Below are 57,671 nucleotides of genomic sequence, written 5' to 3' on the forward strand. Positions count from 1 at the left end.
CGTCCCGTGCGGCCGCTCCGCCGTCCCCTCCGACCGCGGGAAGAACTCGTACCACGACCCGTACAACGCCCGCTCCCGCTCCACCAGCAGCGGCAGGGGCTCCGACGCGGTGACCAGCTCCCGCAGGGGGTGGCGGGCCAGGACGGCGTCCACCTCCGGGGCAAGGGCCCCCGCGAGCCGGGAGGCGGCCGGGCGGTCCTCGTCGCGCAGGGCCTCGACCGCGGCGAGCAGGACGTCCCGCTCGCCCTCCGGCGCCTGCGCGGCGGCCCGCTCGTAGAGGCGGACGCCTTCCTCCAGGACGAGATCGGTGTCGATGCCCGCCGGGATCTTGATCTCCGCGTGGTGCCGCCAGGTGGCGACCGGATCGCTCCACCCCTCCACCGTGTACGTCCAGCGGCCGGGTGCGTCCGGGGTGACGTCGGCGCCCCAGCGGTCCGTGCCGGGGGCCAGCTCGCGCATCGGCGTCCAGGGGCCGGGACGGCCGTCGGGGTCGCGCAGGACCACGTTCGCGGCGACCGCGTCATGGCCCTCGCGGAACACGGTGGCCGAGACCTGGAACGTCTCCCCGGCGACCGCCTTGGCGGGCCGGCGCCCGTGCAGGACCATCGGGCGGACGTCGAGGACGGGGATGCGCCCCACGGCGGTCGCGGCGGGTGCGGCGGGCCGCTCAGGGGCGGGTGGCCCGGCGTCGGCGGGGCGCGCACCGGGAGCCGGTCCGGGATCCTTCGCGGAGCCCCTGGCGCGTGGGGGTGTCGGGGGTGCTGACGAATGGTGCCTGGCGGGCATGACCGCTCCTGTCCGCATCAACGAGGGGTGGGCGGATGGCTGTGGGGAGGTGGGTCCTGCTGTGGGGGTGCCGAAGATGTACTGGTACCCGGAATCGGCCCGGTCGTACAACTGACCGGATGTCCCGGGGTTCCGTTCGGGTCGTGCTCGGTCTCGTACCGGAGGAGCCTTCCCACCCTGTTCGGGTGAACAATCCGGCACTTTGTTAACTACTCGCGCGTATGTCCACACGTAAGTCCGGCCGTGTTTCCCCTTTCGAACCGGCATACGACAACCGTGCCGTGTGCGCCACTGGGCAGCCTCTCGTGCCCGGTGGAGGGCGACAAGGTGGCCCACGGGGGTGAAACCGGCCAGAACGGGCCGTTTCCCGGTCCCGGCGGAGGAGAGCGCGTCGTACCGCCCGCAGGCCCCCGGCCCCGGCTCGGCCTGCCCTCAGCGGCGGCGACACCCGCACCGGTAACGTTTCAAGAAGACGTGGACGCACACTGCCGTGCGCCTCCTTCAACCGCACGCCGAGGTGGAATGTGAAGGCGATCCGTCGATTCACCGTCCGACCCCTTCTGCCCGAACCCCTCCGGCCCCTGAGCGACCTGGCCCGCAATCTTCGCTGGTCATGGCACGCGGAAACCCGTGACCTGTTCCAGTCCGTCGACCCCGAGCGCTGGGCGACCTGCGGCGGCGACCCGGTACGGCTGCTGGGCGGCCTGCGCCCCGCACGCCTCGCCGAGCTGGCCGACGACCGCCGCTTCCTGCGCCGGCTGACCGCCGCCGCCGACGACCTCCACGACTACGTGACCGGCGACCGCTGGTACCAGACCCAGCCCTCGGGGCTCCCCGCAGCCATCGCCTACTTCTCACCCGAGTTCGGGATCACCGCCGCCCTGCCCCAGTACTCCGGCGGCCTCGGCATCCTCGCAGGCGACCACCTCAAGGCGGCCAGCGACCTGGGCGTACCCCTGATCGGCGTCGGGCTGCTGTACCGCCACGGCTACTTCCGCCAGACCCTGTCCCGGGACGGCTGGCAGCAGGAGCACTATCCCGTCCTCGACCCCAACGAACTGCCGGTGACCCTTCTCAGGGAGGCCGACGGCACACCCGCGCACGTGGCCCTCGCCCTGCCCGGCGGCCGGCAGCTGCGCGCGCGGATCTGGCTGGCCCAGGTCGGCCGCGTCCCGCTGCTGATGCTCGACTCCGACGTCGAGGAGAACGACCTCGGCGAACGAGGGGTGACCGATCGGCTCTACGGCGGCGGCAGCGAGCACCGGCTGCTCCAGGAGATGCTGCTCGGCATAGGAGGTGTCCGGGCGGTGCGCACGTACTGCCGGCTCACCGGCCACGCCGAACCCGAGGTCTTCCACACCAACGAGGGGCACGCCGGCTTCCTCGGCCTGGAGCGGATCGCCGAGCTGTGCGCCGAGGGGCTCGACTTCGACTCCGGCCTGGAGGCGGTCCGCGCCGGTACCGTCTTCACCACCCACACGCCCGTCCCCGCCGGCATCGACCGCTTCGACCGGGATCTCGTCGCCCGGCACTTCGGCCCGCACGCGGAACTCCCCGGCCTGGACGTCGGCCGCGTCCTGAGCCTGGGCAGTGAGACCTACCCCGGCGGCGAGGCCAACCTGTTCAACATGGCCGTGATGGGCCTGCGCCTGGCCCAGCGCGCCAACGGCGTCTCGCTGCTGCACGGCCAGGTCAGCCGGGAGATGTTCGCCGGCCTGTGGCCCGGGTTCGACGCCGACGAGGTGCCGATCACCTCCGTCACCAACGGCGTGCACGCCCCGACCTGGGTGGCCCCGGAGGTGCTGCGGCTCGGCGCCCGGCAGATCGGCGTGCACCGCACCGAGGACGCGCTCAGCGTCGGCGGCTCCGACCGGTGGGACTCCGTCGCCGACATCCCCGACCAGGACGTCTGGGACCTCCGGCGCGACCTGCGCGAACAGCTCGTCCAGGAGGTACGGGCGCGGCTGCGGGCCTCCTGGCGGCAGCGGGGCGCGGGGACGGCGGAGCTGGGCTGGATCGACGGCGTGCTCGACCCGGACGTCCTCACCATCGGGTTCGCGCGCCGCGTCCCGTCGTACAAGCGGCTGACGCTGATGCTGCGTGACCGCGACCGGCTGCGGAACCTGCTGCTGCACCCGGAGCGCCCGGTGCAGATCGTGGTCGCCGGCAAGGCGCACCCCGCCGACGACGGCGGGAAACGGCTCGTCCAGGAACTCGTCCGGTTCGCCGACGACCCCCGGGTCCGCCACCGCATCGTCTTCCTCCCCGACTACGGCATGGCGATGGCGCAGAAGCTGTACCCCGGCTGCGACATCTGGCTGAACAACCCGCTGCGCCCGCTGGAGGCCTGCGGCACGTCCGGGATGAAGGCCGCGCTGAACGGCTGTCTGAACCTGTCCGTCCTGGACGGCTGGTGGGACGAGTGGTTCCAGCCCGACTTCGGCTGGGCGATCCCCACCGCGGACGGCGCCGGCGCCGACCCCGACCACCGTGACGACGTGGAGGCGGCGGCCCTCTACGACCTGCTGGAGCAGCGGGTGACGCCCCGCTTCTACGAGCGCGGACAGCAGGGGCTGCCCGACCGCTGGATCGAGATGGTCCGCCGGACCCTCACCCTGCTCGGCCCGAAGGTGCTGGCCGGCCGGATGGTCCGCGAGTACGTCGAACGCCTCTACGCGCCGGCCGCCCGGGCCCACCGCGCCCTCACCCCGGACACGGCCCGCGAGCTGGCCGCCTGGAAGGCGCGGGTGCGCGCCGCCTGGCAGGGCGTGACCGTCGACCACGTCGAGACCTCCGCGGCCACCCCCACGGCGGAACTGGGCACCACCCTCGCCCTCCGCGTCCGTCTGAGCCTCGGCGACCTCACCCCCGACGACGTCGAGGTGCAGGCGGTCTCGGGGCGCGTCGACGAGGAGGACCGCATCACGGACGCGACGACGGTTCCCCTGAAACCGGCCGGAGCTCCCGACTCCGACAACCGCTGGACCTACGAGGGCCCGCTCTCCCTCGACCGCACCGGCCCCTACGGCTACACGGTCCGCGTCCTCCCCACCCATCCCCTCCTGGCGACCAACGCCGAACTGGGCCTGATGGCAACGCCGTTGGACGACGCGGGGGAGGGAGCGGGCGTTCTGATGCGCTGACGGTGCGCCTCTGCTCGACGCGGCCGTGCCGGATACCCGCCCGGCACGGCCCGCCCGCCGTGAATCCGGCGCGATCCGCGCCAACCGCCCGGTAATCTCGCCTGGTTGAGGAACAGCCGTTCGGGCATGGGGAAGGTGTGCGTCGGAGTGGTGGGTAGATCTCCGGACGATGAATCCGGAAGCGGTTCGTCCATATCCGATGAGGAACTGCGGGCCTTTCTCGAGGAGAGCGAGCGGGGTACGGGCGCCTCCGTCCGCAAGGAGCCGTCGGCGCGGGCCCGCATGGTCACGGAGCGTCTGCGGCAGCAGGACGCGCGAGGCGAAGTCCCCGCGGGCTGGCGCACCGGACCGGCCCTGAGGGGGACGGAAGCGCGGGCGGACCGCAGGCGCAGGACGTGGGCGTTCGTCGGTGTGCCCGTGGCGATCGCGCTGGCCGTCGTCGCGATGCGGCCCTCGCTGCTCCCCGGGGACCCCTTCGGCGGCGAGCCGGAGGCCGTCTCCGCGTCGCCCCTGCCGGCGGAGACCGCGGCCCCGACCGGAGCGCCCGGTGAGGCCGGCCCCGGCCGGCCCACGGTGGACCGGCCGTTCGCGGGATCCCCCGCGCTGCGCTGGGCCGACGGAGAGGCGGGCATCGTCCTGCCCGAGGCGACAGCGGTCGGCACGTGGTCCAAGGCGCAGGTGGAGCAGGCGCTGCGGCAGACCAAGAAGCTCCTGGTCGACGCGAACCTCGACCCGGTCACCCTGCGGGGCGGACGCCCCGAGACCGCCCTCGACGTGATCGATCCGCAGCAGAAGGACCTGCACACCCGGCTGAACACCGCGCTGAGCAGGCCGGACGAGGAACACGACCCGCTGTTGATGTTCAGCCGCTTCGACCCCCGCGAACTGCGCCTCGCCGGCGACGTGGTCAAGACCCGGGGACGGATGACGTTCGCAGCGGGCAAGGACGCCTCCGTCGCCGTGCACGCCGACTACACCTTCGTCTATCCCCTGACCCGGGCCGGGAAGGGGGCCACCGAGGTGTCCCGCGTCATCGTCCGTCGCGTGCTGGACGTCCAGCTGTCCGATCCCGCGAAGTACCTCGTCACGCCGGGGAAGATCTCCGTCCGGAGCTACCACCAGGACATCGGCAACTCCGCCTGCGACGTCCACGACGGCTACATGCACCCCTACTTCGCGACGGGCGGGCCCACGGGAGCGGCCCCGAGCGGACCGACGGTGGACCCCTACGACCGCAGCAGGGACATCACCACCGGCCGCGGGGATGAATGCGGAGTGGTTTCCCGCACCTGACGCAAGGTCATTTTGCTTGCCTGGAAGCCTGTTTACTCCTTGTCCGGACCCGCCGCCAGTTCCCGGAGCACCGCCCCGCACCGCCGGGCGTACGCCTGCTGCAGGCCGCGGGTCGCCGGGCCGCCCGCCCGGGAGTACCACTTCGCCGGGCGGCTGAACGCCGAGACGGTGAGCCACACGGTGCCGTCGCCGGTGCGGTCCACGACGAAGGACTCCTCGCCGCACTCGGGGTGGCCGGGGAGGGTGCCGTAGGCCCAGCCGGCCCGGCGGCGTTCCTCCAGCGTCCACACGACGCGGCAGGGCGCCTTGATCATGCCGGCCAGGGTGACGGTGACGTCCACGTCGGGGGCGGCGCGGTCGGCGGTGGTCGTGACGCCGACGCCCAGCGCGCGGTGCATCTCCCAGCTGAGGACCGCCTCGGCGGCGCGGCGGAAGACGGCCTCGCCCTCGCCGAGGCGGGTGCGCACGTGCAGGGCGTGGAACCCCGGCGGGCAGTGCCCCGGACGCTCGCGCGTCGCGCCGACGTCGTCGTACGTGAAGTCCCCAACAGACATGGGACCCAAGAGTAAGGGCGACACCCGGTGCGTCCAGCTTCCGGGTGCCGCCCTCAGTCGGCTTGCGGTGTCTCAGCCGACGTTGACCGCCGACCAGGCCGCCGCCACCGTCTTGTACTCGGTGCTGGTGGAGCCGTACAGCGCCGAGGCCGCGCTGAGCGTCGCGGTGCGGGCGCCCGCGTAGTTGGTGGTCGAGGTCATGTACGAGGTCAGGGCCTTGTACCAGATCTGGACCGCCTTGGCGCGACCGATGCCGGTGATCGTCGAGCCGTTGGAGGTCGGCGAGTTGTAGGACACGCCGTTGATCGTCTTCGCGCCGCTGCCCTCGGACAGCAGGTAGAAGAAGTGGTTCGCCGGGCCGGACGAGTAGTGCACGTCCAGGTTCTTCAGCGACGACGACCAGTAGTCGGCCGACGCGCCGTCCTTGCTCGGCTGGTCCATGTAGCGCAGCGGGGTGCCGTCGCCGTTGATGTTGATCTTCTCGCCGATGAGATAGTCGCCGACGTCCTTGGTGTTCGCGGCGTAGAACTCCACCGCCGTGCCGAAGATGTCGGAGGTGGCCTCGTTGAGGCCGCCGGACTCACCGGAGTAGTTCAGACCCGCCGTGTTCGAGGTGACGCCGTGGGTCATCTCGTGGCCGGCCACGTCCAGCGAGGTGAGCGGCTTGGTGTTGCCCGAGCCGTCGCCGTAGGTCATGCAGAAGCAGCTGTCGTCCCAGAAGGCGTTGACGTAGGCGTTGCCGTAGTGGACGCGGGAGTAGGCGGCGACACCGTTGTTCTTGATGCCGTTGCGGCCGAAGGTGTTCTTGTAGAAGTCCCAGGTGGTCTGGGCGCCGTAGGCCGCGTCCACCGCCGCCGTCTGGTCCGTGGAGGAGCTGGAGGCAGCGCCGGTGCCCCAGGTGTCGTCCGCGTCCGTGAACAGCGTGCCCGCCGAACTGCTGGTGCTGCGGGCCTTGTTGTACGTCTTGTGGCCGCCGCGACCGGTGTCGTTCAGTTGGTACGTCGAACCCGACAGGGAGGTGCCGAGGGTGACCGTGCCGGAGTAGAGGCTCTTGCCCGTGCCGGTCTCGATGCCCTGGTACTCGTAGAGCTTCGCGCCGGTGGCCGCGTCGGTGATGACGTGCAGCTCGTTCGGGGTGCCGTCGTCCTGGAGGCCGCCGACGACCGTCTCGTAGGCGAGGGTCGGCTTGCTGCCGTTGCCCGCCCAGACGACCTTGCGCGGGGCGCGGGAGGCGTCGGTGTCCTGAGAGCCCGCGGCCTTGGCCAGGGACAGCGCCTGCGACTCGGCCTTCGCCGCGGGCAGCGCCGCGCTGGTCGAGGCGACCTTGACGGCGGCGTTCGTCGCCTTGCTGATGCCCTGCTCGACGCCGGCGGCCGACTCGTGGACGACCAGGTCGCCGCCGAGGACCGGCAGGCCCGCGTAGGTGCGCTCGTAGCGGGTGTGGACGGTGCCGTCGGCGTCTCTGACGACGTCACGGACGACCAGCTTCTCCTGCGCGCCCAGGCCGATCTCCTGTGCGGTCGCGGGGGCCTCGGCCTGCTTGTCCTGGATGAGCGCGGTGCGCGCGGCGGGGGCCAGCGCGGTGGGCACGGCGAGCGGCTTGGCGCTCGTGGATTCCGCCGGCGACTGCGCGGCGGCGGTGCCGGCGGTCAGGCCGGTGGTGACGAGGGCTCCGGCTGCGACGGCGGTGGCGATGGCCAGAGAGGTGCGCTTGTGACGCGCGTAGAGGGAGGTCACACAAGCTCCTTGGATGTGGGGGCTGCCCGGTCGGCGTGGGGAGGCCGGCCGGTGCTGCTGTGAAGTTGTGCGGCAGGTGGAAGGAAGATTGGCATCAAGTCGCGTACATGTCATGAGGGTGTGGTGATGTTGGCCGGAAAATGATCAACCGGCGAATGTTGCCGCCGCGTCAAGCGGCTCGACGCTGGTAAAGGGGCAACAGGACGTAGGCGATCGGCGGGCAAAAAAGGGCACCGCCCCGGGGAGTCGAACCTCCGGGACGGTGCCCTGTATGTGGGGGGTGGGCCTCAATTGACGCGGTGGAGAGGCCTCCTGGCAGCGGCCTACGGGAAGGTCAGCTTCCAGCTGTTGATGTAGCCGGTGTCCCGCGCGGCGTTGTCCTGGACCCTCAGTTTCCAGACGCCGTTGGCGACCTCGGAGGACGCGTTCACGGTGTACGTGGTGTTGATGTTGTCCGTGCTGCCGCCGGTGCCGTACGCCTTCAGCGTGTACGCCGTGCCGTCCGGGGCGATCAGCTGCACCTGGAGGTCGCCGATGTAGGTGTGGACGATGTCCACGGCCACCGCTAGGTCGGACGGGGCGTTGCCCGTGCGGCCCGAGACGGTGACCGGCGACTCGACGGCCGCGCCGTTGTCCGGGATCGACACGTCGGCCGTGTTCTCGAACGAGGTGCCGCCGCCGCCACCGCCGCCGGGACGCGAGCCGACCGCGATGGCCGCCCAGGCGTTCGCCACCGCGGTGTACTCGGCGGATGTGGTGCCGTACAGCTCACCGGCCGCCGCGAGGGTGCCGGTGCGGGCGCCCGCGTAGTTGGTGTTGGAGACGAACTTGGTCGTCAGCGCGCGGAACCAGATCTTCTCCGCCTTGTCGCGGCCGATGCCGGTGACCGGGAGTCCGTCCGACGTGGGCGAGTTGTAGGACACGCCGTTGATCGTCTTCGCGCCGCTGCCCTCGGACAGCAGGTAGAAGAAGTGGTTCGCCGGACCGGACGAGTAGTGCACGTCGATCCCGCCGAGACCGGAGTACCAACTGTCCTTGGACGAGCCGTCCTTGCTCGGCTTGTCCATGTAACGCAGCGGCGTGCCGTCGCCGTTGATGTTGATCTCCTCGCCGATGAGGTAGTCACCGACGTCGGAGGAGTTGTTGGCGTAGAACTCGACGGTCGTGCCGAAGATGTCGGACGTCGCCTCGTTCAGACCGCCGGACTCGCCGCTGTAGTTGAGGCCGGCCGTGTTGGACGTGAGCCCGTGCGTCATCTCGTGGGCGGCCACGTCGATCGCCGTCAGCGGGTTGGCGTTGCCGGAGCCGTCGCCGTACGTCATGCAGAAGCAGCTGTCCGACCAGAACGCGTTGACGTAGTTGTTGCCGTAGTGGACGCGGGAGTACGCGCCGACGCCGTCGCCGCGGATGCCCGAACGGCCGTGCACGTTCTTGTAGTAGTCCCACGTCAGCTGAGCGCCGTAGTGGGCGTCCGCGCCGGCCGACTCCAGGTTCGAGGCGCTGCCGTTGCCCCACACGTCGTCGGGGCCCGAGAACAGCGTGCCGGTCCCGGAGGTGCCGCGGTTGAGGTTGTAGGTCTTGTGGCCGCCGCGCGCGCCGTCGGTCAGGTTGTACGTCGACCCGGACTGCGTGGTGGTGAGCGTGACCTGACCGCTGTACACCGTGTTGCCGACGCCGGTCTCGATGGCCTCCCACTCGTACAGCTTCGCGCCCGTGGTGGCGTCCGTGACGACGTGCAGTTCCTGCGGGGTGCCGTCGTGCTGGAACCCGCCGACGACCGTCTCGTAGGCCACCGTCGGCTTGCCGTTCGCCGCCCAGATCACCTTGCGGGGCTCACGGTTGACGCCGGGGTTCTTCGCGGATTCGGCCTTGGCGGCCGCCAGGGCCTGCGCCTCGGCCTTGGCGGCGGGCAGCTTGGCCGTGGTGGTCGCCGGCGCGATGGCCGCGCGCGTGGCCTTGACGACGCTCTCGGTGGCGCCGGCCGGGGTGCTCTCGACGACCAGGTCGCCGCCGAGGACGGGCAGGCCCGCGTAGGTGCGCTCGTAACGGGTGTGGACCGTGCCGTTCCCGTCCTTGACGACGTCACGGACGACCAGCGCCTCCTGGGAGCCCAGGCCCAGCTCCTTGGCGGTCTGCGCCTTGTCGGCGTTCGCGTCGCGTATCAGCGCGGCGCGCTGGGCGGGGGAGAGCCGGACCGACTCCGAGCCCGGGGCCGCCTGGCCGGCCGCCTTCGGGGCCTCGGCGGGTGAGGCGGTCGCCGCGCCGGACTGCACGGCGGTGGCGAGGAGCGCCGCCACGCCGACGAGCGCGGCGGCCGTGGCTCTGCGGTAAGGGGTGTGGGGGGTGCGTCTGCGAGAACTGCTGCTCACACTGACTCCTTCTGCGCGGCCGCGGATCACGCGGCCAGGGGAGACCGGACGACGGATCGGCCGTCCGGGCACGACGTAGACGTCTTGACGTCTTGGGGCGGTACGCAGAACGGGGTGATGCTGTGGGGTTGCTGTGCAGTAGCAGGGGGAAGAGTGGCAGGTGGCAGCGCTGTCTGTCAGGAGCGCGTCAAAAGATTGGCCGGAAACGGTTCGTTGACCGGGAGTTCATGTTCGATATACGGATGAGCCACCCGGATCCGGCCTTGAACTCCCTTCTCCGGGCTGTCAGTTCCTCGGCTCCCCGTGCCACGTCCCCCACAGCGCCGCGTACGGGCCCCCGGCCGCCACCAGCTCCTCGTGCGTGCCGAGTTCGGCGAGCCGCCCGTCCTCCATCACGGCCACCCGGTCCGCGTCGTGCGCGGTGTGCAGCCGGTGGGCGATCGCGATGACCGTCCGGCCGCGCAGGACCGCGGCCAGGGCGCGCTCGGTGTGCCGGGCGGTCGTCGGGTCCAGCAGCGCCGTCGCCTCGTCCAGGATCAGCGTGTGCGGGTCCGCCAACACCACCCGTGCCAGCGCGAGTTGCTGCGCCCGGGAGCCGTCCGTACGGCCCCGGTCCGCGCCCAGCTCCGAGTCGAGGCCGCCGGGCAGCTCCCGCACCCAGCCCTCGGCGCCGACGGCCGTCAGCGCGGCCCACAACTGCTCGTCGCTCGCCCCCGGTTCGGCGATCAGCAGATTGTCGCGAACCGTGCCGATGAACACGTGGTGCTCCTGGGTGACCAGCACGACCTGTCGGCGCAGCACCTCCGGCGCCAGCTCCGCCACCGGCACCCCGCCGACCGTCACCGAGCCCGCCGTGGGCGCGTCCACGCCCGCGATCAGCCGGCTCAGCGTGGACTTCCCCGCGCCGGACGGGCCGACGACCGCGAGCCGCTCACCCGGCCGCACGGTCAGGTCGACCCCGCGCAGCACCTCGCCGCCCCGCTCGTAGGCGAACCGCACGTCCGTCATCTCGATCAGGTCGTCCGCCGGGACACGAGCCGGGGCGCAGTCCGGCGCGCCGCCGGCCGCCCCCGCCGGCCGGGACGCCTCGCCCAGCCCCTCCACACGGGCGAACGAGGCCCCGCTGCTCTGGAGTTGGTCCACCCGCATCAGAATCTCGTCCAGCGGCCCGGTGAACTGGCGCAGATACAGCGCCGCCGCGACCACCGCCCCCAGACTCACCGCGCCCCGCGCGTGCAGCGCCCCGCCCAGCAGCAGGACGCCCGCCACCGGCAGCGAGTACGACACCTCGATCACCGGGAAGAACACCGACCGCAGGTACAGGGTGTGGAAGCGGGCCCGCCGCGAGGTCTCCAGCGCCTCCCGGCTGGCCGCGACCCGCCGCTCCCTCAGCCGGAACGCCTCGACCGTACGGGCCCCCGTCGCCGTCGCGGCGAGGATCTCGGCGACCTCGGAGGTGGCCGCGCCCTCGGCCAGATAGCCGGCCCGCGCCCGCCGCAGGTACCAGCGCAGCACGACCAGGATCGGCGTGAGCCCGAGCACCCCGACCGCGCCGAGCAGCGGGTCGACCAGGAACACCGCGCCGATCAGGAACAGCGCCTGCACCGAGGACACCAGCAGCTCGGGACCGGCGTCGCGCAGGGTGGCGCCCACGGCGGCCACGTCGGCGGTGCCGCGCATGGTCAGATCACCGGCTCCGGCCCGCTCCACGACCGACGCCGGCAACGACAGCGCGCGGTCGACGAACTGCTCCCGCACCCGGGCGAGCGTGCGCTCCCCGAAGCGGTGCCCCGCGTACCGGGCCCAGCGCGCCAGCAGCAGCTGGGCCAGCGCGCACACCAGGATGGCCGCCGCCAGCCGGTCCACCTCGCCGACCCCGCCGCCCTCCCGCACCGCGTCGACGATCCGGCCCAGCAACCAGGGGCCGGCCAGACCGGCCGCGGCGGCCAGCGAGTTCAGCGCGAGGACGACGGCGAAGGCCCGTCCGTCCGCCCGCACCAGCCGCCCCACGGCCCGCCGCACCTCGCCCGGCCCGGCGACGGGAAGCCGCCCCGCGCCCCGCCCGTCGTCCACCGCCACGCCCCCGCCGCCCGCCGTCACCGCAGAACCTCCTCGACACCTTCGGTACCCTCGGCGCCCGGCGCGGCCTGCCCGCCCCGCGCCCTCACCTCGCCTGCGGCGCCCCGGTCGTCCGCGTCGTCGTCCGGGTCTCGCGCCACCAGCGCCCGGTAGCCCGGCTCCGTCGCCAGGAGCTTCCGGTGCGGGCCGCTCGCCGCCACCTTGCCGTCCACCAGGTAGTGGACGGTGTCGGCGTGGTCCAGCAGCAGCGGGGAGGTGCTGGTGACGACGGTCGTGCGGCCGGCCCGCGCCGCGCGCAGACGTCCGGCGATCGCGGCCTCCGTGTGCGCGTCCAGCGCCGACGTCGGCTCGACGGCGAGCAGCACCTCCGGGTCGGCGAGCAGCGCCCGCACCAGCCGGACACGCTGCCGCTGACCGCCGGAGAGACTGCGGCCCTGCGCCGCCACGGGCGAGTCGAGCCCCTCGGGCAGCCCCTGCACGACATCCTCGGCGGCCGCCGCCCGCAGCGCCCGCCGCTCCTCCTCCGGTGAGCGTTCCCGCCGGCCGCCCACCACCTCGCGCAGGCTCCCCGCGAACAGGTCGGCCTCGTTGTCGGCGACCAGGATCCGCGCCCTGACCTGCTCCAGGGCGACCGCGTCGAGCCGCACGCCGCCCCAGGTGACGTCCGACGGCGTGTACCGGCCCAGCCGGTCGACGACCTCGGCCGCGTCGGCGGGCCGGGCGTCCGCCAGCGCGGTCAGCCGGCCCGGCGCGACCCGCACACCCGACGCGGGGTCCTCCAGCGCCGACGGCTCGGCGGGCGCTTCGGCGGTCCCGGTGTCCGGCTCGGGCTCCAGCCGCAGCAGCCGTACGACCCGGCGGGCGGCCACCACACCCCGGCTGAGCTCGTACCCCATCTCCACGAGGAACGCCACCGGGCCGACCAGCACGGCGACATAGCCGTACACCGAGACCAACTCGCCCACCGTCAGCTCCCCTTGGGCGGCGAGCCGGGCCGCCAGCCAGGTCACCACCGCGAGGAACACCGTCGGCAGCCCCACGCCCAACGCCTGCATCCAGCTGGTCACCGAGCCGACCCGGTACCCCTGGGCGCGCAGCCGCTGCGAGTCACGGGCGAAAGCGTCCGCGAACAACCGCTTGCCGCCGAGCCCGTTGAGCACGCGCAGCCCGCCCGCCAGGTCGCCGATGCGGGCGGTGAGCACGCCCTGCCGCTCCCGGTACTCGCTCTCCGCGCCCTGCAACCGTGCCATCAGCGGCCCGACCAGCACCGCCACCACCGGCATTCCCAGCAGCACCACCCCCGCGAGCAGCGGCGAGACGGACAGCAGCAGCCCGGCGACGACGATGTACACCACGAATGAGCCGACGCCCGGTCCGATCACCGTCAGCGACGAAGCGACGGTGCCCACGTCGCCCACCCCGACCGTGACGACCTCACCGGCCCCGACCCGGCGCGGCAGCGCGGCGCCCAGCCGCACCGCCTGCCCCACGACCACCTTCACCGTGCGGAAGTTGGCGTCCATGCGCACCCGCGTCATCGTGCGGTGCCGCATGATGCTCACCCAGGCGTTGCCCGCGCCGACCACGAACAGGGCGGTCGTCCAGCCGGCCAGCGCGGCCGTGTCGCCGGGCTCCAGCCCTTCGTCGACGGCCTTCGACAGCAGGTACGGCGCCGACGCCATCAGCACCAGCCAGACGCTGCCCAGCACCGCGCCGGCCACCGACCGCCCCGGCTGGCGGCACACCAGCCACCACAGGTACCGGGCGCCCCCACGGCGGTCGGGCGTCCCCGGGTCCTCGTACGCGTCGATCAACTGTCCCCCCTGCCGGTCCTCACGTCCGCCTCGGCGCGCGTCACGCCAGACTGTCCCGCCACGTCCGGTGCAGATCCGCGAACCGGCCCGTGCCCGCGACGAGTTCGGCCGGACTGCCGTCCTCGACGATCCGGCCGTGCTCCATGACGAGCACCCGGTCGGCGATCTCCACGGTGGACAGCCGGTGCGCGATCACCACCGCCGTACGGCCCTTGAGCACCGTCGCCATCGCCGCCTGCACGGCCCGCTCGCCCGGCACGTCGAGCGAGCTGGTCGCCTCGTCGAGGATCAGCACCGCCGGATCGGCGAGCAACGCCCTCGCGAAGGCCACCAGTTGGCGCTGGCCGGCGGAGATGCGACCGCCCCGCTTGCGTACGTCCGTGTCGTAGCCGTCGGGCAGCGCGCTGATGAACTCGTGCGCGCCGATGGCCTTCGCCGCCCGCTCGATGTCCTCCCGGCTCGCCTCCGGCCGGCCGATCGCGATGTTCTCGGCGACCGTGCCGGAGAACAGAAACGCCTCCTGCGTCACCATCACCACGCCGCGCCGCAGCTCGGGCACCGCGAGATCGCGCAGGTCGACGCCGTCGAGGAGGATCCGGCCGGCGCTGGGATCGTAGAAGCGGGCGAGGAGCTTGGCCAGCGTGGACTTGCCGGCGCCGGTGGAGCCGACCACCGCGACCGTCTGCCCGGCCGGCAGGGTCAGGTCGAAGCGGGGCAGCACCTCGCCGCCGGTGCGGTAGCCGAAGCCCACCGCCTCGAACACGACCTCCCGGCCGGGGCGTCCGCTCTGCCGGGCGGGCAGCTCCCGGGGCGCGGACGGCTCGGGCACGGACGGCGTCTGGGCGAGCAGCCCCGCGATCTTCTCCAGGGAGGCCGCCGCCGACTGGTAGGAGTTGAGGAACATGGCGAGCCGGTCGATCGGGTCGTACAGCCGCCGCAGGTACAGCACCGCCGCCGCCAGCACGCCCAGCGCCAGGGTGCCGTCCGCGACCCGGTAGGCCCCCCACAGCACGATCAGCGCGACGGAGGTGTTGGCGACCAGCCGGGAGCCGACGACGTACCGGGCCATCTCCAGCAGCGCGTCGCCGTTGGTCCGCTCGTGCCGCTGGTTCAGCGTGCGGAACTCGGCGTCGTTGACGTCCTCTCGGCGGAACGCGCGCACCGGGCGGATGCCGTTCATCGTCTCCACGAACTTCACGATCACCGCCGCTGTCGCGGTGGATCGAGCCCGGTACACCGCCTTCGCGCGTCGCTGGTAGATCCGCACCAGGAAGTGCAGCGGCACGAAGGACGCCACGGCCACGGCCCCCAGCCCCAGGTCCAGCCAGAGCAGCATGGCCGAGATGAAGACGAAGGACAGGACGACCGTGATCAGTTCCTGGAGCCCCTCGTTGAGCAGTTCGCGCAGGGACTCCACGTCCGTGGTGGAACGGGAGATCAGCCGGCCCGAGGTGTAGCGCTCGTGGAAGTCGACGCTCAGCGCCTGAGCGTGTCGGAAGATGCGTCCGCGCAGGTCCAGCAGCACGTCCTGGTTGACACGGGCCGAGACGATCAGGAACGCGTACTGCAGCCCGCCGGAGGCCAGCGCGCACAGCAGGTATCCGGCGGCAACGGCGACGAGCGGGCCGTGGTCGTCGTCGCGGAACGCCGGCACGGCGCGGTCGATGGCGTACGCCACCAGCAGCGGGCCCGCCTGCACGGCCGCCTGCTGGAGCAGCAGCAGGAGCGTGGTGAGGGCGACGCGCGCCTTCATCGGCGCGAGCAGTGAGCGCAGCAGGGCCGCCGTGGCGCCCGGCGGGGTGGGCAGGACGTCCCGGTCGAAGGGGTCGCCGTCGCCCCGCGCGGGCGGCTGCTCGTCCTCGCGCCCGGTGTCCTCGACGGTGGGGGAGGGGGTGGGGGTCGTGGGGGCGGTCATCGGCGGTCGTCCTCCTGGTCCCGGGACGGGGCGCCGGCCGTCGCGCCCGACGTCACGTCGCTCGTCTCGCCGGACATCAGGTGCGCGTACTCGGCGTTGGTGCGCAGCAGTTCGTGGTGGGTGCCCACGGCGGTGATCCGGCCGCCCGACAGCAGGGCGACCCGGTCGGCGAGCAGCACGGTCGACGGGCGGTGGGCCACGATCAGCGCGGTGGTGTCGGCGAGGACCTGGCGCAGCGCGGCCTCCACGGCGGTCTCCGTGTGAACGTCCAGCGCGGACAGCGGGTCGTCGAGGACGAGGAACCGGGGCCGCCCCACGACCGCCCGCGCGAGCGCGAGCCGCTGCCGCTGCCCGCCGGACAGGCTCAGCCCCTGCTCGCCGACCTGGGTCAGCCTCCCCTGGGGCAGCGCGTGCACGAAGTCGGCCTGCGCCACGGCGAGCGCCCGCTCCAGCTCCTGGGCGCCCGCGTCGGCGTCCGCCCCCATCAGCACGTTCTCCCCGACGCTCGCGGAGAACAGCGTCGGCTCCTCGAAGGCCACGGCGACCTTCGCCCGCAGCTCCTCCCGGGACATCGCGGTGATGTCCTCGCCGTCGAGCAGGATCCGTCCGGACGTCACCTCGTGCAGCCGCGGCACGAGCGCGGTGAGGGTCGTCTTCCCGCTCCCGGTGGCGCCCACGAGCGCCATGGACTCCCCGGCCCGCACATGCAGATCGACCCGCACGAGGGTGGGAGCGGCGTCCGGTTCGGCGTCGGGGTACCGGAAGACGACCCCGTCGAACAGCAAGCCGTCCTCGGCACGAGTGGGCGCAGCCGCCTCCCGCGCCGCCGGACCGCGCTCCTCCGGCTCCGCGTCCATCACCTCGAAGTACCGCTCGGTGGCCGTCGCCGCCTCCTGGCTCATGGCCAGCAGGAACCCGATGGAGTCCACCGGCCACCGCAGGGCCAGCGCCGTGGACAGGAAGGCGACCAGCGTCCCCGCCGACAGGTCCCCGTCCGCCACCTGCACCGCCCCGAGCACCAGCGCCGCCCCGATGGCCACCTCGGGGAGCGTCACGATGACCGCCCAGATCGTCGCCAGCAGCCGCGCCTTGCGCAGTTCCGTCCCGCGCAGCGTCCGCGACAGGTCCCGGAACGCGCGCGCCTGACTGCGGTGCCGGCCGAACCCCTTGATGATGCGGATCCCGAGGACGCTCTCCTCGACGACCGTCGTCAGATCACCCACCTGGTCCTGCGCCTGCCGCGCCACGATCGCGTACCGGCGTTCGAAGAGCACGCACATCACCATCACGGGGATCGCGGGCCCGAGGATCACCAGCCCCAGCGACCAGTCCTGCATCAGCATGATGATCACGCCGACGATGATCGTCACCCCGTTGACCAGCAGGAACGTCAGCGGAAAGGCGAGGAACATCCGCAGCAGCATGAGATCCGTGGTGGCCCGGGACAGCAGCTGCCCGGAGGGCCAGCGGTCGTGGAAGGCCACCGGCAGCCGCTGGAGGTGCCGGTAGAGGCCCGAGCGCATCTCAGCCTCGACATGGGCCAGCGGCCGGGCCACCAGCCACCGCCGCAGTCCGAACAGCACCGACTCCCCGATGCCGAGCAGCAGCAGGTACAGCGCGCCCAGCCAGACCCCGGCCGGGTCCCGGTCGGCGACCGGGCCGTCCACCATCCACTTCAGCACGAGGGGGATCACCAGTCCCATGCACGAGGCCACCACGGCGACGAACGCGGCGGTGAACAACCGCACCCGCACCGGGCGCACATAGGGCCACAGGCGGAGCAACGTCCGTACGGAGGAACGATCCTTGGTGCTTGCACGTGTCGTCGGCATCACCGGCGAGCCTACGGACCGCCACTGACGTCGCCCAGCGAGTTTTGGCCGGAACGTGATCGTGCGATGGTCCTACGACCTGCGTGTTCGGCCGTGCGAACGGCCTGGCGGTGGCCCCTGGGTCAGTGGTCCGCGACCCGCATCTCGAACCACGTCGTCTTGCCCCGGGGCAGCAGATCGACCCCCCAGCGGTCGGCCAGCTTGTCGACGAGGAACAGGCCCCGGCCGCTGACGTCCAGCTCCTGCACCGGCATCAGACAGGGCAGCCCGCGCGAGGGGTCGCGGACCTCGACGCGGATCCGCCCCCGAGGGCGGCGCATCCGGAGGCCGAAGACCCGCGCGCCGGTGTGCCGGACGGCGTTGCCGACGAGTTCCGAGGCGAGCAGTACGGCGTCCTCGGTCATCCTCGGGCTGAGCTGCCAGCGGCGCAGGACGATGACCTGGACGAGTCGGCGGGCGGCGGCGGCGGACTCGGGACGGGACGGCAGCTGGACCTCAGCTTCGGTCGGGTCGCCGAACAACTCCACCGCGTTGAACGCCCGTTCGTCCACGACCGCGGGCGACCAGCGTGCCGCGGTCACGCGACCGTCCCCCCGCGGCTGATCGATACCCTCCAGCCCCGCCATGCCCCCCATCATGGCCGTCCGGCGCGGGCGCCGAGGTGGTTCCCAAGGAATACACCCCCTGGAGGGCACTGTTCCGAAGGGTGCCCCCGGCATGTGCGGCAGGTGGACGGGGTCGGCGGAAACCCGCGTCCACCTGCCGCGACGACCGACCGGGAAGCGGGCCCCCGGCTCTCCGGACAAGACAGGCTTAAGGCTGCCTTAAAGTTCCCGTAATCCGGTGGACCGCGCGTTCACGCGGCTCGCCTCACAGGAACTTCGCCTTGCCCGGCCCCTCCTCGACGAAGCTCCGCATGCCGATCTCGCGGTCCGCCGTGGCGAACAGGCCCGCGAACCAGTTTCGTTCGACGGCGAGACCCGTCTCGATGTCCGTCTCCAGACCGGTGTCGATCGCCTCCTTCGCCGCACGCAGTGCGATCGCCGGACCCTGCGCCAGCTTCGCCGCCCACGCGTGCGCCTGCGCGTACACCTCGTCGGCCGGGACGACCCGGTCCACCAGGCCCAGGCTCAGCGCCTCGTCCGCCTTCACCATCCGGCCGGTGAAGATCAGGTCCTTCGCCCTGGACGGGCCGACCAGCCGGGCGAGCCGCTGGGTGCCGCCCGCGCCGGGGATCAGACCGAGCAGGATCTCCGGCTGGCCCAGCTTCGCGTTGTCGCCGGCGATCCGGAAGTCCGCGCACAGCGCCAGCTCGCAGCCGCCGCCCAGCGCGTAGCCCGTCACGGCCGCCACCACCGGCTTGGGGATCCGGGCCACCGCCGTGAAGGCGTCCTGCAGCGCGCGGGCGCGCAGGATCATCGCCGTGTGGTCCATCTCCTGCATCTCTTTGATGTCCGCGCCCGCCGCGAACACCTTCTCGCCGCCGTAGAGGACGACGGCCCGCACGTCGTCACGACGGGTCGCCTCCTCGGCCAGCTCCCTGAGCCGGTCCTGGGTGGCGACGTCCAGCGCGTTCATGGGCGGGCGGTCGAGGCGGATCGTGCCGACGCCCTCGGCGACTTCGAGATTCACGGTCATGCGAGCAGGTTAACGGTGACTAACGGGTGCTGGGGGCGGCGGGTCACATGGGCGGCCGGGGGGCCGGGGGTCGCCCCCCGGGTGGCGCGCCACGGTGACTGACGGTGGTTGGGGGAGGGAGGGGGGAGGGCTTACTTCTTCCACTCCGCCCACGACATGTTCCAGCCGTTGTAGCCGTTGTCCGGGGACACGACCTCGTCGTTGGAGTTCTTCACGACGACCACGTCGCCGATCATCGAGTTCTTGAAGAACCACGCGGCCGGCACCCCGCCGTCGTAGCCGCCGCGCACGTCGCGCAGACCGATGCAGCCGTGGCTGGCGTTGCGGTTGCCGAACGCGTCACCGCCCCAGTAGTTGCCGTGGATGAAGGTCCCGGAGGTGGTCAGCCGCATGGCGTGCGGGACGTCCTTGATGTCGTACTCACCGCCGTAGCCGACCGTCTCGCCGTTCATCCGGGTCACCGTCAGCTTCTCGCTGATGACCATCTGGCCGTTCCAGGTCTCCATGCCGGGCTGGCCCGTGGTGACCGGGATGGTCTTGACGGTCTTGCCCTCGCGGGTGACCTGCATGGTCAGCTTGTCGACGTCCACCACGGAGACCTGGTTGCGGCCGATGGTGAAGGAGACGGTCTTGGTCTGCTTGCCGTAGACGCCCTCACGGCCCTCGACGCCGTCGAGGTTCATCTTCACCGTGACCTTGGTGCCGGCCTTCCAGTACTTCTCCGGACGGAAGTCCAGCCGGTCGTTGCCGAACCAGTGGCCCTGCACGTCCACAGGCGGCTCGGTCTTGACGGTGATGGCCTTCTCGACGTCCGCGGGCTTGGTGATGCCCCGCGTGAAGTTGACCGAGAACGGCATCCCGACGCCGACCGTGGAACCGTCCTCCGGCGTGAAGGCGCCGACGAAGGTGTTCTGAGGGGTCAGCGTGGTGAAGCTCGCGTCCTCGGCGGCCGTACGGCCCTGGGCGTCCTTCGCCACGGCGTGCACCTGGTACTTGGTGGCGGCGGCCAGATGCGTGCTCGGCGTCCAGCCGGCCCCGTCCGCGGAGATCGCGCCCGGTATCGCCGTGCCCTTGGCGTCCTTGACGACGACCTCGGTCAGCTTGCCCCTGGCGGCGGTGACCTTCAGCGCGCCGTTGGTGTCGACGTCCTTCGCGCCGTCCTTCGGGGCGATGCTCACGACCGCCTCCGACTGCGCGCCCTGCGCGGTGGCCGAGCCGGAGCCCCCGTCGGCCTTCGGCTTCTCCGATCCGGAGTTCCCGCCCCCGCCGCAGGCCGTGACGGCCAGCATCAGCCCCCCGACGATCAGCGCCAGCCGCTTGTCGCGGCCGCCTGAGCGCCTGCCAACCGATGCCCCCGATATCGGTCGCATGTTCACTTTTCTCTTCCCCTCCCCCGGGCCGGTCAGGCCCGCGCACCGGCGCGTCCCCCGCGCTGGCCGCATATTAACCACAAGGTCAACGGCCCTGACGGCCCCCGTCTGTCACCGTTCCGTCCCAACTTCGACCTTGGGAGGAAAGGTTCCCGAAACGGGGGCGGGGAACGCGCGACGCGTCAGGGAGGGGGAGATCACGTCGCCGGGATCACCGGGATCACCGGGATCACCGGGATCACCGGGATCACCGGGGTCACCGGTTTCGCCGGGATCGCCGGGATCGCCGGGATCGCCGAGTCGGGGGCCCGTCACTCCACCGCGCTGCCCTCCGTCCACTCCTCCCAGTCCATGTTCCAGCCGCCGAGCCCGTTGTCCGCCGCGACCGTCTTGTCCTTGCTGTTGACGACCTCGACGACGTCGCCGACGAGGCTGCGGTCGAAGAACCAGCCCGCCGGGGTGTCGGAACCGCCGCCCTTGACATCCCGAAGGCCTACGCAGCCATGGCTGAGGTTCACCGTGCCGAACGCGTCCGCCGGCGCCCAGTAGTTGCCGTGCAGGAAGGTCCCGGAGCTGGTCAGCCGCATGGCGTGCGGCACGTCCGGGATGTCGTACTCGCTCTTGCCGTCCTTCTTCTTGAAGCCGACCGTGGCACCGTTCATCCGCGTCAGCTCCAGCATCTCGGTCACCACCATCTTGCCGTTGTACGTCGTCGTCTTCGGCGCCCCGGCCGTGACGGGGACGGTGGCGATCAGCTCGTCCTCGCGCCGCACCTCCATGGTGTGCGCGGCGGCGTCGACGCGGGAGACCTGGTGCCGGCCGACGGTGAAGGAGAACGTCCTGTCCTGGAGCCCGTAGACCCCCGGCGCGGCCTCCACGTCACGGAAGCGCAGCGCGACCCTCACCCGGGTGCCGGGCCGCCAGTACGTCTCGGGGCGGAAGTCCAGCCGGCTGTCGCCGAACCAGTGCGGCCGGACGTCGACGTCCGGCTCGGCGGTGACCCGCACCGCGCGCTCGACGGCGGCCCGGTCGGCGATCTCCCGGTTGAACTCCAGGGAGACGATCATCCCGGTGCCGACGGTGGAGCGGTTCTCCGGTGTGACGTAGCCGATGAAGCGCTCCTCGGGGACGAAGGTGGTGAAGGCGGTGTGCCGGGCCGAGCGGCGGCCCTTGCCGTCGACGGCCACCGCGTCGACCGTGTACCGGGCGGCGAGCCCGAGCCGCGCCTCGCGGGGGCTCCAGGTGCGGCCGTCGGCGGAGAGCCCGCCCGGCACCGGCGTCTCCCGCGCGTCCTGCCACTTGACGACCTTCACCGACTCCAGCCGCCCCTCCGTCACCCGCACCCGCAGCTCCTTGCCGGGGCGCACCGCCCGTGCCCCGTCCTGCGGGGTGACGCGGATGACGTCCCTCGCCGGCGGCGCCTTGCCCTGTGTCAGATCAAGGCCGCCGCGGCCGCCCTCCCCGGTGCAGCCGGCCGCGCCGGCCAGCAGTCCTGCCCATGTCAGTACGGCGGCCAGCGCGGCCCCCGCGCGCCGCGCGCGCCGTTGTACGTGCCTCACGCGATACCCAACGACGGGGCACGCTCCGGGGAAACGTGAGTGCGAGGCACGGTCTGGGCAGAACAGGGGGGAGGACGACGCTACGGGGAGCCGCGGCCGGGACGCCGTACGCCCCGGGGCCACCGTCGTTCCACGAGCCGCGGGAGGCGCAACGGTGTCCAGCGCAGCCGAGCAGGAGGCGGTGGCTGAGAGGCGCACCGCCGCGTCCGCCGTCGTGAACGGGGCACGGCGGGGGACGCCGGGCGTGCCGGTGTGGCCGGGCGCGTCCACACCGCTGGGCGCCCGCTTCCGGGTCGGCCCGGACGGCGTCGCCGGCACCAACTTCGCGCTGTGGGCGGCCGGCGCGGAGGCGGTCGAGCTGTGCCTCTTCGACGAGCAGGGCCGGGAGACCAGGGCCCGCCTCACCGAGCTGACCCACGAGATCTGGCACGGCTTCGTCCCCGGCGTGATGCCCGGCCAGCGCTACGGCTACCGGGTGCACGGCCGCTGGGACCCGTGGACCGGCGGACGCTGGAACCCGGCGAAACTCCTCCTGGACCCCTACGCGCGCGCGGTGGACGGCGAGTTCGCGCTGCCGCCCGAGGTGTACGGGCATGTGCGGGACTGGCCCGAACAGCATGTCGCCGACACCGTGCGCGACGAACGGGACTCCGCGCCGTTCGTCCCCAAGGGCGTCGTCGTCCACGACGACGACGACTGGGCCGACGACCGGCGGCCCAAGACGCCCTGGGCGGACTCCGTCATCTACGAACTGCACGTGCGCGGCTTCACGATGCGGCACCCGGCGATCCCCGAGGAACTGCGCGGCACCTACGCCGGTCTGGCGCACCCCGCCGCGATCGAGCACCTGGTGAAGCTGGGCGTCACGGCCGTCGAGCTGCTGCCCGTCCACCAGTTCGCCCACGAGGACCATCTGCTGCGCCGCGGCCTGAAGAATCACTGGGGCTACAACTCCGTCGGCTACTTCGCCCCGCACGCCGCCTACGCCGCTTCCGGCACCAGGGGGCAGCAGGTCGGCGAGTTCAAGCGGATGGTGCGGGCGCTGCACGCGGCCGGCATCGAGGTCATCCTCGACGTGGTCTACAACCACACCGCGGAGGCGGGCGAGCTGGGCCCGACGCTGTCCCTCAAGGGCATCGACAACCGCGGCTACTACCGTCTGCAGTCGGACGCCCGCCGCTACGCGGACTACACCGGCTGCGGCAACACGCTGCACGTGGTCCAGCCGCAGGTGCTCCGCCTGATCACCGACTCGCTGCGCTACTGGGTCACGGAGATGGGCGTCGACGGCTTCCGCTTCGACCTCGCGGCGGCGCTGGCCCGCTCCATGCACGACGTCGACATGCTCTCCCCGTTCCTCGCGGTCATCGCCCAGGACCCGGTGCTGCGCCGGGTGAAACTGATCGCCGAGCCCTGGGACGTCGGCTCCGGCGGCTACCAGGTGGGCGCCTTCCCGCCCCTGTGGACCGAGTGGAACGACCGTTACCGCGACACCGTCCGGGACTTCTGGCGGCACGCGCTGCCCGACGTCCGCGAGATGGGCTACCGCCTGTCGGGCTCCAGCGACCTGTACGCCTGGGGCGGCCGGCGGCCCTACGCCTCGGTCAACTTCGTCACCGCGCACGACGGGTTCACCCTGCGCGACCTCGTGTCCTACGAGCGCAAGCACAACGAGGCCAACGGCGAGGGCAACCGGGACGGCACGAACGACAACCGCGCCTGGAACTGCGGCGCGGAGGGCGAGAGCGACGACGAACGCGTACGGTCCCTGCGCCGCCGTCAGCTGCGCAACCTGCTGACCACGCTGCTGCTGTCGACGGGCGTGCCGATGCTGGTCGCGGGCGACGAGATGGGGCGGACCCAGCGGGGCAACAACAACGCGTACTGCCAGGACAACGAGATCAGCTGGGTCGACTGGGGGCTGCTGGAGGACCCGGGCTGGAAGAACCTGTTCGACCTCACCTCACGGCTGATCGCCCTGCGGCACGACCACCCCGTGCTGCGCCGCCGGGCGTTCTTCTCCGGCCGGCCCCACTCGGTGGACGGGCTGCGCGACCTGGCCTGGTTCACCCCGCGGGGCACGGAGATGACGGAAGAGGACTGGTACGCCCCCGCGGCCACGCTGGGCATGTACCTCTCCGGCCGGGACATCCCCGGCCGCGACGAGCGGGGCGCGCCCATCACCGACGACAGCTTCCTCGCCGTCCTGCACGCCGGCGACCGCCCGGCCCCCTTCGTCCTGCCCGGCCCGCCCTGGGCCGAACGCTACGAACTCGTCCTCGACACCTCGACCGAGGACCAGTCCCGCCCGCCGCTGACCTCGCACCCCTCGGCGGTCCCGCTGACTGTCCCGGCCCGCTCGGTGCTCCTCCTGCGCGTCCTCACCTGAACCCGCGGGCGGTGCGTCCCTCAGCGGGCCGCGTCCCTCAGCGGGCGAGGAGCAGCGCCTCGGAGCCCACCGGGACGTAGCCGGCGGCCTGGAACGCCCGCATGCTGCGCGCGTTGCCCGGCGCGATCTGCGCCCACAGCGGCTCACCGGCGATTTGCCGCGCCGCGGTGACCAGGGCCCGGCCGAGCCCGCGTCGGCGTGCGTCGGCGTCCGCCGTGTCCACCGCGTACACCTCCACCGACACCTCCAGCCGTCCGCCCACCCCGCGGCCCATCGCCAGCATCCCGCCGTCCACGGACCAGACGCGCACGTCGTCGCGGCGGCGGCGCGCGTAGCGCACCCGGGGATGCGACGCGTCCTCGATCTCCTTCAGCGCGAGGGCCGGCTCACCCGGCAGCGGCGGGCCGACGAGCAGCGCGTCGACGGTGTCGCAGGCGCGGCCGGTGCGCTCCATGAAGGCCGCCAGGAAGAACGGGTTCATGGTCGCGGCCAGCGCGTCGCAGTCGAGGGCCGCGAGCGTCTCGCGCACCCAGCGGGGGTCCTCGTCCGTGAAGACGACGGAGTGCGCGGTGAAGCACAGCACCCCGGCGTCCCGGGCGGAGTGCTGCGGCACGACGGTCGTGCCGCCGTCGGCCGGAGGGAAGACCCCCCGCGCCGCCGCGTCGAGTATGTCCCGCAACGTCTCCACTGCCCCGCTCCTCGCGTCCGCCGGTGGTCGCCGCACGGGGCGCCCACCCGGGCCGTTAACCTGACCTGCGTCAGTACGACAGCAAAGCTACGGAATAAGGGGCGGACCCGGTGGTCGACATCGAAGAAGCACGCAAGCAGTTCCAGCGGATCGACACGGACGGTGACGGCTTCATCACCGCGGCCGAGTTCAAGACCGCCCTCGCCCAGCAGGGCGACTGGAACGTCACCGAGTCGGTCGCCGAGGCCGTCATCGCCAGCCGTGACCTCAACGGCGACAAGCTCCTGTCGTTCGACGAGTTCTGGGCCTGCCTCGGCAAGTGACGAACGGCCACGGGAGTGGGCGCGCTCAGTCGCCCGCCGCCCACTCCCGCAGCGCCGCCCGGTCGGCGAACCGGGCCACGTTGGTGTCCACGGGGTCGTCGGTGTACTGGTGGAAGCGCCACGGGGCCTCGATCCTGGGCTTGCCGGCCGTGCCGTAGTCGGCGATCCACAGCCCGTCCCCGGCGTACGACGTGGTGTCGACGTTCAGCCAGAAGTGCCGGTTGCAGTAGAGGATCACGCGGTTGTCCGGCCGCAGGGCCTTCACCTTGCGGATGAAGCTGTCCTTCTCCGCGTTGCTCGCGTGGGTCCCGCCGCCGGTGGTCTCCCAGTCGACGGCGAGGATGTCGCCCGGCCGGTCGGGGGCCTTGGCGACGAAGTATTCCGCCTGCTCGGTGAGGTTCCCGGGCCACAGGAAGTGATAGAACCCCACGACCAGTCCGGCCTCACGCGCGGTCTTGGTCTGGGCGGCGAGCTTGGGGTTGACGTACGTACGCCCCTCCGTCGCCTTGACGAAGACGAAGGAGAGGCCGTCCGTACGGTAGTCGGACGACTGGTACGCGCTGACGTCGATGCCTCGGAGCATGGTGCACTCCTGAAGTGCTGGGGGAGGAGAGGGAGTTGTCTGATGCCCGCTCCCCCCACCCCGGAACCTCCCCCTCCGCTCACATCACCCGATGGAGTTCAACGCCCACACGACGTTGACGACCGCTCCTGGAGAGAGGCTCGAGCGGCCCGGGTGTCAAGGCCCGTGCCGCACGGGCGGTGTCCGTGCGCTGAGGTGTCCTCAGCATTCGATGATGTTGACCGCCAGCCCGCCCCGGGCCGTCTCCTTGTACTTGACGGACATGTCGGCGCCGGTGTCCTTCATCGTCTTGATGACCTTGTCCAGGGACACCTTGTGCGAGCCGTCGCCGCGCAGTGCCATGCGGGCGGCGGTGACCGCCTTCACCGCGGCCATGCCGTTGCGCTCGATGCAGGGGATCTGGACCAGACCGCCCACGGGGTCGCAGGTCAGGCCCAGGTTGTGCTCCATGCCGATCTCGGCCGCGTTCTCCACCTGCTCGGGCGAGCCGCCCATGACCTCCGCCAGCGCGCCCGCGGCCATCGAGCAGGCCGAGCCGACCTCGCCCTGGCATCCGACCTCCGCGCCGGAGATGGAGGCGTTCTCCTTGAAGAGCATGCCGATCGCGCCCGCCGCGAGGAGGAATCGGACCACGCCGTCCTCGTCCGCGCCGGGGACGAAGTTCATGTAGTAGTGCAGGACGGCGGGGATGATGCCGGCCGCGCCGTTCGTGGGAGCGGTGACCACCCGTCCGCCGGCCGCGTTCTCCTCGTTGACCGCCATCGCGTAGAGCGTGATCCACTCCATGGAGTGGGCCAACGGGTCTCCCTCCGCCCGGAGCTGACGGGCCGTCATGGCAGCGCGACGGCGGACGCGCAGGCCGCCGGGCAGGAGCCCCTCGCGGGACATGCCGCGCGCCACGCAGGCCTGCATCACCCGCCAGATCTCCAGCAGCCCCTCACGGATCTCCTCCTCGGTCCGCCAGGCCCGCTCGTTCTCCAGCATCAGCGAGGAGATCGACAGCCCCGTCTCCCGCGCCAGCCGCAGCAGCTCGTCGCCCGTGCGGAAGGGGTACTTCAGGACCGTGTCGTCGAGCACGATGCGGTCGGCGCCGACCGCGTCCTCGTCGACCACGAAACCGCCGCCGACCGAGTAGTACGTCTTGGTCAGGAGCTCCTCGCCCCGCTCGTCGTAGGCCCACAGCGTCATGCCGTTGGCGTGGTACGGGAGCGTCTCGCGGCGGTGCAGGACCATGTCGTCGTCGTAGGCGAACGGGATCTCGTGCTCGCCCAGGAGCCGGATGCGGCCGGCCGACCTGATCGCCTCCACGCGCTCGTCCGCCGTCTCCACGTCCACCGTGCGCGGCGAGTCGCCCTCCAGGCCGAGCAGCACGGCCTTGGGGGTGCCGTGGCCGTGGCCGGTGGCGCCGAGGGAGCCGTACAGCTCGCTGCGGACGGAGGCGACCGAGGACAGCAGGCCCTCGTTGCGCAGCCGGCGCGCGAACATGCCCGCCGCCCGCATCGGGCCGACCGTGTGGGAGCTGGACGGGCCGATGCCGATCGAGAACAGGTCGAAGACCGAGATGGCCACGGGAACTCCTCCATACAGGGTGGTGCAGAAGTCTTCCGCCGGGCGCCCCGCACGCCCGTTCACGAGTGCGCGGGGCGGCCGCCGGAAAACGATGGAACTACGGAACTACTTCCCCAGACCGGGGTACAGCGGGTGCTTCTCGGCCAGGGCGACGACCCGCGCCCGCAGCGCCTCGGCGTCGTAGGCGGGCTTCAGCGTCTGCGCGATCACGTCCGCGACCTCGGCGAAGTCCTCGGCGGTGAAACCGCGCGTGGCCAGGGCCGGCGTGCCGATCCGAAGACCCGAGGTGACCATCGGGGGCCGCGGGTCGTTCGGGACGGCGTTGCGGTTGACCGTGATGCCCACCTCGTGGAGACGGTCCTCCGCCTGCTGGCCGTCCAGCTCGGACTCCCGCAGGTCCACCAGGATCAGGTGTACGTCCGTGCCGCCCGACAGGACGTTGACCCCGGCCTCGCGGGCGTCCGCGGCCGTCAGGCGCTCGGCGAGGATGCGGGCGCCCTCCACCGTACGCCGCTGGCGCTCCTTGAACTCCTCGCTCGCCGCCACCTTGAAGGAGACCGCCTTCGCCGCGATCACGTGCTCCAGGGGACCGCCCTGGAAGCCCGGGAAGACGGACGAGTTCAGCTTCTTGGCGAACTCCTTCTTCGCCAGGATGATCCCGCCGCGCGGGCCGCCCAGCGTCTTGTGGGTGGTGGAGGTGACGACGTCCGCGTACTCGACCGGGTTCGGGTGCAGCCCCGCGGCCACCAGGCCGGCGAAGTGCGCCATGTCCACCCACAGGTACGCCTCGACCTCGTCGGCGATCCGGCGGAACTCCGCGAAGTCCAGCTGCCGCGGGTACGCCGACCAGCCCGCGATGATCACCTTCGGGCGGTGCTCCTTGGCCAGCCGCTCCACCTCGGCCATGTCGACCAGCCCGGCCCCGTCCACGTGGTAGGCGACCACGTCGAACTGCTTGCCGGAGAAGTTCAGCCGCATCCCGTGGGTGAGGTGGCCGCCGTGCGCCAGGTCCAGGCCCAGGATGGTGTCGCCGGGCTGGGCCAGCGCGAACAGGGCCGCCTGGTTGGCGGAGGCGCCCGAGTGCGGCTGGACGTTGGCGTACTCGGCGCCGAACAGCTCCTTGATCCGGTCGATCGCGATCTGCTCGGCCACGTCGACGTGCTCACAGCCGCCGTAGTAGCGGCGGCCCGGGTAGCCCTCGGCGTACTTGTTGGTCAGGACCGAGCCCTGCGCCTCCATGACCGCGAGCGGAGCGAAGTTCTCCGAGGCGATCATTTCCAGCGTGGACTGCTGACGGCGCAGCTCGGCGTCGACCGCCGCGGCGACCTCGGGGTCGAGCTCGTGCAGGGGCGTGTTCAGGACAGACATGCGTCTACGACTCCTCAGCCAGCGGTGTAGGCGGTGTACTCGTCGGCGGAGAGCAGCTCCTCCTGCTCGCCCGTGACCCGTACCTTGAAGAGCCACCCGCCCTCGAAGGGGGCGGAGTTCACCAGCGACGGGTCGTCGACGACGTCCTGGTTGACGGCGACGATCTCACCGTCGACCGGCGAGTACAGCTCGCTGACCGACTTGGTCGACTCCAGCTCGCCGCAGGTCTCGCCCGCGGTGACCGTCTCGCCGGCCTCGGGGAGCTGGACGAAGACCACGTCGCCGAGCGCGTTGGCCGCGTGCTCCGTGATGCCGACCGTCGAGACGCCGTCCTCGGCGCCCGACAGCCACTCGTGCTCCTTGCTGTAACGCAGCTGCTGCGGGTTGCTCATGGCCTGAATTCTCCTGTACGCGGGGGAGTGCTGATGGCTGGGTGACGGGGGAAACCGCTGGTGGGCGGTGAAATGTGCGCGGGGTCACGCCGGTGTACCCGACCTCGCGCGAAGCGCCCGGTGACTACTTGCGGCGCTTGTAGAACGGCAGGGCCACGACCTCGTACGGTTCGTGGCTGCCCCGGATGTCCACGCCCACGCCTTCGGTGCCCGGCGCGGCGTGCGCGGCGTCGACGTACGCCATCGCGATCGGCTTGCCCAGGGTGGGCGAGGGGGCGCCGGAGGTGACCTCGCCGACCACCTCGCCGCCCGCGACCACGGCGTATCCGGCGCGCGGGACGCGGCGGCCCTCGGCGACCAGGCCGACCAGCACGCGCGGCGCGCTCGCCTCGGCGCGCTCCGCGGCCGCCAGCAGCGCCTCGCGCCCCACGAAGTCGCCCTCCTTGCCGAACTTGACCACCCGGCCGAGCCCGGCGTCGAAGGGGGTCAGCGACAGCGACAGCTCGTGCCCGTACAGCGGCATGCCCGCCTCCAGGCGCAGCGTGTCCCGGCAGGACAGCCCGCACGGGATCAGACCGACGCCCTCGCCCGCCTTGGCCAGCGCCTGCCACAGCTCCACCGCGTGCTCCGGCTTCACGAACAGCTCGAAGCCGTCCTCGCCGGTGTAACCGGTGCGCGCGATCAGCGCGGGCACACCGGCGACCGTGCCGGGCAGACCGGCGTAGTACTTCAGACCGTCGAGGTCGGCGTCGGTGAGGGAGGCGAGGATGCCGGGGGACTCCGGGCCCTGGACGGCGAGCAGCGCGTAGGCGTCCCGGTCGTCGCGGACCTCGGCGTCGAAGCCGGCGGACCGCTCCACCAGGGCGTCCAGCACCGCCTGGGCGTTGGAGGCGTTGGCGACGACCATGTACTCGGTCTCGGCCAGCCGGTACACGATGAGGTCGTCGAGGATGCCGCCGTCCGCCACGCAGATCATGGTGTAGCGGGCGCGGCCCACACCGACGGAGGCGATGTCGCCGACCAGCGCGAAGTTCAGCAGGGCGGCCGCGGCCGGACCGGTCACCGTGATCTCGCCCATGTGCGAGAGGTCGAAGAGCCCGGCCCGGGTGCGCACGGCGTTGTGCTCGTCGCGCTCGGAGCCGTAGCGCAGAGGCATGTCCCAGCCGGCGAAGTCGGTCATGGTCGCGCCCAGCGAGCGGTGCAGGGCGTCGAGGGCGGTATGGCGGAGCGGGGTGCTGCTCATCGGGCGTTCGTCTCCCAAGGCAAGACTGGCGAGGTCGTTCCTCCCCATCTGTCATCGGAACCTGAGAGGTTCGCCATGAAGGCCATCCGTACGACGGGGTGACCATGGCTTGCACCTTGGGTGGAGCCGCCCCCTACGAGGGCCGGCCCGCTTTTCAGATGTGCCTCGCCCGCGCGGTACGGGGCCTGAGAGATTCAAGGGAGGGACTTGCTCCTTCGGCGCCCCGGGCCGGCGCTCTGGACGAGCGCCGCCGGGAACTCTCCCGCGCGGATTCAAACGGCCGGTATGCAGTTGGCGCGGCCATCATTGCACGGCTCGCCCCGGTCAGGGCAGGCCGCATCTGTAACCGGCTTGTGGCGGTACGTGCGCGAAATCGGAAGACACCGCGCATTACCTTCTCTTTACGCTCGACGGGGAGAAGACTTGTCGGACCCCAGGGGAGGACGACCACGGTGAACAGGACCACGGCGTACGTGACCACCTCGGCCCACGCGACCACCTCGGCGATCGCCGTGCCGGCGCAGCCAGAGGCGCCCGCCGGAGCGGCCTGCGGCTCCCGGACCGCTCCCGTCGTCCGCGACCTGCGCGCCCGCGCCGGCCACAGCCCGCACGGCCTGCTGTTCGGCCCCCGCGACCTGGTCGTGGTCACCGGCCTGCCCGGCAGCGGCAAGTCCACCCTTATGCGGCGCACGGTCAAGGGCCACCGCGTCGACTCGCAGGACACCCGGGATCGCTGGGACGCCCGGACGTCGCGCGCGCTGCCGTACGCCCTCTACCGTCCCCTGGTCCGCCTCGCCCACTACGCGGGGCTGCGGCGCGCGCTGCGCGAGGGCAAGGGGGTGGTCGTACACGACTGCGGTACGCAGGCCTGGGTGCGGAACTGGCTGGCGCGCGAGGCCCGCCGCCGCGGGGGCACGCTGCATCTGCTGCTGCTCGACGTCACCGTGGACACCGCGCTCGAAGGGCAGCGGGAGCGGGGGCGGGGGGTCTCCCGCTACGCCTTCCTGCGCCACCGGCGGGCCGCGTCCCGCCTGCTGCGCGCGGTGGAGAAGGGCCGGCTGCCCGGAGGCTGCGGCTCGGCCGTCCTCCTGGACCGCGACGCGGCGGACACGCTGCGCCGCATCGACTTCACCGGCTGAGGTGTCCCGTGGGGCGGAGTGGCGGTACCCGTTAGCCTTTTCTGTCACCAGTGGTTCTCGGCAGGCGGCGGTAGGCAGATGGAATTCCCCCCGGCGGACTTCCCGGCGGACTTCTCCGCGGGTTTCCCGGCACAGGCGCACCCCCCTTCGCACGGCGGATGGCCCGGCAACGAGCTGGAGGAGGCGCTGTCCGCCTCCCTCGGCGTGCCCGGGGCCGGCGCGCGGATCGTGGAGGTGCTCAGCCGCAGTTTCGTGTGGATCCCGCTGCCCAACGGCGGCGGTCCGCACAGCGGCCCCCTGGACCTGCCGACGCTGGAGCTCGACGGCCAGGCCTATGTGCCCGTCTTCAGCTCCGAGGAGCAGTTCCGCCAGGTCGCCGGCTCGCACATGTCGTACACCATCGCCCCGGCCGTGGAGTTCGCGCGCGGGCTGCCGCCGCAGGTGGGCATCGCGGTCAACCCCGAGGGCGTGGTCGGCGTCCCGCTGCCGCCCGGCGCCGTAGCGGAGCTGTGCCGCGCCGGCCGCACCCCGCTGGACGGCCCCGCCGCCGGCGGCCGGGTCCGCCTGTTCGAACCCGACTGGCAGGACGACCCGATCGACTTCCTGTCCGCCGCGTCGGCCGAGTTCGAGGCGATCGGCGTCGTCGTCACGGCCCGCCGCTGCCTCGCGGCCATCGAGACGGCCGACCCGGTGATGTTCGTCGGCGTCGAACTCTCCCAGTGGGAGGGCGACCTGAGGACCCTTCCCCTGGAAGCCCTGGGCCGGGCCCTGACCACCACCCCGACCCACTGGCCGGTCAACCTGGTCCTCCTGGACGTCACGGACGACCCAGTGGCCAAGTGGCTGAAACAAAACGTCCGCCCCTTCTACACCCGCTGAAACCGGGAAGACACGGCACATCGCAACTCACGACGCCCGGCCCAGCTCCAGGGGCGCGGGGAACTGCGCGCCCGGCCGTCCCACAGCCCGCACCCGCAGGGGTGGGGGTTCCCCGGGCCCCTGGCCCCCAGGGCGCCCGGTCCAGCAGGGGCGCGGGGAACTGCGCGCCCGGCCGCCCCACAACCCGCACCCGCAGGGGTGGGGGTCCCTCGGGCCCCTGACTCCCAGGGCGCCCGGCCCAGCAGGGGCGCGGGCAACTGCGCGCCCAGCCCCCCACAACCCGCACCCGCAGGGGTGGGGGACCCCCGGGCCCCTGGCCCCCAGGGCGCCCGGCCCAACCTCAGGGGCGCGGGGAACTGCGCGCCCAACCCCCACCCGCCGACGGCGAGCCCCCGCCCCCAGGCGACCACCACCCCGGGCCCCGCCCCAACAACCGACACCCGATGGGCACCCGTTGTCGGCGAAGCCACCTAAGCTGGTCTCCACGAAATATGGCCAACCAATCGAAGGGGCGGTACAGGTGAGCGCCAGCGGCATCGCGACCGGACAGGTCGAGCACATGCTGCGCCAGGTGACGCCCGGGCGCTACGACGCCTACGAGGCGCTCCTGCGCGCCCTCGCCACCCCGACCACCGGCCAGGTGTGGATGCTGCTGTGGCAGGGCCAGGCAGGCTCCCCGGACGCCCAGTACGGCACGATGGACGTCGAAGGCCACGGCTACGCCCCCTGCGTCACCTCCGCCCAGGAACTCTCGGCCAGCGGCTGGAACAGATCGTACGAAGTGGTAGACGGCCTCGACGTGGCCCGCACGCTGTACCCGGACCACCACGGCCTCTGGCTGAACCCGCACGCCCCCGGCGGCGGCGTCGGCATCCCCTGGCTCGACCTGCGCCGCATCGCGACCGGCCTGGACCGCCAGCCGGCCGGCCCGCTGCGGCTGTCCGAACCGGGCGTGGAGGTCCCGCAGTTCTACGCCCTCCTCGCGCAGAACGCCCACCGCACACCGGCGTTGCGCTCACTGCGCCGCGCCTGGGTCCAGCCGGCCCTGGGCGCGCCGTACCTCGTCATCGGGCTGGACGTGTACGACACGTCCCCGCCGGCCGTGGACGCGGTGCGGGCGATGATGCAGCAGTCGATCGGCGCGGTCCCGGAGGGGCTGCCGGTGTCGACGGTCGCGATGACCGACGACCACGACCCGGTGGTGATGTGGATGCGCGTCCACGCCCGCCCGTTCTACGACCGCGAGGCCCACGCCACGGCCCCCGTCGCTCCCTCGCAGGCGTCCGCGGCGGGCTACGGCTATCCTCCTGCCGGCCGTTTCTGACTCGGCGTCCCATGCCTCACCCAGCGTGTTCCCGCCGGGGAGGCACCGACCGTCTTCGCGCGTAGATAACGGCAGTTGGTCCGCATCAATGCGTATATGTCCGCATTCGCCCCCGTCCGACAGTCATTACCCACCGTCCGGATAACGGAATCCATCTGACCGCATCACGTTTACGCATCCTTTTCCTGCCAAGTCTGGCAACAGATCGCCAAAGCGTTGAAGACTCCCGCTCCAGGGGTGGGTGCTTCGCCCCTGCACACGAACGGACTGATCACGCCGCTACAGCGGCAAGTGCGGGCCGGCTACCGCCGGTTGAGAGGGGTCCCTGCCAGATGACGGCACCATTGCACGAGCCGACCGCGGAAGCGGCCCCGAGCCCGGTCGAGGAAGCGGCGACCGCTGCTTCCGGCACGAAGGCCGTACAGGGTCGCTCCCTCGGCCGGATCGCCTGGGAGCGCCTGAAGCGGGACAAGCTCGCTCTCACGGGCGGCATCATCGTGCTCTTCCTCGTGGTGGTCGCCCTGCTCGCCCCGGTCATCACCGGCGCGCTCGGGCAGGACCCGAACGAGTATCACGAGAACCTCATCGACCCGCTGTTCGGCACCCCCACGGGCTCGCTCGGCGGCGTGAGCGGTGAGCACCTGCTCGGCGTGGAGCCCGTCAACGGCCGCGACATCTTCGCCCGCATCCTCTACGGCGCCCGCATCTCCCTGCTGGTGGGCTTCCTGTCCGCCGTCGTCGCCGTGATCCTCGGCACGGTCCTGGGCATCCTCGCCGGCTTCTTCGGCGGCTGGGTCGACTCCCTGGTCAGCCGGGTGATGGACGGTCTGCTCGCCTTCCCCCAGCTGTTGTTCATCATCGCGCTGGTCTCCGTGATGCCGAGCAACCTGCTGGGCCTGACCGGCTCCAACGTGCGCGTCTTCGTGATGATCCTCGTCATCGGGTTCTTCGGCTGGCCCTACATCGGGCGAGTGGTGCGCGGCCAGACGCTGTCGCTGCGTGAGCGCGAGTACGTCGAGGCAGCCCGCTCGCTGGGCGCCGGCCGGCTGTACATCCTCTTCAAGGAGCTGCTGCCCAACCTCGTGGCCCCGATCATCGTCTACACCACGATGATGATCCCCACGAACATCCTCACCGAGGCCGCGCTCAGCTTCCTCGGCGTGGGCGTCAAGCCGCCCACCGCCTCCTGGGGGCAGATGCTCTCCAGCGCGATCGACTACTACGAGTCCGACCCCATGTACATGGTGGTCCCGGGTGTGGCGATCTTCATCACCGTGCTCGCCTTCAACCTCTTCGGCGACGGCGTCAGGGACGCGCTCGACCCGAAGGCCTCCCGCTGAACCGCTGCACCCACTGACTGTCCCGTGGCCATACACGGGGGCTCTCATCTATCCGGAGGATCCGAGATCGTGACTACCGAACGCACCTCAGGGCGGCGGAAGCAGGCGTTTGCCGCTGCCGCCGCGGTCGCCGCGCTGCTGACCACGGCGGCGTGCGGAGGCGGAGACAACGACGGCGGCGGCTCGAAGAACGGCGCCGCCGGCTTCGACGCCGCGAACAACAAGGTCGCCCAGGCCTCGCTCGCCAAGAAGGGCGGGACCCTGAAGTTCGGCGCCGCCCAGGACGCCGACTCGTGGGACACCACGCGCGGTTACTACGGCATGATGTGGAACTTCGCCCGGTACTACAGCCGTCAGCTCGTCACGAACAAGACCGAGCCGGGCAAGGCGGGCGCCGAGCTCACCCCGGACCTCGCCACGGGTCTCGCCAAGGTGACGGACGGCGGCAAGACCTACACGTACACCCTGCGTGACGGTGTGACGTGGGAGGACGGCAAGCCGATCACCTCCAAGGACATCAAGTACGGCATCGAGCGCGTGTGGGCGCAGGACGTGCTGTCCGGCGGCCCGACGTACCTGAAGGACGTGCTGGACCCCACCGGCACCTACAAGGGCCCGTACAAGGACACCGCGGCGGACAAGCTCGGTCTGAAGGCCATCGAGACCCCGGACGACAAGACCATCGTCTTCAAGCTGCCGAAGGCCAACTCGGACTTCGAGGAGATGCTCGGCCTGATCTCCGCGTCCCCGGTCCGCCAGGACAAGGACACCAAGGCCCAGTACCAGCTGAAGCCGTTCTCCTCCGGCCCGTACAAGTTCCAGTCGTACAGCCCCGGCAAGTCGCTGACGCTGGTCCGCAACGACCAGTGGAAGCAGGCCTCGGACCCGGTCCGCAAGGCTTACCCGGACAAGATCACGATCCAGTTCTTCTCCGACGCCAACCAGCTGGACCAGCGCCTGCTCAACGGTGACCTGGACCTGGACCTCAACCAGACCGGCATGTCGCCGCAGGGCCGCACCACCGCCCTGAAGCAGCACAAGGCCAACCTGGACAACCCGGTCTCCGGCTACGTCCGTTACGCGGTCTTCCCGCAGAGCGTCGCGCCGTTCGACAACATCGAGTGCCGCAAGGCCGTCATCTACGGCGCCGACCACGTCTCGCTCCAGACCGCGCGCGGCGGCCCCGTCGCGGGTGGCGACATCGGCACCAACATGCTGCCGCCGTCCGTCCCGGGCGCCGAGGGCCAGAAGTACGACCCGTACGAGATCGCCGGCGCCAACAAGACCGGCAACGCGGCCAAGGCCAAGGAGGCCCTGAAGGCCTGCGGCAAGCCCAACGGTTTCACGACCACCATCGCGGTCCGCAACAACAAGCCGGTCGAGGTGGCCACCGCCCAGTCGCTCCAGGCGTCGCTGAAGAAGGTCGGCATCAACGCCGAGATCGACCAGTACGACGGCTCGCAGACCTCGGGCATCATCGGTAGCCCCGAGAACGTGAAGAAGAAGAAGTACGGCATCATCATCATGGGCTGGGGCCCGGACTTCCCGTCCGTGCAGGGCTTCGGTCTGCCGCTGTGGAACAGCAAGTTCATCCAGCAGAGCGGTAACAACAACTACGCGCTCATCAAGGACAAGACCATCGACGGTCTGTTCGACCAGTACGTGAACACGCTGGACGACGCCGGCAAGGAGAAGATCTCCACGGAGATCAACCACAAGGTGATGGAGGGCGCGTACTACCTGCCCTTCGTCTTCGAGAAGTTCATCAACTGGCGCTCGGACAACCTGGCGAACGTCTACACGACCGACGGCTACAGCGGTCAGTACGACTTCGTCAACCTCGGTCTGAAGAACCCGCAGAAGTAGACCCGGCGCACCCGCCACACGGCACGAAAGGCAGGTGAAGGCCGGCGCAGCGTGACCGCGGGCCATCGGGAAACCCCCGGTGGCCCGCCGTCCGCGGCGGGCCGAGAGCTGTGCTCGCTTACCTCATCAGGCGGCTGTTCGCCGCCGCAGTGATGCTGGTGGTCATCATCATGGTGGTCTTCGGCATCTTCTTCCTCGTCCCGAAGTGGGCGGGTGTCGACATCGCGCTGAGCTTCGTGGGCAAGCAGGCCGACCCTGCCGCCATCGCGGGCGTGCGCGAGAAGCTGTCCCTGGACGAACCGATCTACTTCCAGGTCTGGGAGTTCTTCAAGGGCATCTTCGCCGGCCGCACCTACACCGGCGGCGGGGACACCATCCAGTGCGCCGCACCGTGCTTCGGCTACTCCTTCCGCAGTGAGCAGGCCGTCTGGCCGGTGCTGACCGACCGCTTCCCGGTGACCCTGGGGCTGGCGCTCGGCGCCGCGGTGCTGTGGCTGATCTTCGGTGTCGCGGCGGGCGTGCTGTCCGCGCTCAAGCGCGGCACCCTGTGGGACCGCGGTGCGATGGTCGTCGCCCTCGCGGGCGTCTCGCTCCCCATCTACTTCACCGGCATGCTGAGCCTGGCCGTCTTCGCCTTCGGGCTGAAGTGGTTCAACGCGCAGTACGTGCCCCTGGAGGACAGCTTCGGCGGCTGGTTCGGCGGCATGATCCTTCCCTGGATCACCCTCGCGTTCCTCTACGCGGCGATGTACGCCCGGATCACCCGGGCCAACATGCTGGAGATCCTCGGCGAGGACTACATCCGCACCGCCCGCGCCAAGGGCCTCAAGGAGCAGACCGTCATCGGCAAGCACGCCATGCGCTCCACGATGACGCCCATCCTGACCATGCTCGGCATGGACCTCGGCGCCCTCATCGGCGGCGCGATCCTCACCGAGACCACGTTCAGCCTCCCCGGCCTCGGCCAGGCCGTGCTGAACGCCATCAGGAACCAGGACCTGCCCATCATTCTGGGCGTCGTCCTGATCACTTCTCTCGCGGTGCTCATCGCCAACCTCGTGGTGGACGTCCTCTATGCCGTGATCGACCCCCGAGTGAGGCTCGCATGACGGAACTCAGCAAGACCGGAGCGGCCGTGGGCGAGCCCACGCCGTCCTCCCCGGCTCCGACCGCCTTCCTCGAAGTGCGCGACCTGAAGGTGCACTTCCCGACCGACGACGGCCTGGTCAAGTCCGTCGACGGGCTCAGCTTCCAGCTGGAGAAGGGCAAGACCCTCGGCATCGTGGGCGAGTCCGGCTCCGGCAAGTCGGTGACCTCGCTCGGCATCATGGGCCTGCACACCGCCGGCCAGTACGGCAAGCGCAAGGCGCAGATCTCCGGCGAGATCTGGCTGGACGGCACCGAACTCCTCGGCGCCGACCCGGACCACGTGCGCAAGCTGCGCGGCCGCGAGATGGCGATGATCTTCCAGGACCCGCTGTCCGCGCTGCACCCGTACTACACGATCGGCCAGCAGATCGTGGAGGCGTACCGGATCCACCACGACGTCGACAAGAAGACCGCCCGGCGCCGGGCGATCGAGATGCTCGACCGGGTGGGCATCCCCCAGCCGGACAAGCGGGTGGACAACTACCCGCACGAGTTCTCCGGCGGTATGCGCCAGCGCGCGATGATCGCGATGTCGCTGGTCAACAACCCCGAGCTGCTCATCGCGGACGAGCCGACGACCGCCCTGGACGTGACCGTCCAGGCGCAGATCCTCGACCTCATCCGCGACCTGCAGAAGGAGTTCGGCTCCGCGGTCATCGTCATCACCCACGACCTGGGCGTCGTCGCCGAACTCGCCGACGACATCCTGGTGATGTACGGCGGACGCTGCGTCGAGCGCGGGCCGGCCGAGAAGGTGTTCTACGAGCCCCGCCACCCCTACACCTGGGGTCTGCTCGGCTCGATGCCGCGGCTCGACCGCGACCAGCAGGAACGCCTGATCCCGGTCAAGGGCTCCCCGCCCTCCCTGATCAACGTCCCGTCCGGCTGCGCCTTCAACCCGCGCTGCCCGTACGCTGACCTCCCGAAGGACGACGTCACCCGCACGGTCCGCCCCGAGCTGGCCGAGGTCGGCAGCCGGCACTGGGCCGCCTGCCACCTGAGCAAGGAGCAGCGGGAGCGTATCTGGACCGAAGAGATTGCGCCGAAGCTGTGAGTGACGACAAAGCGGTGACGATTCCCGCGCAGGCCGGTGAGACCCGTCGTGCCGACGGTGAGGTGCTGCTGAAGGTCACCGGCCTGCAGAAGCACTTCCCGATCAAGAAGGGTCTGCTCCAGCGGCAGGTCGGCGCGGTGCACGCGGTCGACGGGCTGGACTTCGAGGTCCGTTCCGGCGAGACGCTCGGCGTCGTGGGCGAGTCCGGCTGCGGCAAGTCCACGATGGGCCGGCTGATCACCCGGCTGCTCGAACCGACCGGCGGCAAGATCGAATTCGAGGGGAAGGACATCACGCACCTCGGTGTCAGCGGCATGCGCCCGCTGCGCCGCGACGTGCAGATGATCTTCCAGGACCCGTACTCGTCGCTGAACCCGCGCCACACCATCGGCACGATCGTCGGGGCCCCCTTCAAGCTCCAGGGCGTCGAGCCCGAGGGCGGCGTCAGGAAGGAAGTGCAGCGGCTGCTGTCGGTCGTGGGTCTCAACCCCGAGCACTACAACCGCTACCCGCACGAGTTCTCCGGCGGTCAGCGCCAGCGCATCGGCATCGCCCGCGCGCTCGCGCTCAACCCCAAGCTGGTCGTGGCCGACGAGCCGGTGTCCGCGCTGGACGTGTCGATCCAGGCGCAGGTGGTCAATCTGCTCGACGACCTCCAGCAGGAGCTCGGCCTGACGTACGTGATCATCGCGCACGACCTCTCGGTCGTCCGGCACGTCTCGGACCGGATCGCGGTGATGTACCTCGGCAAGATCGTCGAGTTGGCCGACCGCGACGCGCTGTACAAGTCGCCGATGCACCCGTACACCAAGGCGCTGATGTCGGCGGTGCCGATCCCGGACCCCCGGCGCAAGGACGCCAAGAGCGAGCGGATCCTGCTCAAGGGCGACGTGCCCTCGCCGATCTCGCCGCCCACCGGCTGCCGGTTCCACACCCGGTGCTGGAAGGCGACGGAGATCTGCAAGACCACCGAGCCCAAGCTCGTCGAGCTGCGCCCCGGTCAGCAGGTCGCCTGCCACCACCCGGAGAACTTCGCGGACCAGGCCCCGCAGGACACCGTCCTGCTGACCGCCGCGAAGGAGGCGGCGGAGCTGGTGGCCGACGAGGTGCTCGCGGAGTCGGCGGAGACCTCGGCGGCGGTGGCGTCCCTCACGGAGGAGACGGCGACCGCTGAGGCGGAGCCGGCGACGCCTCCCGCCCCGCCTGCGGAGACGCCCTCCAAGGAGAAGTAAGCACCATCGAGCCCCCGCCTTGCATCGGAAGGCGGGGGCTCTGTGCTGGGACAGAATGGAAGGGTGTTCCAGCAAATGTTCAGCCCCTCCGTCCAGCACACCCTCGACCTGATCGGCATCTTCGTCTTCGCCATCTCCGGCGCGCTGCTGGCCGTCCGCAAGAACTTCGACGTCTTCGGCATCGCCGTGCTCGCCGAGGTCACCGCGCTGGGCGGCGGGATCTTCCGTGATGTGATCATCGGCGCGGTGCCGCCCGCGGCCTTCACGGATCTGGGGTACTTCCTCACCCCGCTGTTCGCCGCGCTCCTCGTGATCTTCCTCCACCCGCACGTGGAGCGCATCCAGACCGGCGTGAACGTCTTCGACGCGGCCGGCCTCGGCCTGTTCTGCGTCACCGGCACGACGAAGGCGTACGCCTACGGGCTCGGCCTCACCGCCTCCGCCGCCCTGGGCCTGGCCACCGCCGTGGGTGGCGGCGTGCTGCGCGACGTCCTCGCCAACGAGGTGCCCTCGCTGCTGCGCTGGGACCGTGACCTCTACGCGGTGCCGGCGATCGTCGGCGCCACGATCGTCGTGCTCTGCATCCGCTACGACGTGATCGGCCCGTGGGCCAGCGGCGGGGCCGCCGTCACCGCCTTCGTACTGCGGCTGCTCGCGATGCGGTTCCACTGGCGAGCGCCTCGCGCGTGGAACCGTCGCTCGACGGTGAGTGAGGAGTAGTGACCTGGGGCAGGGAGATGCGCTCAGGCTCAGGCTGGGGCTCAGAGAGGAAAGCTACCGCTTAGTAATTTCCTGTTGTACCGTTCAGGCATGCCAGAAGCAGCCATCGCCCCCGCCGCCGTCGGCGACAGCGAGTTCGACCGCGACACCGCCGTCACCCTGCGCGAACCCGGCGTCTACGACACCGACCTCTCCGCCGGATGGACGATCTTCGGCGCCGTCAACGGCGGCTATCTCCTCGCGGTCCTCGGTCGCGCGCTGGCGGACGCCCTCCCGCACAGCGACCCCTTCACCGTCTCCGCGCACTACCTCAGCGCCTCCCGCCCCGGCCCGGCCGTCGTGCGCACCGAGACGGTCCGCGCCGGCCGCACCCTCTCCACCGGGCAGGCCTCCCTCTTCCAGTACGACGGAGAGGGCCGCGAGGTCGAACGCATCCGCGTCCTCGCCTCCTACGGCGACCTCGACGCCCTCCCCGACGACGTCCGCACGTCGGCGAAGCCGCCCGCCTTCCCGCCGATCGGCCAGTGCTTCGGACCCGAGGACGGGCCCGCCCCCGCCCCCGACGCCGACCAGCAGCCCATCGCCCAGCGGCTGATGCTCAAGCTGGACCCCTCGACCGTCGGCTGGGCGCTCGGGCAGCCCTCCGGCAAGGGCGAGATGCGGGCCTGGTTCGGCCTCGCCGACGGCCGGGACGCCGACCCGCTCTCCCTGCTGCTCGCGGTGGACGCCCTGCCGCCCACCGCCTTCGACCTCGGCATCGCCGGCTGGGTCCCCACGGTCGAACTCACCGTCCACGTCCGCTGCCGCCCGGCCCCCGGCCCGGTGCGCGTCTCCATCACCACCCGCAACCTCGCGGGCGGCTTCCTGGAGGAGGACGCCGAGGTCTGGGACAGCGAGGACCGACTGGTCGCGCAGTCACGGCAGTTGGCGCGCGTGCGGCGATGACCGCCGGGGGGGAGCCCCCGGTTCGGGAGGGGTTCGATGAGGGGCACGCCGGCCGGCTGACAGACGGTGCACAGTGCGGGCCCAAGTGAGGCTCAGCTGACGGTGGTTGAGTCCCGGCGCAAGCGTTCCTCGTCTTCTCCGGAGCTGGTTCCCATGAAGCGCGCACTGAAGTCGGCCCGTCTCGCGCCCGCGGTGACGCTGCTGGCGCTCTCGCCCCTGGTTCTCGTGGCCTGCGGCTCGGGCGACTCCTCGTCGTCCACATCCTCCGGCGGCGGCTCCGCCGGGCAGCAGGGGTGCCAGGCCCCGTCCGGGATGCCCAGCGGGGCGCCGTCGGGAGCGCCCTCCGGTGCTCCGTCGGGGGCTCCCTCCGGGGCTCCCTCGGGCATGCCTTCGGGTGCGCCTTCGAATATGCCGAGCGGCGGGCCCGGTGGGGGCCGGGGCGGCGGCCAGGGTGGCCCCGGCGGCGGTCAGGGTGGCGGTTGCGGTGGCCCGGGGCAGCAGCAGGGACAGGCGCAGCAGCAGGGCTGACCTTCGGGGTGCATCGGTACGGCACGAGCGGCGGGCGGGGCACTCGGGGTGAGTGCGCCGCCCGCCCGTCCGCTCCGGCCGGGCTCAGTCGAGCCAGTGATGGCGGCCGATGCTGATGAGCCGCATCTGGCGGGTGGCGAGCCGGGTGACGTACTCCTGGGCGGTCTCCCGCTCCGCCCGGACGCCCCCGTCCGCCTCGCCGTCCGCGGCCGGCTGCAGTTCCTGTTCCTGGGCCTCCAGGAACAACGATGCGGTGACGAGCATCTGGTCGACGTAGAGGTGGGAGAGCATCAGCAGGTCGTCGTCGCTCCAGCCCTCCGACTCCGGGTCCTTGGCCAGTTCGATCCTCACCTCCTCGGCGAATCGGCCGAGTTGCTCCCGGATCGCCTCCCGCACCGGCTGGACTCCGCCATGTCGTTCCCGGGCGATGAAACGGACGTGAGCGGGGTACGCGTGAACGTGACGGGCGATCAACTCGACGGCGCGGGTGATGCGTTCGTCGCTCGACTGGGCGGTGGTCACGGTGGTCCGGATCATCGGGTGCAGGCTGCCCAGGGCTTCCTCGACCAGGGCCACGCCGAGGTCCGCGGTCGAGCGGAAGTGCCGGTAGAAGGCGGTCGGGGCGACGCCGACGGCGCGGGTGACCTCGCGCAGGCCCAGGCTGCTCAGACTCTGCTCCTCCAGCAGGCCCAGCGCCGCGTCGAGGAGCGCCTGCCGGGTCTTCTGCTTCTGGGCCTGACGGATGCCGAGGGTGTGACTCATGTCATCCAGTTAACAACTGTTCTCTGGAAATGCAAGTCGGGAGGCACGGTAGACTCAAGAGTCAGTGAACAACTGTAACTACAACTGTTCACCGAAACTTCACGAAGGGGGATCCCGTTCCCATGCTGTTCCTCGTCGCCGCACTGCTGCTGCTCGGCGTCGTCCTGGGCACCGTCGCCCACGCGCCGCTGGGCTTCTCGCTCGCCGCCGCCGCCGTGATCGCCGCCTGGCTCGGCATCTTCGCGCTCCGCGAGCGCCACGGCCGCCGGCACCACACCTCGTCCCACTGACCGGAAGGAGCAGAACGACCATGCAGCTCACCGCACCGGCCTCCCGCCGCACGGGCGTCCGCGACACCGACGGCATGGCCGTCGCGTCCTTCGTCCTGGGCCTCGTCGGCCTCCTCGTCCTGAACGTGTTCCTCGGACCCGTCGCGATCGTCCTGGCGTCCGTGGCCCTCTGGCGGGGCACCAAGCGCCGTGGCCGTGCCTGGCTCGGCCTCTCCCTGGGCGTCGCCGACCTGATCGTCCTGATCGCCTTCATGCAGGCCGACGCGACCGTCTCCTGGAACTTCTGACCCAGGCCGACGGCCCCCCGCGCGCCCGCGCGGCGGCCACCCGCCGAGACGGCCCGCCCCCACCGCCGTGGGCAGCCGCTCCGGACCACCGTGGCACGAGGCACCGCGGCCCCGCCCCGTAGAATCGCCTCACCATGGCATACCTCGACCACGCCGCGACCACTCCCATGCTCCCGGAGGCGGCAGAGGCACTGACCGCCCACCTGGGCGTCACCGGCAACGCCTCCTCCCTGCACGCGTCCGGCCGCCAGGCCCGCCGCACGGTCGAGGAGTCCCGCGAGACCCTCGCGGAGTCGCTGGGCGCCCGCCCGAGCGAGGTGGTCCTCACCTCCGGCGGCACCGAGGCCGACAACCTCGCCGTCAAGGGCCTGTACTGGGCCCGCCGGGACGCCGACCCCGCCCGCACCCGCGTCCTCGCCAGTCCCGTGGAGCACCATGCGGTCCTCGACGCCGTGCACTGGCTCGGCGAGCACGAGGGCGCCACCGTCGAATACCTCCCCGTCGACGCCCACGGCAGGGTCCACCCCGACGCCCTCCGCGAAGCGATCGCCCGCGACCCCTCCGACGTCGCCCTCGCCACCGTCATGTGGGCGAACAACGAGATCGGCACCCTCATGCCGGTCCGTGAACTCGCCGAGACCGCAGCCGAGTTCGACGTCCCCCTGCACGCCGACGCCGTCCAGGCCTTCGGTCAGGTGCCCGTCGACTTCGCCGCTTCGGGTCTCGCCGCGATGACCGTGTCCGGCCACAAGATCGGCGGCCCCTACGGCATCGGCGCGCTCCTGCTCGGCCGTGAGTACACGCCCGTACCCGTGCTGCACGGCGGCGGCCAGGAACGGCACGTCCGCTCCGGCACCCTCGACGTCCCCGCCATCGCCTCCTTCGCCGTCGCCGGCCGCCTCGCCGCCGAACAGCGCGAGTGGTTCGCCCACGAGATCGGCGCCCTGCGCGACTCGCTGATCGACGCCGTCCGCACCGCCGTCCCGGACGCGATCCTCGGCGGCGACCCCGCGCCCGAGGGCCGGCTCCCCGCCAACGCCCACTTCACCTTCCCCGGCTGCGAGGGCGACTCCCTGCTGCTGCTCCTGGACGCCCAGGGCATCGAGTGCTCCACCGGCTCCGCTTGCACCGCCGGCGTCGCCCAGCCCAGCCACGTCCTCCTCGCCACCGGCACCGATCCCGACCTCGCCCGCGGCACCCTCCGCTTCTCCCTCGGCCACACCTCCACCGAGGCCGACGTCGAAGCGGTCGCCGAGGCCATCGGCCCCGCCGTGGAACGCGCCCGCGCGGCAGGACTCACCTGAGGGCCGCCCGGCCTCACGCCGCCGCGGTGTGCGCCTCCCGGACGAGTCTCAGATACCGGTCCCAGTCCCAGTGCTCGCCGGGATCGGTGTGATCCGTCCCCGGCACCTCCACGTGCCCGATGATGTGCTCGCGGTCCACGGGTATGCCGTAGCGCCGGCAGATCCCCGCCGTCAGCCGCGCCGACGCCGCGTACATCGCTTCCGTGAAGTCCCGCGGGCGGTCCACGAAGCCCTCGTGCTCGATGCCGATGCTCCGCTCGTTGTACGACCGGTTGCCCGCGTGGTACGCCACGTCCAGCTCGCGGATCATCTGCGTGACACGGCCGTCCTGACGGACGATGTAGTGGGCGGCCGCCTTGTGCGACGGGTCCTGGAAGACCTTCACCGCGCTCGCGAAGTCCCCCTGCGTGACATGGACGACCACCCGGTCGATGCCGTAGTCGTCCGGCCGGTCGGCCCGGCGGTAGTTCGCCTCCGACGCCGCCACCCACCCCGCGCCGTGGAAGTCGACCGCACCCTCCACCCGGGGCTTCTCCACTCCCGGCGCCCGCCACCACAGCCGGGCCAGCTCCTCACGCGCCAGCGCCGCCGAACCGGCCGCCGCCGCCAGCCCGCCCACCAGCAGGGCCCGTCGCCCCAGCCGCCGGTCGCCGTCCTTGCCGTTCGCCCCCATACGCCCGCCCTGCCCCTCTGAATCCCTCATCCGCACCTCGACGCGCCCACCCGGACCGCCATGTCCGGCCCGCGGGCCCCCACCCGCACCGGGCCCTCGAACACTTCCAACGGATACGCACGGGCTCCGGTTCCCCGCGACCCGTACCCTGGAAGGGTTATGACTGAGACCTCGCAGCGCCCCCGCCCCCTCCGCGTACTCGCCGCCATGTCGGGCGGGGTCGACTCAGCCGTCGCCGCCGCCCGCGCAGCGGAAGCCGGCCACGACGTCACGGGCGTCCACCTCGCGCTCTCCGCCAACCCGCAGTCGTTCCGCACGGGCGCGCGGGGCTGTTGCACCATCGAGGACTCCCGCGACGCCCGCCGCGCCGCCGACGTCATCGGCATCCCGTTCTACGTCTGGGATCTCGCCGACCGCTTCCGCGAGGACGTCGTCGAGGACTTCGTCGCCGAGTACGAGGCCGGCCGCACCCCGAACCCCTGCCTGCGCTGCAACGAGAAGATCAAGTTCGCCGCGCTCCTCGACAAGGCGCTCGCGCTCGGCTTCGACGCGGTCTGCACGGGCCACTACGCCCAGGTGATCGTCCGCGAGGACGGCACCCGCGAGCTGCACCGCGCCTCCGACATGGCCAAGGACCAGTCCTACGTCCTCGGTGTCCTCGACGACAAGCAGCTCGCCCACGCGCTGTTCCCCCTCGGCGACACCGTGACCACGAAGGAAGAGATCCGCGCCGAGGCCGAGCGGCGCGGACTCGCCGTCGCCAAGAAGCCCGACTCGCACGACATCTGCTTCATCGCCGACGGCGACACCCGGGGCTTCCTCGCCCGCCGCCTCGGCCGGGCCGAGGGCGACATCGTCGACGAGGCCGGCAACAAGATCGGCACGCACGAGGGCGCGTACGGCTTCACCATCGGCCAGCGCAAGGGGCTCCGGATCGGCACCCCGGCCGCCGACGGCAAGCCGCGCTACGTCCTGGACATCTCGCCGGTGAACAACACGGTGACCGTCGGCCCCGCCGACGCCCTCGACGTCACGGGCCTGACGGCGATCAAGCCCCGCTGGTGCGGCACGGCCCCCGACGGCCCCGGCGTCTACACCGCCCAGCTGCGCGCCCACGGCGGCGAGACCGAGGTGAGCGCCGAACTCGTCGACGGCACCCTGAACGTCGCCTTCACCGAGCCGGTCCGCGGCGTGGCCCCCGGCCAGGCGATCGTCCTGTACGACGGCACGCGCGTGGTGGGCTCGGCGACGATCGCGTCGACCACGCGCGCGACGACCGCGGCGGTGTGACGCCCCGAGGAGTCGGTCAGGGCGTCAGGAACTCCGTGAGGACCGGCGCCAGGACGTTCGGGTCCACCATGTGCGTCTGGCCCTCCAGCGTCCGCTGCGCGCCCCGGGGGACCGCCCGCGCGACCTCCTCCACGGCCCTGCGCAGCCACGGCGGGCTCTCCGAGCCCGCCACGGCCAGCACCGGCACGCCGACCGCGGCCAGCAGCTCCCGGGGCAGCAGCCCGTCGCCCATCACTGCGTCGTCGTAGGCGAGGGTCGGGGCCATCGCCTCCATCGCCGCCCACATCGGCGACTGGCGTGCGCCCTCGATCACCGCCTCTGCGAGGCCCGTCAGCCGCAGGAACGACTCGACCGCGTCACCCCGCCGGTCCGCAGCCAGCGCCTCGGTCAACCGCGCGGTGTAGGCGGCACGCTCCTGTGCGCCGTGCTCGGAGAAGTCCGCGTACGGCGTCTCGTACACCGCCACCCGGCTCACCGGCAGTCCGCTCGCCGCCGCCCGGAGCGCCAGCGCGCCGCCCGAGGAGACGCCGTACAACGCCGCCTCCCCGCCCACCGCGTCGATCAGCGCAGCCAGGTCCTCCACCTCGCGCTCCACTGCGTACGGCGCCGTGTCACCGCTCTCGCCACGGCCCCGGCGGTCGTACCACAGGGCGGTGAAGCGGTGGGCGAGGAGCCCGGCCAGCGGCGCCACCGTGCCGCCCGTCGACATCGCCCCGCTGACCAGGATGACCGCGGGCCCCCGCCCCGCGCGCGTGTACGCGAGCTCGGTGCCGTCGCGCGAAAAGGTCTTCTCGTCCATGCCTGTGCACACTGCCGCACGGCACGGCGGCGAGCGCTCTGCGACACCTCGCGTTCCGAAGAACAGGCACCCCGGGGACGCCCGCCCGCCCGGATCCGGGGCCCACGTACGGTGGCGGCATGCGTATATGCGTCTTCCTCTCCGCCGCCGACCTCGACGACCGCTACACCGGCCCCGCGCGCGAGTTCGCGCGGCTGCTCGGCACGGGCGGGCACACCCTCGTGTGGGGCGGCTCGGACGTCGGCCTGATGAAGGTGGTCGCCGACGGGGTCCAGGAGGCGGGCGGACGGCTGTGCGGGGTGTCGGTGGACTTCCTCGTGGCCACGGCGCGGTCGGGGGCCGACGAGATGGTCGTCGCGCGGGACCTGGCCGAGCGCAAGCGGCTGCTGCTGGAGAAGGCCGACGCGGTGGTGATCATGGTGGGCGGGACCGGGACGCTGGACGAGGCCACCGAGATCCTGGAGCTGAAGAAGCACGGCCACACGGACATGCCGGTGGTCCTGCTGAACACCGCCGGCTTCTACGACGGGCTCGAGCAGCAGTTCCGGCGCATGGAGGCCGAGGGTTTCCTGCCCCGTCCCCTGAGCGACCTGATGTTCTTCGCGCAGGAGCCGGCGGGGGCGCTGGCCCACCTGGAGGCCGTGACGTCGGCGGCTGCCGGGGCGGGCCAGGGCGTCGGGTGAGCCCACGGTGATGCGAGCATGGCGGGCATGGCTACTCATGTGATCACCGGGGCCGGTTCCGGCATCGGCGCGGCCGTCGCCCGCCGTCTCCACGAGCGCGGCGACCAACTCGTGCTGCACGCGCGCGACGCGGGACGGGCGAAGGAACTGGCGGCCCGGTTCCCCGGGGCGCGGACGCTCGTCGGCGACCTCGCCGACCCCGACCGGCTGTCCTGGGCCTTCTCGCACCAGACGCTGCCGGAACGGGTGGACAGCCTGCTGCACATCGCGGGCGTCGTCGACCTCGGCCCGGTGGGGGAGCTGACGCCCAAGACCTGGCGCCATCAGCTCAACGTCAACCTCATCGCGCCCGCGGAGCTGACCCGGCACTTCCTCCCGCAGCTGCGGACAGCACGCGGGCACGTGGTGTTCGTGAACTCCGGGGCGGGGCTGAACGCCCACGCCGACTGGTCCGCCTACGCCGCCTCCAAGCACGGCCTGAAGGCCCTCGCGGACTCCCTGCGTCACGAGGAGCACGCGGGTGGCGTGCGCGTCACGTCGGTCTACCCCGGGCGAACGGCCAGTCCGATGCAGGCCAAGGTGCACCGGCAGGAGGGCAAGGAGTACGACCCCGACCGCTGGATCGACCCCGAGTCGGTGGCGACGGCCATCCTCACGGCGATCGACCTGCCGAGGGACGCGGAGATCAACGACCTGACGGTACGGCCGGGCCGCTGACGGGCCCACCGGGGTGAGGACGTTCAGCCCGTCCGGGCGGGACTCCGTAGGCTTCTCGCGTGAACGCAACTTTCAGTTTCGGCTCCGCCACCGGCGTCGGGTCCCTGCCCGGCGGCGACGCCAGAGAGGCCGCGAAGACAGCCACCGGCTCCTTCGAGGGCTTCCCCTTCCTCGCCGAACTCCCCGCCAGAGGCCCCGGCGCCGACATGATCGGCCGTACCGCAGGCCTCCTCGTGGAGCTCTACGCGCGCGTCGAGCCCAGCGGCTGGCGCATCGGCGACCATCCCGGCCGGGACGCCAGACGGGCCAGGTCATGGCTGGGGGAGGACCTCGACGCGCTGGAGGAGTTCACACAGGACTACCAGGGTCCCCTGAAGGTCCAGGCCGTCGGCCCCTGGACCCTCGCCGCCGGCCTGGAACTGCGCAACGGCGAGGCCGCCCTCTCCGACCCCGGCGCCGTACGCGACCTGTCCGCCTCCCTCGTGGAAGGCCTGCGCCTGCACCTCGCCGAGGTACGGCGCCGCGTCCCCGGCGCCGACCTCGTCCTCCAGCTCGACGAGCCCTCCCTCACCGCCGTCCTGCGCGGCCGGGTGCGGTCCGCCAGCGGCTACCGCACCCACCGGGCCGTGGACCGGCAGCTCGTCGAGGCGACGCTGCGGGACGTCGTCGGGGTGCACGCCGGGGGGCCCGTCGTGGTCCACTCGTGCGCGCCGGACGTGCCGTTCGCGCTGCTGCGCCGGGCCGGGGCCGCGGCGGTCTCCTTCGACTTCTCCCTTCTCACCGAACGTGACGACGACGCGATCGGCGAGGCGGTGGAAGCGGGCACCCGGCTGTTCGCCGGTGTCGTGCCCGGCACGGACACCGCATTGTCAGACCCTGCCGGTAGCGTCATGGGTGTCAGGACGTTGTGGCGCAGGCTGGGCCTGCGACCGGGGCTGCTCGCGGAAACGGTCACGGTCACGCCGGCGTGCGGCCTCGCGGGGGCTTCCCCGGGGTACGCGCGACAGGCGCTCGCCCACTGCGCCCGGGCGGCGAGATCACTCGCGGACAACCCAGAGTAACGGGAGGACGACACGGTGGCCGGCGACAGGCAAGCGGAGACGGCGGTGCCCAGCGAGGCACGGGAGCAGCACGCGCAGCTCGCCGAGCAGATCGAGGAGCACCGCTTCCGCTATTACGTGAAGGACGCTCCCGTCATCAGCGACGCGGAGTTCGACCGGCTCCTGCGCACCCTGGAGGCGCTGGAGGAGCGGTATCCGGAGCTGCGCACGCCCGACTCGCCGACCCAGAAGGTCGCGGGCGCGTACGCCACGGAGTTCACGGCGGTCCAGCACCGCGAGCGGATGCTCTCTCTGGACAACGCCTTCGACGATCTGGAGCTGGCCGCCTGGGCGGAGCGCGTCCACAAGGACGTGGGCGCGTCCGTGTACCACTTCCTGTGCGAGCTGAAGGTCGACGGCCTGGCCGTCAACCTCACGTATGAGAACGGCCGGCTCACGCGCGCGGCGACCCGCGGCGACGGCCGCACCGGCGAGGACATCACGCCCAACGTGCGCACCATCGCGGAGATCCCCGAGCGGCTCTCCGGGGACGGCGTGCCCACGCTCGTGGAGATCCGCGGCGAGGTCTACTTCCCGATGGAGAAGTTCGAGGAGCTCAACGCCCGCCTCGTCGCGGCGGGCGACAAGCCCTTCGCCAACCCGCGCAACGCGGCGGCCGGTTCGCTGCGCCAGAAGGACCCGCGCGTCACCGCCACCCGCCCCCTGCACATGGTCGTGCACGGCATCGGCGCCCTGGAGGGCTACGAAGGGCTGACCCGCCTGTCCGAGGCCTACGACCTGCTGAAGTCCTGGGGCCTGCCCACCTCGCCGCACAACAGGGTGGTCGACGGGCTCGACGGCGTACGGGAGTTCATCGCCTACTACGGCGAGAACCGCCATTCGGTGGCGCACGAGATCGACGGGGTCGTCGTCAAGCTCGACGAGATCCCCCTCCAGGGCCGGCTCGGCTCCACCTCCCGCGCGCCGCGCTGGGCGATCGCGTACAAGTACGCGCCGGAGGAGGTCAACACCAAGCTCGTCAACATCCGTGTGGGCGTGGGCCGTACGGGCCGCGTGACGCCGTACGCCCAGGTCGAGCCGGTGACGGTGGCCGGCTCGGAGGTCGAGTTCGCGACGCTGCACAACCAGGACGTCGTCAAGGCCAAGGGCGTCCTCATCGGGGACACGGTGGTGCTGCGCAAGGCCGGTGACGTCATCCCGGAGATCCTCGGCCCGGTGGCGGACCTGCGCGACGGCAGCGAGCGGGAGTTCGTGATGCCGTCCGAGTGCCCCGAGTGCGGTACGGCTCTGCGGCCCATGAAGGAGGGCGACGTCGACCTGCGCTGCCCCAACGCCCGCACGTGCCCCGCCCAGTTGCGCGAGCGGCTGTACTACCTGGCCGGCCGCAAGGCTCTCGACATCGAGCACTTCGGCTATGTCTCCGCGGCCGCCCTCACCAAGCCGCTGGAGCCGAGCGACCCGCCGCTGGTCGACGAGGGCGACCTGTTCGACCTCACCATCGAGCGGCTGCTGCCGATCAGGGCGTACGTCCTGGACCAGGACAGCGGTCTGCCCAAGCGCGACCCGAAGACCGGCGAGGAGAAGGTCGCCACGGTCTTCGCCAACCAGCAGGGCGAGCCGAAGAAGAACGCCGTCGCCATGCTGGAGAACATCGCGGCCGCCAGGGAGCGCCCGCTCGCGCGCGTCCTGACCGGTCTGTCGATCCGGCACGTGGGGCCGGTCGCCGCGGAGGCGCTCGCGCGGGAGTTCCGCTCCATCGACCGCATCCAGGCCGCGAGCGAGGAGGAACTCGCCGGCACCGAGGGCGTCGGCCCGATCATCGCCGCCTCCCTCAAGGAGTGGTTCGCCGAGGACTGGCACCAGGAGATCCTGCGCAAGTGGAAGGCCGCCGGAGTGCGCATGGAGGAGGAGAGCTCCGGCGAGGACGAGGGGCCGCGTCCCCTGGAAGGCCTCACCGTCGTCGTCACCGGCACCCTGGTGCACTTCACCCGGGACGGCGCGAAGGACGCACTGCAGAGCCGTGGCGCGAAGGTGACCGGATCGGTGTCGAAGAAGACGTCGTTCGTCGTGGTGGGTGACAGCCCCGGATCGAAGTACGACAAGGCGATGCAGCTCAAGGTGCCCGTCCTGAACGAGGACGGCTTCACCGTCCTCCTCGAACAGGGGCCCGAAGCGGCCACCGAGGCGGCCCTCCCGGCCGAGGGGTAGCACGGGACGCCGGCCGAAGACCCGGTTCCAGGAGCGGTTGAAGGCCACTCGATCGGCGCATACCAGATGCATACGGGTGGCCGGGGCGCATTCGGGCAACCGTCGACGACCGCTGCCCGTGGAAGCCGACCGCGGCCTACTGTTGAGGTGTGCGCCTGCCGTGCCCCGCAGCGGTCGGCGCATCCCCGTGAAAGACCCCGGAGCCCCGACGGGCCCGCCGGGACCGGGGTGAAGGGCTTTCCGACGCGGCGCCGCCCGGGCATCGCCGGGCGGCGGGCCGCGGGGCGTGGGCACCGCCGGCTGTGAGAGGGACGGGAATGGAACCGACCGAAAGCGCCGCCCCCGACTCAGGGCTGCGCCGGCGCCGGGCCGCCGGCGTCTGGTGGGGCAGCCGGTGGGTGGCGTGGACAGCGCCGCCCGAGAGCGCGCGGGCGCGCACCGGGACACCGCACGGCTCCATGACCTCCTGCGCCTCCGCCGCACCGCCGGCCGGGTCCGCGCCCCGGTTGCCCGGCGGCGGGGCCGAGCACCGGCCGCCCTGGCCGGTACTGCCCATGGTGATGGTCTCGGCCGCCGCACTCGCCCTCGGCGCCGGCTTCTACCGCGCCTTCACCGGCCACCACGCCCTCTTCCCGTCCGGTGCGGCCGGCTGGTCGCTGGCCCTGCTGACCGGCGTCGTCGTCGGCCATCTGGTCATGCTCGGCCGGGCCCGCTGGTGGGGCGGCACCGGATCCGGCGCCGCCCTCACCCTCGCCGTCCTGCTGCTCTACGGCTGGCTGCCCGCCGGACTGGTCAGCCTCACCGTCGTCGTCCTCGTCGGCGTGGCCCGGCGCCACCGCTGGCGACAGGGTGTCCTGCACGGCGCGGTCGACATCCTCGGCATCGGCTGCGCCGCGCTGCTGCTGGCGGCCTGCGGGCGGCTGCCGTCCGTCGAGCGCCCCTGGGCCCCCGACACCTGGACGCCGTACACCGCGCCCCAGGTGGCGCTGGTCGCCGTCGCCTATCTCTCGGTCACCCGCGTCCTGCTGTGGTACCTGAACGCGCCGCGCTCCGGCGGTCTGCCCACCGTCGCCCGCACGGCCCTGGTCCGCCAGGGGCTGGTGGCGGTCGCGCTGCTCGGCATAGCCCCGCTGGTGTGCGTGGTGGCCATGGCGAAGCCGGTCCTGCTGCCGCTGTTCGCCATCCCGCTCATCGCCCTCGACTCCACCCTGTGGATGGCCCGCGCCCGGGCCGAGGAGCAGTTGCGCGACCCGCTGACCGGGCTGCCCAACCGCCAGTGGCTCGGGGAACGTATCTGGACCGCCCTGGACGACGCCGAACGCATCGGCGCCCGGGCCGCGCTGATGCTGATCGACCTGGACCGGTTCCGCTCGGTGAACGACACCCTCGGTCATCTGGCCGGGGACCGGCTGCTCCTGCAGATCGCCGACCGGCTGCGGCTCGCGCTGCCGCGGGGGGCCGAGGTCGCCCGGCTCGGCGGGGACGAGTTCGCCGTCTTACTGCCCGTGGCCGACTCCACGACCTCCGCGACCCGGGTCGCCCGCGGACTCGTCTCCGCCCTCAGCTCCCCCCTCGACCTCGACGGACTCACCCTCGTGCTGGAGGCCAGCGCCGGCGTCGCCGTCTTCCCCGACCACGCCCTCGACGCGGAGGGGCTGCTGCGGCGGGCCGACGTGGCGATGTACCAGGCCAAGCGGGACCGCACGGGCGTCGAGGTCTACGAGTCCAAGCGGGACTCCAACACCCCCGACCGCCTGGGCCTGCTGGGCGATCTGCGGCGCGCGCTCGACGCGCACGAGGTGCAGCTGCACTACCAGCCCAAGGTCCGCTTCGACGGGCAGGTCGCGGGCCTGGAGGCGCTGGTGCGGTGGGTGCACCCGGAGCGGGGAAAGGTTCCGCCGGACGAGTTCATAGCGATCGCGGAGTCCTCCGGACTGATGCCGCACCTCACCGAGTACGTGCTGGAGACGGCGCTCGGACAGGTCGCCGAGTGGCGCTCCCAGGGGCTGGATGTGCCGGTCGCGGTCAACGTCTCCCCGCGCGACGTGCACACCCCCGGCTTCGCCGGCTCCGTCGCGGCGCGGCTGGCCCGGCACGGGGTGCCCGCGGGTTCGCTCCAGCTCGAGATCACCGAGCATGTGCTGCTGGAGGATCCGCAGCGCGCCGCCGACACCCTGAACGGGCTGACCGCGCACGGCGTGAAGATGTCGCTGGACGACTTCGGCACCGGGTACTCCTCGCTGGTCCATCTGCGCCGGCTGCCGGTCAGCGAGCTCAAGATCGACCGTTCGTTCGTGGCCCGGCTGGCCGTCGACACGCAGGACGCGGAGATCGTCCGCTGCACGGTCGACCTCGCTCATTCGCTGGGCCTGCTCGTCGTCGCGGAGGGCGTCGAGGACGACGAGACGTGGGAGCGGTTGCGCGACCTCGGCTGCGACGCCGTACAGGGATGGCTGGTCGCGGCGGCGATGCCCCCGCCGGAGGCCACGGCCTGGCTCCTGGCCCGAGGCTCCCGAGGCTGGCAGCGGCCACGGGCGGCTCTGCCGGCCGCCGAGTGACTTCCCGCGGGTCCCGTCAGTCCGCCCGCGCCGAGAAGTGACCGATCAGCAGGGCCAGCCGCGTCTCGTGGGCGTGCTCGGGCAGACGGCCGCTGCGCATCAGGGTGACCAGCCCGTGCAGGCAGGCCCAGTACGTCTCCGCGAGGGCGCCGAGGTCGTCCCCGTCGGCCGCGATCGGCTGCACGGTCTGCAACAGTTCACCGAACGCCTCCTGCAGCGCTGCCGGGGCCTCCGGCGTCGCGAACGGCAGGTCCACGGTGAGCGTGAAGATGGCGTCGTAGAGGGCGGGCCGGCGCCGGGCGAACGCGGTGTACGCCTCGCCCACCGCCGTCAGGGCGGCCCGGGCGCCGTCGGCGGCCGTACGCGCCGCCCGTAGTTCGACGGCCAGGTCCGCGCAGCCCTGGACCGCGACCGCCGCCATGATGGCGTCCTTGCCCTTGAAGTGGCTGTAGAGGACCGGCTGGCTGTACTCGATCTCGGCGGCCAGCCGGCGGGTCGTCACCGCCTCCCAGCCCTCGGCCTCCGCCAGTTCCCGCGCGGCCGTGACGATCAACTGCTCGCGCTCCGCTCGTTCGCGCTCCCGGCGCGTCTGAATCGACATGCTTCCGATTCTAGCAGCGCTAGCCAACCTGTCGGCGCTCTGCTAGCTTCACTCTCATCCCTAGCGCTGCTAGCAAGGAGTGGAGAGACATGACCGTCGCCGCGTACACCCTCGCCGTCGTGCTCGACCTGTTCTGCCTGTACCTCGGCTACTGCTTCCTGTTCCGGCCCGCGTCCGCCGCCGCCGGCTACGGCGTCCCGGCCGACCCGTCCGGCGACGCCGGCGCCTTCCTCACCGTCAAGGGCCTCAGGGACGGCGCACTCGGCCTCGTCGGCCTGGCGCTGCTGGTCTTCGCGGGAGCGCGCCCCGAGGCCTGGTTCATGCTCTGCGTGGCGGTGGTGCCGCTCGCGGACACGCTGATCGTGCTGCGGCACGGCGGCACGAAGGCCACGGCGTTCGGCATCCACTTCGCGACCGCGGTCGTCGTACTGATCAGCGCCGCCCTGCTGTTCCTGCTCTGAGCGGGGCGCCCGCGCGAAACCGTTTCACGGTCACGGGCCGCCGCACCCTAGGATTGGCCCCACACCACACGCACTCACCCCAGAGGAACGCTGCATGCCTGGCATCACGCGCGAGGAGGTCGCCCACCTCGCCCGGCTGGCGCGTCTGGAGCTGAAGCCCGAAGAGCTCGACCACTTCGCGGGACAGCTGGACGACATCATCGGCGCGGTGGCCCGCGTCAGCGAGGTCGCCGACCAAGACGTACCGCCGACCTCGCACCCGCTCCCGCTGACGAACGTCATGCGCGTGGACGAGGTCCGTCCGTCGCTCACCCCCGAGCAGGCGCTCTCCGGCGCCCCGGCCCAGGAGCAGCAGCGTTTCAAGGTGCCGCAGATCCTGGGGGAGGACTAACAGCCATGACGGACATCATCAAGCTCACGGCCGCCGAGATCGCCGCGAAGATCGCCTCCGGCGAGCTCACGGCCGTGCAGGTCACCGAGGCCCACCTGGCCCGGATCGAGGCCGTCGACGAGAAGGTGCACGCCTTCCTGCACGTCGACCGCGAGGGCGCTCTCGCGCAGGCCCGCGCCGTCGACGAGAAGCGGGAGCGCGGCGAGAAGCTCGGCCCGCTGGCCGGCGTCCCCCTCGCGCTCAAGGACATCTTCACCACCGAGGGCATCCCGACGACCGTCGGCTCGAAGATCCTCGAAGGCTGGATCCCGCCGTACGACGCGACGCTCACCCGGCGGCTGAAGGCCGCCGACGTCGTCATCCTCGGCAAGACCAACATGGACGAGTTCGCCATGGGGTCGAGCACGGAGAACAGCGCCTACGGCCCGACCGGCAACCCCTGGGACCTCACCAAGATCCCCGGCGGCTCCGGCGGCGGCTCCTCCGCCGCGCTCGCCTCCTTCGAGGCCCCGCTCGCCATCGGCACCGACACCGGCGGCTCCATCCGCCAGCCGGCCGCCGTCACCGGCACGGTCGGCGTGAAGCCGACGTACGGCGCGGTGTCCCGCTACGGCATGGTCGCCTTCTCCAGCTCCCTCGACCAGGGCGGCCCCTGCGCCCGTACGGTCCTGGACGCGGCGCTGCTGCACGAGGTCATCGCCGGGCACGACCCGCTCGACTCCACCTCCATCGACGCCCCGGTCCCGCCGGTCGTCGAGGCCGCCCG

At 71.9% G+C, this 57,671-nt stretch carries 49 protein-coding genes and 1 riboswitch (1 of these 50 running past the window's edge); of the genes, 26 read left to right on the forward strand and 23 right to left on the reverse strand.

Going from position 1 to position 57,671, the window contains the following annotated elements; all coding sequences use genetic code 11:
* Window positions 1–786, reverse strand: a 786-nt coding sequence (locus ACIOC0_RS35600) for a maltotransferase domain-containing protein (RefSeq protein WP_402160296.1), incomplete at its 3' end; no start/stop codon positions are given.
* A gap of 524 nt (window positions 787–1,310) precedes the next feature.
* On the opposite strand from ACIOC0_RS35600, the gene ACIOC0_RS35605 reads away from it, so the two are divergent.
* Both ACIOC0_RS35605 and ACIOC0_RS35610 read left to right on the forward strand, forming a co-directional pair.
* On the forward strand, window positions 1,311–3,929 hold the full coding sequence (locus ACIOC0_RS35605) for a glycosyltransferase family 1 protein (RefSeq protein WP_402160299.1): 2,619 nt from the start codon (window positions 1,311–1,313) through the stop codon (window positions 3,927–3,929).
* A gap of 147 nt (window positions 3,930–4,076) precedes the next feature.
* A complete protein-coding gene (locus ACIOC0_RS35610) occupies window positions 4,077–5,222 on the forward strand; it encodes a hypothetical protein (RefSeq protein ID WP_402160301.1) in 1,146 nt (381 codons plus the stop codon).
* A gap of 32 nt (window positions 5,223–5,254) precedes the next feature.
* Here ACIOC0_RS35610 and ACIOC0_RS35615 read toward each other — a convergent pair whose 3' ends face one another.
* The 11 genes from ACIOC0_RS35615 to ACIOC0_RS35665 form a co-directional block, all read right to left on the reverse strand.
* Window positions 5,255–5,776, reverse strand: coding sequence for a DUF1990 domain-containing protein (locus ACIOC0_RS35615; RefSeq protein WP_402160303.1), 522 nt, complete (start codon window positions 5,774–5,776; stop codon window positions 5,255–5,257).
* Window positions 5,777–5,848: 72 nt separating this feature from the next.
* The gene (locus ACIOC0_RS35620) at window positions 5,849–7,513 is read right to left on the reverse strand and encodes a M4 family metallopeptidase (protein ID WP_402160306.1); all 1,665 of its coding nucleotides are present in this window, start codon (window positions 7,511–7,513) and stop codon (window positions 5,849–5,851) included.
* A 323-nt stretch (window positions 7,514–7,836) separates the two neighbouring features.
* Window positions 7,837–9,882: a M4 family metallopeptidase gene (locus ACIOC0_RS35625; protein ID WP_402160308.1), complete on the reverse strand. Its 2,046-nt coding sequence runs from the start codon at window positions 9,880–9,882 to the stop codon at window positions 7,837–7,839.
* A gap of 285 nt (window positions 9,883–10,167) precedes the next feature.
* On the reverse strand, window positions 10,168–11,982 hold the full coding sequence (locus tag ACIOC0_RS35630; protein ID WP_402160311.1) for an ABC transporter ATP-binding protein: 1,815 nt from the start codon (window positions 11,980–11,982) through the stop codon (window positions 10,168–10,170).
* Window positions 11,979–13,775 carry an ABC transporter transmembrane domain-containing protein gene (locus tag ACIOC0_RS35635; protein WP_402160313.1) on the reverse strand — a complete coding sequence of 599 codons (1,797 nt, stop codon included), beginning with the start codon at window positions 13,773–13,775 and terminating at the stop codon, window positions 11,979–11,981. The genes ACIOC0_RS35630 and ACIOC0_RS35635 overlap by 4 nt, the downstream gene beginning before the upstream one ends.
* Window positions 13,776–13,815: 40 nt before the next feature.
* Window positions 13,816–15,690, reverse strand: coding sequence for an ABC transporter ATP-binding protein (locus ACIOC0_RS35640; protein ID WP_402160316.1), 1,875 nt, complete (start codon window positions 15,688–15,690; stop codon window positions 13,816–13,818).
* Window positions 15,687–17,522: an ABC transporter ATP-binding protein gene (locus ACIOC0_RS35645; RefSeq protein ID WP_402160319.1), complete on the reverse strand. Its 1,836-nt coding sequence runs from the start codon at window positions 17,520–17,522 to the stop codon at window positions 15,687–15,689. The genes ACIOC0_RS35640 and ACIOC0_RS35645 overlap by 4 nt, the downstream gene beginning before the upstream one ends.
* A gap of 122 nt (window positions 17,523–17,644) precedes the next feature.
* On the reverse strand, window positions 17,645–18,148 hold the full coding sequence (locus ACIOC0_RS35650) for an ATP-binding protein (RefSeq protein WP_402160322.1): 504 nt from the start codon (window positions 18,146–18,148) through the stop codon (window positions 17,645–17,647).
* Between the two features lie 244 nt (window positions 18,149–18,392).
* The gene (locus tag ACIOC0_RS35655; RefSeq protein ID WP_402160324.1) at window positions 18,393–19,160 is read right to left on the reverse strand and encodes an enoyl-CoA hydratase/isomerase family protein; all 768 of its coding nucleotides are present in this window, start codon (window positions 19,158–19,160) and stop codon (window positions 18,393–18,395) included.
* Between the two features lie 131 nt (window positions 19,161–19,291).
* Window positions 19,292–20,536 carry an Ig-like domain-containing protein gene (locus ACIOC0_RS35660; protein WP_402160327.1) on the reverse strand — a complete coding sequence of 415 codons (1,245 nt, stop codon included), beginning with the start codon at window positions 20,534–20,536 and terminating at the stop codon, window positions 19,292–19,294.
* Between the two features lie 305 nt (window positions 20,537–20,841).
* A complete protein-coding gene (locus ACIOC0_RS35665; protein ID WP_402160329.1) occupies window positions 20,842–22,089 on the reverse strand; it encodes an Ig-like domain-containing protein in 1,248 nt (415 codons plus the stop codon).
* Window positions 22,090–22,243: 154 nt separating this feature from the next.
* On the opposite strand from ACIOC0_RS35665, the gene glgX reads away from it, so the two are divergent.
* The gene (glgX, locus tag ACIOC0_RS35670; RefSeq protein ID WP_402160332.1) at window positions 22,244–24,478 is read left to right on the forward strand and encodes a glycogen debranching protein GlgX; all 2,235 of its coding nucleotides are present in this window, start codon (window positions 22,244–22,246) and stop codon (window positions 24,476–24,478) included.
* A gap of 37 nt (window positions 24,479–24,515) precedes the next feature.
* On the opposite strand, the gene ACIOC0_RS35675 is transcribed toward glgX, so the two are convergent.
* A complete protein-coding gene (locus ACIOC0_RS35675; RefSeq protein WP_402160334.1) occupies window positions 24,516–25,166 on the reverse strand; it encodes a GNAT family N-acetyltransferase in 651 nt (216 codons plus the stop codon).
* A 110-nt stretch (window positions 25,167–25,276) separates the two neighbouring features.
* Here ACIOC0_RS35675 and ACIOC0_RS35680 point away from each other — a divergent pair, with 110 nt between their 5' ends.
* Entirely contained in the window at window positions 25,277–25,489 is a 213-nt protein-coding gene (locus tag ACIOC0_RS35680) for an EF-hand domain-containing protein (RefSeq protein ID WP_402160337.1), read from the forward strand.
* 25 nt (window positions 25,490–25,514) lie between these two features.
* On the opposite strand, the gene ACIOC0_RS35685 is transcribed toward ACIOC0_RS35680, so the two are convergent.
* The 5 genes from ACIOC0_RS35685 to gcvT all read right to left on the reverse strand — a co-directional run bounded on the left by ACIOC0_RS35685 (window position 25,515) and on the right by gcvT (window position 30,644).
* Window positions 25,515–26,072 carry a glycoside hydrolase family 25 protein gene (locus ACIOC0_RS35685; protein ID WP_402160339.1) on the reverse strand — a complete coding sequence of 186 codons (558 nt, stop codon included), beginning with the start codon at window positions 26,070–26,072 and terminating at the stop codon, window positions 25,515–25,517.
* Between the two features lie 201 nt (window positions 26,073–26,273).
* Window positions 26,274–27,641, reverse strand: a complete 1,368-nt coding sequence (locus tag ACIOC0_RS35690; protein ID WP_402160341.1) for an L-serine ammonia-lyase — start codon at window positions 27,639–27,641, stop codon at window positions 26,274–26,276.
* 105 nt (window positions 27,642–27,746) lie between these two features.
* Window positions 27,747–29,009 (reverse strand): serine hydroxymethyltransferase, encoded by a 1,263-nt coding sequence (gene glyA / locus ACIOC0_RS35695; RefSeq protein WP_402160344.1) that lies wholly within the window; start codon window positions 29,007–29,009, stop codon window positions 27,747–27,749.
* A 14-nt stretch (window positions 29,010–29,023) separates the two neighbouring features.
* On the reverse strand, window positions 29,024–29,401 hold the full coding sequence (gene gcvH, locus ACIOC0_RS35700) for a glycine cleavage system protein GcvH (RefSeq protein WP_130443324.1): 378 nt from the start codon (window positions 29,399–29,401) through the stop codon (window positions 29,024–29,026).
* 124 nt (window positions 29,402–29,525) lie between these two features.
* Window positions 29,526–30,644 carry a glycine cleavage system aminomethyltransferase GcvT gene (gene gcvT / locus ACIOC0_RS35705; protein WP_402160347.1) on the reverse strand — a complete coding sequence of 373 codons (1,119 nt, stop codon included), beginning with the start codon at window positions 30,642–30,644 and terminating at the stop codon, window positions 29,526–29,528.
* A 164-nt stretch (window positions 30,645–30,808) separates the two neighbouring features.
* Window positions 30,809–30,919, reverse strand: a riboswitch (glycine riboswitch).
* A 177-nt stretch (window positions 30,920–31,096) separates the two neighbouring features.
* On the opposite strand from gcvT, the gene ACIOC0_RS35710 reads away from it, so the two are divergent.
* The 10 genes from ACIOC0_RS35710 (at window position 31,097) to ACIOC0_RS35755 (ending at window position 42,292) form a co-directional block, all read left to right on the forward strand.
* Window positions 31,097–31,783: an AAA family ATPase gene (locus ACIOC0_RS35710; RefSeq protein ID WP_402160349.1), complete on the forward strand. Its 687-nt coding sequence runs from the start codon at window positions 31,097–31,099 to the stop codon at window positions 31,781–31,783.
* Window positions 31,784–31,861: 78 nt separating this feature from the next.
* On the forward strand, window positions 31,862–32,662 hold the full coding sequence (locus ACIOC0_RS35715; protein WP_402160351.1) for an enhanced serine sensitivity protein SseB: 801 nt from the start codon (window positions 31,862–31,864) through the stop codon (window positions 32,660–32,662).
* Between the two features lie 520 nt (window positions 32,663–33,182).
* On the forward strand, window positions 33,183–33,986 hold the full coding sequence (locus ACIOC0_RS35720; protein ID WP_352250060.1) for an enhanced serine sensitivity protein SseB C-terminal domain-containing protein: 804 nt from the start codon (window positions 33,183–33,185) through the stop codon (window positions 33,984–33,986).
* Window positions 33,987–34,318: 332 nt separating this feature from the next.
* Window positions 34,319–35,326: an ABC transporter permease gene (locus ACIOC0_RS35725; protein ID WP_402160354.1), complete on the forward strand. Its 1,008-nt coding sequence runs from the start codon at window positions 34,319–34,321 to the stop codon at window positions 35,324–35,326.
* Window positions 35,327–35,395: 69 nt separating this feature from the next.
* On the forward strand, window positions 35,396–37,192 hold the full coding sequence (locus ACIOC0_RS35730; RefSeq protein WP_402160357.1) for an ABC transporter substrate-binding protein: 1,797 nt from the start codon (window positions 35,396–35,398) through the stop codon (window positions 37,190–37,192).
* A gap of 110 nt (window positions 37,193–37,302) precedes the next feature.
* Complete coding sequence (locus tag ACIOC0_RS35735) at window positions 37,303–38,301, forward strand: ABC transporter permease (protein WP_130443312.1); 999 nt, start codon at window positions 37,303–37,305, stop codon at window positions 38,299–38,301.
* Window positions 38,298–39,395: an ABC transporter ATP-binding protein gene (locus ACIOC0_RS35740; RefSeq protein WP_130443310.1), complete on the forward strand. Its 1,098-nt coding sequence runs from the start codon at window positions 38,298–38,300 to the stop codon at window positions 39,393–39,395. Before ACIOC0_RS35735 ends, ACIOC0_RS35740 begins: the two co-directional genes overlap by 4 nt.
* 14 nt (window positions 39,396–39,409) lie before the next feature.
* A complete protein-coding gene (locus ACIOC0_RS35745) occupies window positions 39,410–40,627 on the forward strand; it encodes an ABC transporter ATP-binding protein (protein WP_402160360.1) in 1,218 nt (405 codons plus the stop codon).
* A 63-nt stretch (window positions 40,628–40,690) separates the two neighbouring features.
* The gene (locus ACIOC0_RS35750) at window positions 40,691–41,347 is read left to right on the forward strand and encodes a trimeric intracellular cation channel family protein (protein WP_130443306.1); all 657 of its coding nucleotides are present in this window, start codon (window positions 40,691–40,693) and stop codon (window positions 41,345–41,347) included.
* A 90-nt stretch (window positions 41,348–41,437) separates the two neighbouring features.
* Window positions 41,438–42,292, forward strand: a complete 855-nt coding sequence (locus ACIOC0_RS35755) for a thioesterase family protein (RefSeq protein ID WP_402160363.1) — start codon at window positions 41,438–41,440, stop codon at window positions 42,290–42,292.
* Between the two features lie 92 nt (window positions 42,293–42,384).
* On the opposite strand, the gene ACIOC0_RS35760 is transcribed toward ACIOC0_RS35755, so the two are convergent.
* The gene (locus ACIOC0_RS35760) at window positions 42,385–42,678 is read right to left on the reverse strand and encodes a hypothetical protein (RefSeq protein WP_402160366.1); all 294 of its coding nucleotides are present in this window, start codon (window positions 42,676–42,678) and stop codon (window positions 42,385–42,387) included.
* Between the two features lie 226 nt (window positions 42,679–42,904).
* Window positions 42,905–43,582: a TetR family transcriptional regulator gene (locus ACIOC0_RS35765; protein ID WP_402160367.1), complete on the reverse strand. Its 678-nt coding sequence runs from the start codon at window positions 43,580–43,582 to the stop codon at window positions 42,905–42,907.
* 122 nt (window positions 43,583–43,704) lie between these two features.
* Between ACIOC0_RS35765 and ACIOC0_RS35770 the strand changes: the two genes are divergently transcribed.
* The 3 genes from ACIOC0_RS35770 (at window position 43,705) to ACIOC0_RS35780 (ending at window position 45,463) form a co-directional block, all read left to right on the forward strand.
* On the forward strand, window positions 43,705–43,872 hold the full coding sequence (locus ACIOC0_RS35770) for a hypothetical protein (protein WP_130443296.1): 168 nt from the start codon (window positions 43,705–43,707) through the stop codon (window positions 43,870–43,872).
* 20 nt (window positions 43,873–43,892) lie between these two features.
* Entirely contained in the window at window positions 43,893–44,159 is a 267-nt protein-coding gene (locus ACIOC0_RS35775) for a DUF4190 domain-containing protein (RefSeq protein ID WP_130443294.1), read from the forward strand.
* Window positions 44,160–44,293: 134 nt separating this feature from the next.
* Window positions 44,294–45,463 carry a cysteine desulfurase family protein gene (locus tag ACIOC0_RS35780; protein ID WP_130443292.1) on the forward strand — a complete coding sequence of 390 codons (1,170 nt, stop codon included), beginning with the start codon at window positions 44,294–44,296 and terminating at the stop codon, window positions 45,461–45,463.
* A gap of 13 nt (window positions 45,464–45,476) precedes the next feature.
* Here the strand turns inward: ACIOC0_RS35780 and ACIOC0_RS35785 are convergent, their stop codons facing one another.
* A complete protein-coding gene (locus ACIOC0_RS35785; protein WP_402160372.1) occupies window positions 45,477–46,166 on the reverse strand; it encodes an N-acetylmuramoyl-L-alanine amidase in 690 nt (229 codons plus the stop codon).
* Between the two features lie 129 nt (window positions 46,167–46,295).
* On the opposite strand from ACIOC0_RS35785, the gene mnmA reads away from it, so the two are divergent.
* On the forward strand, window positions 46,296–47,426 hold the full coding sequence (gene mnmA, locus ACIOC0_RS35790; protein ID WP_402160375.1) for a tRNA 2-thiouridine(34) synthase MnmA: 1,131 nt from the start codon (window positions 46,296–46,298) through the stop codon (window positions 47,424–47,426).
* A 16-nt stretch (window positions 47,427–47,442) separates the two neighbouring features.
* On the opposite strand, the gene ACIOC0_RS35795 is transcribed toward mnmA, so the two are convergent.
* Window positions 47,443–48,225: an alpha/beta fold hydrolase gene (locus ACIOC0_RS35795; RefSeq protein WP_402160377.1), complete on the reverse strand. Its 783-nt coding sequence runs from the start codon at window positions 48,223–48,225 to the stop codon at window positions 47,443–47,445.
* 119 nt (window positions 48,226–48,344) lie between these two features.
* Here ACIOC0_RS35795 and ACIOC0_RS35800 point away from each other — a divergent pair, with 119 nt between their 5' ends.
* The 5 genes from ACIOC0_RS35800 to ACIOC0_RS35820 all read left to right on the forward strand — a co-directional run bounded on the left by ACIOC0_RS35800 (window position 48,345) and on the right by ACIOC0_RS35820 (window position 55,452).
* On the forward strand, window positions 48,345–48,908 hold the full coding sequence (locus tag ACIOC0_RS35800; RefSeq protein ID WP_402160379.1) for a TIGR00730 family Rossman fold protein: 564 nt from the start codon (window positions 48,345–48,347) through the stop codon (window positions 48,906–48,908).
* An 18-nt stretch (window positions 48,909–48,926) separates the two neighbouring features.
* Window positions 48,927–49,625 (forward strand): SDR family oxidoreductase, encoded by a 699-nt coding sequence (locus ACIOC0_RS35805; protein WP_402160381.1) that lies wholly within the window; start codon window positions 48,927–48,929, stop codon window positions 49,623–49,625.
* A 59-nt stretch (window positions 49,626–49,684) separates the two neighbouring features.
* A complete protein-coding gene (locus tag ACIOC0_RS35810) occupies window positions 49,685–50,686 on the forward strand; it encodes a methionine synthase (protein WP_402160384.1) in 1,002 nt (333 codons plus the stop codon).
* A gap of 15 nt (window positions 50,687–50,701) precedes the next feature.
* Window positions 50,702–52,894 (forward strand): NAD-dependent DNA ligase LigA, encoded by a 2,193-nt coding sequence (ligA, locus tag ACIOC0_RS35815; RefSeq protein ID WP_402160387.1) that lies wholly within the window; start codon window positions 50,702–50,704, stop codon window positions 52,892–52,894.
* Between the two features lie 317 nt (window positions 52,895–53,211).
* Window positions 53,212–55,452 (forward strand): putative bifunctional diguanylate cyclase/phosphodiesterase, encoded by a 2,241-nt coding sequence (locus ACIOC0_RS35820; protein WP_402160390.1) that lies wholly within the window; start codon window positions 53,212–53,214, stop codon window positions 55,450–55,452.
* Between the two features lie 16 nt (window positions 55,453–55,468).
* Here the strand turns inward: ACIOC0_RS35820 and ACIOC0_RS35825 are convergent, their stop codons facing one another.
* A complete protein-coding gene (locus ACIOC0_RS35825) occupies window positions 55,469–56,053 on the reverse strand; it encodes a TetR/AcrR family transcriptional regulator (RefSeq protein WP_130443274.1) in 585 nt (194 codons plus the stop codon).
* Window positions 56,054–56,142: 89 nt separating this feature from the next.
* Here ACIOC0_RS35825 and ACIOC0_RS35830 point away from each other — a divergent pair, with 89 nt between their 5' ends.
* The 3 genes from ACIOC0_RS35830 to gatA form a co-directional block, all read left to right on the forward strand.
* Entirely contained in the window at window positions 56,143–56,514 is a 372-nt protein-coding gene (locus ACIOC0_RS35830) for a DUF4267 domain-containing protein (protein ID WP_402160392.1), read from the forward strand.
* 94 nt (window positions 56,515–56,608) lie between these two features.
* The gene (gatC, locus tag ACIOC0_RS35835) at window positions 56,609–56,905 is read left to right on the forward strand and encodes an Asp-tRNA(Asn)/Glu-tRNA(Gln) amidotransferase subunit GatC (RefSeq protein ID WP_095936815.1); all 297 of its coding nucleotides are present in this window, start codon (window positions 56,609–56,611) and stop codon (window positions 56,903–56,905) included.
* A 5-nt stretch (window positions 56,906–56,910) separates the two neighbouring features.
* Window positions 56,911–57,671, forward strand: partial view of an Asp-tRNA(Asn)/Glu-tRNA(Gln) amidotransferase subunit GatA gene (gene gatA / locus ACIOC0_RS35840; protein ID WP_389039012.1) — the 5' portion only. Its footprint extends 733 nt past the window's final position; 761 of the gene's 1,494 nt are visible here — the first part of the coding sequence; the start codon lies at window positions 56,911–56,913; the stop codon falls past the right edge of the window.

The organism is Streptomyces sp. NPDC088254 (genome assembly GCF_044740925.1).
Taxonomy (GTDB): Bacteria; Actinomycetota; Actinomycetes; order Streptomycetales; family Streptomycetaceae; genus Streptomyces.

Coding starts and splice junctions, on each gene's coding strand:
- ACIOC0_RS35615 (WP_402160303.1), bottom strand. CDS start 5,776: ATGTCTGTTGGGGACTTCACGTACGACGACGTCGGCGCGACGCGCGAG.
- ACIOC0_RS35640 (WP_402160316.1), bottom strand. CDS start 15,690: ATGACCGCCCCCACGACCCCCACCCCCTCCCCCACCGTCGAGGACACC.
- ACIOC0_RS35645 (WP_402160319.1), bottom strand. CDS start 17,522: ATGCCGACGACACGTGCAAGCACCAAGGATCGTTCCTCCGTACGGACG.
- ACIOC0_RS35650 (WP_402160322.1), bottom strand. CDS start 18,148: ATGGCGGGGCTGGAGGGTATCGATCAGCCGCGGGGGGACGGTCGCGTG.
- ACIOC0_RS35655 (WP_402160324.1), bottom strand. CDS start 19,160: ATGACCGTGAATCTCGAAGTCGCCGAGGGCGTCGGCACGATCCGCCTC.
- ACIOC0_RS35685 (WP_402160339.1), bottom strand. CDS start 26,072: ATGCTCCGAGGCATCGACGTCAGCGCGTACCAGTCGTCCGACTACCGT.
- glyA (WP_402160344.1), bottom strand. CDS start 29,009: ATGTCTGTCCTGAACACGCCCCTGCACGAGCTCGACCCCGAGGTCGCC.
- gcvH (WP_130443324.1), bottom strand. CDS start 29,401: ATGAGCAACCCGCAGCAGCTGCGTTACAGCAAGGAGCACGAGTGGCTG.
- gcvT (WP_402160347.1), bottom strand. CDS start 30,644: ATGAGCAGCACCCCGCTCCGCCATACCGCCCTCGACGCCCTGCACCGC.
- ACIOC0_RS35715 (WP_402160351.1), top strand. CDS start 31,862: ATGGAATTCCCCCCGGCGGACTTCCCGGCGGACTTCTCCGCGGGTTTC.
- ACIOC0_RS35725 (WP_402160354.1), top strand. CDS start 34,319: ATGACGGCACCATTGCACGAGCCGACCGCGGAAGCGGCCCCGAGCCCG.
- ACIOC0_RS35740 (WP_130443310.1), top strand. CDS start 38,298: ATGACGGAACTCAGCAAGACCGGAGCGGCCGTGGGCGAGCCCACGCCG.
- ACIOC0_RS35755 (WP_402160363.1), top strand. CDS start 41,438: ATGCCAGAAGCAGCCATCGCCCCCGCCGCCGTCGGCGACAGCGAGTTC.
- ACIOC0_RS35760 (WP_402160366.1), bottom strand. CDS start 42,678: ATGCCCGAGGGAGCCCCGGAGGGAGCCCCCGACGGAGCACCGGAGGGC.
- ACIOC0_RS35765 (WP_402160367.1), bottom strand. CDS start 43,582: ATGAGTCACACCCTCGGCATCCGTCAGGCCCAGAAGCAGAAGACCCGG.
- ACIOC0_RS35770 (WP_130443296.1), top strand. CDS start 43,705: ATGCTGTTCCTCGTCGCCGCACTGCTGCTGCTCGGCGTCGTCCTGGGC.
- ACIOC0_RS35775 (WP_130443294.1), top strand. CDS start 43,893: ATGCAGCTCACCGCACCGGCCTCCCGCCGCACGGGCGTCCGCGACACC.
- ACIOC0_RS35780 (WP_130443292.1), top strand. CDS start 44,294: ATGGCATACCTCGACCACGCCGCGACCACTCCCATGCTCCCGGAGGCG.
- ACIOC0_RS35785 (WP_402160372.1), bottom strand. CDS start 46,166: ATGAGGGATTCAGAGGGGCAGGGCGGGCGTATGGGGGCGAACGGCAAG.
- mnmA (WP_402160375.1), top strand. CDS start 46,296: ATGACTGAGACCTCGCAGCGCCCCCGCCCCCTCCGCGTACTCGCCGCC.
- ACIOC0_RS35795 (WP_402160377.1), bottom strand. CDS start 48,225: ATGGACGAGAAGACCTTTTCGCGCGACGGCACCGAGCTCGCGTACACG.
- ACIOC0_RS35800 (WP_402160379.1), top strand. CDS start 48,345: ATGCGTATATGCGTCTTCCTCTCCGCCGCCGACCTCGACGACCGCTAC.
- ACIOC0_RS35805 (WP_402160381.1), top strand. CDS start 48,927: ATGGCGGGCATGGCTACTCATGTGATCACCGGGGCCGGTTCCGGCATC.
- ACIOC0_RS35820 (WP_402160390.1), top strand. CDS start 53,212: ATGGAACCGACCGAAAGCGCCGCCCCCGACTCAGGGCTGCGCCGGCGC.
- ACIOC0_RS35825 (WP_130443274.1), bottom strand. CDS start 56,053: ATGTCGATTCAGACGCGCCGGGAGCGCGAACGAGCGGAGCGCGAGCAG.
- ACIOC0_RS35830 (WP_402160392.1), top strand. CDS start 56,143: ATGACCGTCGCCGCGTACACCCTCGCCGTCGTGCTCGACCTGTTCTGC.
- gatC (WP_095936815.1), top strand. CDS start 56,609: ATGCCTGGCATCACGCGCGAGGAGGTCGCCCACCTCGCCCGGCTGGCG.